Below are 55,512 nucleotides of genomic sequence, written 5' to 3'. Positions count from 1 at the left end.
TCCTGCAGTTCGGGCACGACCAGGTCGACGAAGTCGGTCAACGAGTCGGGGCGAACGACCTCCTTCACGTTGAAGCCGTGGACGCCGACCTCCTCGTGCCAGTGCTCCAACTCGTCGGCGATCTGTTCCGGGGTGCCGACGATCGTCGGCGAGGTGGTTCCGAGCCCGCAGAACTCGGCGACCTCGCGGACGGTCCACTCGCGGTCCGGCTGGGCCTTCGTGAACGCGTTCATCGTCCCCTGTATCGCGTCGGTCTCGATGTGTTCCACCTTCTGGTCGGGATCGAGCGCCGACAGGTCCATGTCGAGGAAGCCGGAGAGGAGCGCGAGCGTCGCCTCGACGTCGACGTGACGCGTGTACGCCTCGTACTTCGCCTCGGCGGCCGCCTCCGTCTCGCCGACGACCGGGACGACGCCGATGAAGAAGCGGAGGCTCTCGGGATCCCGCCCGCGGTCCGCCGCGCGCGACTTCACGTCGGCCATGTACTCGCGGATCCCCTCCTCGGTGGGCTGGCTGGCGAAGACGCCCTCCGCGTTCGCGGCCGCGAACGCCCGCCCGCGGTCCGACGACCCCGCCTGATAGATCACGGGCGTGCGCTGCGGCGACGGCTCGGAGCCGTGCGGACCGGGCACGGAGAAGTGCTCGCCCTCGTGGTCGATCGCCGAGACCTTCTCGGGGTCGGTGTACCGTCCGGAGTCGCGGTCGATCTCGACGGCGTCGTCGTCCCACGACTCCTCCCAGAGCTGGTAACAGACGTCGAGGAACTCGTCGGCGCGGTCGTAGCGCGTCTCCTTGTCCATCCGCTCCGAGAACCCGAGGTTCTCGGCGGCCGACTGGAGGTACGAGGTGACGACGTTGAGCGCGACGCGTCCGTCGGTGAGGTGGTCGAGCGTGGAGAACTCCCGCGCGAGCTGGTAGGGGTGTGTGTACGTCGTCGAGCGCGTCACGGCGAAGCCGAGGTCGTCGGTGACCTCCGCCATCGCGGGGACGATGAGCTGCGGGTCGCTCGCGGGCGTCTGGACCGCCTTCTCGACGGCCGTCTCGCGGTCGCCGCCGTACACGTCGTAGATCCCGCGCACGTCGGCGAAGAATACCGCGTCGAAGCCGCCGCGCTCGGCGGTGCGCGCCACCTCGGTCCAATACTCCCGGTCGGTGTACTCCGGCGACCGGTCGCCGGGATAGGTCCACGACCCGGGCGAGACGTGCTCGACCGAAGCCATGGTAAAGAGGTTGAGATGCAGGTGATCGGGCATGGATCGCGGTACGCGATCCGCGCGTATGACCCCCCAGAAAGGGGCGGCACTTGTCGGGGGTTGCGAGCGCGGTGCGACGACGGCGGCCCCTTACGGCGACGGCGCCTCCGGCGAGGAGACGTACGCGGCGAAGTCGGAGGTGGTGATGATCCCGATCGGTTCGTCGCCCTCGACGACCGGCACGTGGTGGATCCCGTGTTCGACCATCGTCGCGGCCACCGCCGAGACGGAGTCCTGGGCGCTCGCCGTGATCGGCTCTCGGGTCATGTACCGCTCGACCGTCGTCTCGGCCTTCGGCTGGCTCTTCGCCACGATGTCGACGAAGTCGGTCGTGGTGAGGATGCCGACGAGGACGCCCGCCTCGTCGACGACCAGCGCCGAACTGATGTCGTTGTCGAGCAGCACGGCCGCGGCGTCCTCGACCAGCGTGCCCGGCGTCACCGTGTGGAGTTCGCTCGTCATCAATCGCGCGACGAACACGTCTTCGATGTCGTCCATGTGCACACGTTCCGTCGTCGGCGTATAAAGCGTTGCCACGCAGACCGGCGACGGCGCTCACAGGAACCGCGAGAGCCCGGACTGGCGGCGGGGACCGTCGCCCGCGGGGTCGGCCACCCACGCGGTCCGCTCGTCGCGGAGACGGTCCTCGTCTGTGCGCGGCGGATCCGCGGGCTCGCGGACGTCGCAGGCCGCGCCGCAGTCGCGTCCCGGATCGACGACGCGGTCGAACCGCTCGCAGCGCGGTCGCCCGTCGGCGGTCGTCGTCGCGTGCGCGCAAGCGGGCGGCTCCGGACGCCACCCCTTCCCGTACGCGCGCTCGGCGAGACGGCGGCGCTTCCGCGCCTTCGCGGCGGGGTCGACGAGCGTCACGTCGGTCCGGAGCGCGCGCTCCTCCCGGATCTCGACGCCGGACGCGTCGGGGTCGAGAGGGGTCGGCTCTCGGACGACCTCGCGCTCGCCGGTGTCCGGGTCGAACCGCCAGACGCCGACCGACTCCGGGATCCGGTTGAGGTGCGCGCGCGTGACGTAGGAGGCGGTCGCGAGCACGACCTCGTCGAACAGTCCGAGCGCGGCGTCGTACCGCAGCTGGGCCGTCAGATCGCCGGGGGAACCGAGGTCCGGCTTGTTCTCGATCGCGGTCAGCGAGCCGACCCAGTCGTCGGGGTACCGAGCGGTGGCGCGCACGACGGGTCGCCCGTCGCGGCGCTCGCGTTCGAGGTAGCCGACCGCGGCCGCGCGCTCGGCGACCGCCTCGGCGCGGTCGGGCGGGAGATCGAACGCCCGCTGGATGGGAACCGCCTCACCGGGACCGACCGGCGCCTCGATCGCGGGCTCCGGGATCCGGTCGGGCGTGATCGCCGCGCGCCGGTCGAACCCCGGTCCGGGCGTCAGCACGCAGACGTCGACGATCCGGCCGCCGGGGTTCTCGATCCCGGCCCCGAACTGGCGGGCGACGACGCGGTCCGGTGATTCGAGCGCGGCACACAGCGCCAGCTCGAACCGGAACTCCATGGGGGAGACAGGGGCGCGGGCGAGTAAAGCGCGTCGGCGCCGAGGGGGCGAGTGCCGGGGCGAGGGCGCCGCGGGCGAAACCGGTATTCCCCGCCGGCGCCAACGGCGACCATGCGCCGGGTCACCCGGAACCTCCTCATCGCCATCGCCGTAATCGCCGTCGCCCTGCTCGCGTTGGGGGCGCTCCCGAGCTACCTCGGGAGCGGCGACCCCTACTACCTCACCGCCGAACCGATCGAGACGAACGAGACCGCGGCCGACGTGAACAACGTCTCCGACCGTCGGTATCCGTATCTCACGAGCGCGATCGCGAGCGCGGACGGGCGCTCCGCGGGGTACCAGACCGGCCCGTACGGAGTGAAAGAGTGGTTCACCCACACCCCGTTCGACGAGGTGGACGCGCTTACCCAACAGGTGCCCGAGGCGGCGGTCGACGACGGGGTCCGCGTCCGACGCGACGGGCAGGCCTACTACGTGGAGGTGGGACAGCCGTGAGCGACGATCTCAGCGGTCTCTCGGCCTTCGACGACGGTCGGCGTCACTCGCTGCCCGGCGAGCCGGAGTGGCCGGTCCGGGAGGTCGTCGTCGAGTACGACGAGGGGTGGTTCGTCGGCGGATACGACCGCGTCGAGCAGCCGGACGGGACGGAGAAGAAGTACTACTGGGCCGAGCTGTCGCCCGCGACGGTCGTGATCGCCGTCGCCGACGACCGCGTGCTGTTCGTCGAGCAGTACCGGCCGACCGTGCGGAACACCCAGCTGGAGCTGCCCGCGGGCATCGTCGAGGCCGGCGAGTCGTACACCGCCGCCGCCGCGCGTGAACTCGCCGAGGAGACCAGCTTCGCGCCGTCGTCGACCTCCCTGCTCCAAGAGGTGTGGTGTTCGACGGGCGTGTTGCGTCACACGCGCGGCTACGTGTTCGCGGAGGGGTTGGAGCCGGTCGACGTCGACCACGACAGCAACGAGTTCCTCGTTCCGCGGACGGTCCCGATCGACGAGGCGCTGGCGGTCGCGCGGGAGCCGCCGACGAACGACGCGACGCTCGAGGGGTTGCTGTTGGCCGAGCAGGAAGGACTCCTGTAGTTCACCGCCGAAGAACGCGCCGATCGGAGGGTTACTATCCGTGGAACCCGACGCGCGTCCAGTTCCCCGCGCCGACGGGGAGGTATTAGTCGCCTCGGCACCAGACGTAACCCATGAGCCGGACCTCGGACCAGTCGGTGTTGCTGTCGGACGACCCTCCGCTCGACCTCCGCCTCTCCGACGCAGAGTTGGAGAACGCCCGCGAGCGCATCGTCGCCTTCATCGCCGATCTCGTCGACGATGCGGGCGCAGAAGGCGCCGTGCTGGGGCTCTCCGGCGGGATCGACTCGACGCTGGTCGCCTACCTCGCCGTCGAGGCGCTCGGCGAGGACGGGTTACACGGGATCACGATGCCCGCCGAAGTGAACGACCCCGACGTGATGAGCGACGCCGAGCGCGTCGCCCACGAGCTCGGGGTCGAGTACGACATCGTCGAGATCCAGCCGATCGCGGAGTCCGTCTTCAACGCGTTCCCCGAGGCCGCCGACGACCGCATGGCGGCGGGGAACGTCTACGTCCGGACTCGGGCGGTGTTGAACTACTTCGTCGCCAACGCCGAGAACAGGGTGGTGTTGGGCACGGGGAACCGCGCGGAGGCGATGACGGGCTACTTCACGAAGTACGGCGACCAGGCGGTCGACTGTAACCCCATCGGGAACCTCTACAAACAGCAGGTGCGCCAGCTGGCCGCGCACGTCGGCGTCCCCCGCGATCTGGTGATGCAGGAGCCGACCGCGGGGATGTGGGAGGGCCAGACCGACGCCGAGGAGATGGGGCTCGACTACGACACCGTCGACGCGATTCTGGCGGTCCACGTCGACGGCGGGCTCTCGCGCGCGGCGACGGTCCGCGAACTCGACGTGCCGGAGGAGGCGGTCGACCGCGTGGTCGAGCTCTACGAGCGCAGCGCCCACAAGCGCGCGATGCCGCCCGCGCCCGAGCGCTAGGCGTCGTCCGAGCGGGGACCCCGGAAAGCCGAAGCAGCGGAGAGACGGGGCGGGCCGAAAAGGGACGGTTAGCAGGACTCAGACGTTTTGCGCACGTTCTTTCGCGACCTCCGCGATTCCGGCGTTCGCCGAGCAGTTCGGACACGCGTGTATCCGGCCGCGAGCGTCCGAGAACACCCGGGCGAATCGTTCGGAGACGTGCGCGTCACAGTGCTCACACGTCGGCATGGTGGGATGCGGTATCGTGGGTCATGTTCGGTACACACTCACTTGGTGCTCCGCCCTCAAGACGGCTTTCCGAATTCTCTCCCAAATTCGACCCAGATCCGCCGATCCGGGGCGTGAAAAGATTAAGAGGCAGCGAAAGCGACCGCCCAGCGAACGAACGCCGACGGGGCCGGGCGTCGGCCGCGGTCAGAAGTCGCGGAGCGCTTCGAGCACGTCGTGCGCGGATCCGTCGTCGATGACCGCGCGGGCGGCGTCGAGGCCCTCCTCGATCGAGTCGGCGTCCTCGCGGGCGTAGATCCGGAGCGCGGCGTTGACCGCGACCGCGTCGGCGAAGGCGCCGTCGCGCTCGCCGGTGAGCACCGCCTCGGTGATCGCGGCGGATTCGGCCGCGACGTCGTCGACCGCGAGGTCCTCCTCTTCGAGGTCCATCCCGTACTCCGCGGTCTCGATCTCGAAGTCGTCGAAGGACGCGCCGTCGCTGCCGGCCTCGTCGGCGTCGGAGCCGCCCGCGTCCCACTCGGCGACCTTGGTGTAGCCGGGGCGCACGTCGTCGTACCCCTCCATCCCTTGGAACATCAGGACGCGGTCGAGGTCGTGGAACTCGCTTTCCACGAACGTGTCGACGACCTTCTTCGCGAACGCGAGGTGGTAGAAGGAGCCGAGGTGGACCGACGCCCCGGCCGGGTTCGCCAGCGTCTCGATCGTGTTGACGAACGTCCGGACGCCCATCTGGTCGCGCCGGTCGAACAGGTCGTCGATGGCGGGGTTGAACGCCGGCTGGTAGTAGAAGCCGAAGCCCGTCTCGTCGACCATGTCGGCCGAGTCGGAGGGCGTCAGCTCGGTGTGGACGCCGAGCTCGTCGAGGACGTGCTTGTACGCGTCCTGTTTCTGCGTGGGGACTCGGTCGCCGGAGTGGACGACGACCGGGGTGCCCGCGGCGGCCGCGACGACGCCCGCCGCGACGCCGAGGATCGCCGAGCGCCCCTTCCCGTCGTAGTTCGCTCCGCAGTCGACGGGGTCGGCGTCGGGTTCGGCGTACTCGACGCGATCGCACATCACGTCGACGTACGCGCCCAGCTCCTCGGGCGTGTTCCGCTTCCAGCGGTTCGCGAGCCAGAACGCCCCGAGCGTCGTCGGGTCGGGCTCGTCCGCGAGGATGCGCTCGAACGCCTCGGTCGCCTGCGCGCGCGTGAGGTCGTCGGCCGATTTGTGGCCGGAGCCGCAGACCTCGGTCATCAGCCGTTTGAGGGGCCAGTCGCCGAACTCCTGGGTCGCCTGAGCCATACGCGTCGTTGGGGACCTCGAACGAAAAGTCCCCCGCTCCCCTCCCGAACGCTGGGAAGGGGAAGGATCGACGCGTCAGCCGGGGCGGAGAGTGAACCGCCCGAGGACCGAGCCCCCGCCCCGCTTCCGGTGCGCGCGAGCGGCGAGGTGCGGTGAGTCGGCCGGCTCGCACCGAGTCCGTGGTACACCACCACACACAATAAGGAGACGATCGTTGGGTTTCTAAGCAGAGAAGGGTAGATAAGAACAGTTTTGTCAGCAAAAGGTTCCATTATAACCTCTGAAAGGCGCTAGAGTTATATGTACGTCCATCTAGTGAACAGTTGTTCCCGATGACGTCCAAATCCGTGGCCACCGCACTCACACTGTATCGCTCCCGCACACTGACTCTCGAACAGGCCGCGACCGTCGGCGGCTGCTCGACGGAACAGCTCGAGGAGAGCGCCCGGGCGTTCGCACCGACGCCTGGTGCGGCCGCCGCTGACGACTGACACCCCTGCCGGCGACCGGCCCCCGGCCCCCGCTGACGACCGATCGGCTCCGACGGTTCGGCTCGGCCGAGTCGGCTCGGACCATCCCGCCACACCGAGCCCGCGGACCGCCCCACCACACCGAACCGCCTCCGAAACCCGTACGTAGGCGCGACCCCAATTCGACGTAATGAGTCTGGACGCCGACTGGCGGGCCGACATCGACGCGGTCGACGCGGCCCTCATCGACGAGTACCAGAGCGGCTTCCCCGTCGAGCCGCGCCCCTTCGAGCGAGTTGCCAGCGAGATCGCGGCCGAGACGGGCGTCGCCCTCGACGCCGACGAGGTCCTCGATCGCGTCCGCGGTCTCCGGGAGCGCGGCGTGTTCCGACGGTTCGGCGCCGTGCTCAACCCCCCGGTCATCGGCTCCTCGACGCTCGCCGCGGTGCGCGCGCCGGAGGACCGCTTCGACGAGGTCGCCGAGGTGATCAACGGGTATCGACAGGTGAACCACAACTACCGCCGCGACCACGAGTGGAACCAGTGGTTCGTCGTCACCGCGGGCTCGCGGGAGACCCGGGACGCGATCCTCGCCGAGATCGAGGAGCGAACCGGCTGCGAGGTCCTGAACCTGCCGATGCTCACGGACTACTACATCGACCTGGAGTTCCCGGTGGTGAACGGCGATCGATTTGCACGAGAATCGCTCGAAGAAACCGCGGTCTCCGCCACGCGCATCTCCGAGAACGCCCGCGGCGACCTCGCCCCGCTCGACGCCGACCTCCTCCTGGCGATCCAAGACGGGTTCCCGCTGTCGGCGACCCCGTACGCCGACGTGGCGGCCGAGATCGACGCCCCGATCGACGACGTGCTCGCGGCGGTCGATCGCCTGCTCGCGGACGGCTGTATCAAGCGGATCGGCTGTATCGTCAACCACGTCGTCACCGGGTTCACGAACAACTGCATGGTCGTCTGGGACGTGCCGGACGACGAGCTCGACGATCGCGGGGAAGCGGTCGGGAGCCTCCCGTACGTCACGCTGTGTTACCACCGGCCGCGCCGGACCGAGCAGGGCTGGGAGTACAACCTGTTCACCATGATACACGGCCGCGAGGCCGAGGCGGTCGACGCGAAGATCGACGAACTGGCGGCCGACCACCTCCCGTTTTCGCACGAGCGGCTCTACTCGACGGAGACGCTGAAACAGACCGGGGCGCGGTACGAGGACCTGGTCGCGGACGAGGAGTAGCGGAAAAGCGGAGCGGCAAAAACCGGAGCGGCGAAAAGCGGAGAGAGAAGAAAGCCGGCTCAGTCGTCGCCGAGCACGGTCGTGCGTTCGTCGTCGGTGCCGGCGTCGACGTGGACGCTGTCGGAGCCGACGCCGAGCCCGCGGTCGGCGGTGATCCGGTCGAGCGCGTCGGCGCCCGCGACCGCGACGACGACGAAGCCGACCTTCGAGACGATGTCGAGATACACGAACACGAGCATCTCCGTCGCCGGCGTCATCAGGCCCAGCCCGGTGGGGGCGAGCAGCCACACGACCGGGTACAGCGTCCACAGCACCACCGTGATGTTCCGGAGCGTGCCGAAGACGGCGCGCACGCGGTCACCCTCGGCCGAGGCCGACCGCGGGAGCGAGACGAGCAGTCCGTAGACGAGCCCGAGATACGCGACCCCGGCGACGCCGAAGGCGGCCCACGAGAGCGTGCCGGTGGTGGCGCTGGCGACGATACCGCCGGCGATGATCACCACGTCGACCCCGATCAGCCCGGCGAGCACGGTGCGCGACGGGCGAGCGAGCAGCCCGAGGTAGAGGAGGAGGAGCGGCGTCGTCAGCAGCCAGTCGACGTACCGGACGAGGTCGATCTCCCCGGCAGCCGTCGACAGCGTGCCGAGATCGAGCGCCATCAGGAGGTACGCGAGCGCCGCGATGCCGGTGACCCCGGCGAGGGTGGCGTAGTAGACGGCGTGCGACTCGTCGCTCTCCGAGGACCGCGAGAACCACGCCCACAGCGGGGGAATCGTGCCGGCCCCCATCGCGAGCACGCCGATCCACGCCCAGACGGCGGTGTCGACGAGCATCTCAGTTCACCCCCTCACCGTTCGCTCCTCCATCGGGACGGTCGTCAGACCCGTCCTCGTGCGGGAAGTCGAAGGAGCCGTCCGCGGCCCCGCCGTCGGTCCCCCCGTCGGAGACCGCGGTGGTGGCGGTGCCGGCGTCACCGTCGACGCCCGCGGCGGCATCGAGGCCGGCGCCCGCCGCGAACTCGAAGTCGTCGACCGCGTCGCGCAGCGCGATCGCGCGGTCCGAAAGCGACCCCGCCGCGTTTTCGACCGCGCCGAGGGTCCGTTCCTGTTCGTCGACCGCGCCGGTCACGTCGCCGGCCGCGCTCGCGGTCTGTGCGCTGATCGCGGAGACGTCCTCGACGTGGCCGACCACCGCGTCGACGGATTCGGCCTGCGTCTCGGTCGCTCGGGTGATCTCGGTCATGCTCGTGTCGGTCCGCTCGGAGGCCTCCGCGAGGCGCTCGAGCGCGTCGATAGTCGTCTCGACAGTGTCGACGCCGGCGGAGATCCGCTGTTCGGTCCGCGCCATCGCGTCGGCGCCCGTCTCCGCGCGCTCCTGGACGGAGTGGATCCGGGCTTCGATCTCGCTCGCGGACTCCTGCGTCTCCTCCGCCAGCGCCTTCACTTCCTCGGCGACGACCGCGAAGCCGGCGCCGTCGGCGCCGGAGCGGGCCGCCTCGATGGAGGCGTTCAGCGCGAGGAGGTTCGTCTGCTCGGCGATCTCCGAGATGGTGTCGACCACCTCGCCGATCTCCTCGACCTCCGCGGCGAGCGCCTCGACCTCCGCGGTCGTCTCGGCGGTCGTCTCCTCGACCGCGTCCATCTCCGCGAGCGCCTCCTCGGCGGCCTCGCGACCCTCCTCGCCGACCGCCGCGGCGTGTTCGGCCGACTCCGCCACGTCGGTGACGGTGGACGCGACCTCCTCGGCCGACGACGCGAGGTTCTCGGCCTCGTCGGTCGCCGCCTGCAGGTCGTCGCGCTGGGTGCGCGCGCCCTCGGCGATCTCCTCGACCGCCTCGCTCACGGTCCCGGTCGTCGTCCGCAGGTTCTCCGTGCGGTCGTCGACGGTGCCGGCCACGTCGGCGGTGTCCTCGGCGACGGTCGCGACGGACGCGACCGTCCCCTCCAGCTCGTCGGCCATCTCGTTGAACGCGGCGCCGACCCGAGCCATCGCCTCGTTGTCGCTGTCGGGGTCGACGCGCTGGGTCAGGTCGCCGTCGGCGAGCGAGCGCATCGCCGACTCGTACTCGGTCGCCTTGCGCTCGACCGTCTCGGCGCGTTCGGTCGCTTCGCACCGGGCCCGTTCGGCCTCCTCACGGGCCTCCTCGGCGTCGTCGATCTCGGACCGAAGCGACGTTCGCATGGCGTCGAACGCCCGGAACAGCCGCCCAATCTCGTCGGTTCGCCCCGTCTCCAGCCGCACGTCGAGGTCCCCCTCGGCCATCCGCTCGGCCTTGGCCGTGAGCTGCCGCAGGGAGATGACCGTGTTCGATCCGACGGTGACGCCGATGAGCGCGAGCCCGATCACCGTCAACAGCGTCATTCCGATGAGCCCGGAGCGCACCTCTGTGCCCGCGGCCCCGGCCTCCTCCGCACGGAGGTACACGATGACGCCGTATGAAACTGAGACCCCCATGACCCCGATCAGCGACAGCGCGAGCTTCGCGCCGTAACTCGACCGGATGCCGGAGGACGATCCCTCTTGCATAGTGTACTGGATTGCAGGGATCGTATCGGCATAATAACTGCTACCCGAATATTATGCATGATAACGAAGCCCGCGGCCGTGTCTGTCGGTGGCGAGGAATCGGGGAGCGCGCCTCACCGGGAACCCGGACACTCCTCCTGCGAGACGGTATCGCGCCCGCGACCGGTACGTTGAGGCCGGCGGCGACCGAGTGAGAGAACATGGGGAACGCCTTCGACAGGCTCGGGTACGGGACGTACAAGCTGGCCGACGGCGAGGAGTGCGTTTCCGGCGTCGCCCACGCGATCGAGACGGGGTACCGCCACATCGACACGGCGCAGGGGTACGACAACGAGGCGTCGGTGTCAGCGGGAATCGACGACACCGACATCGACCGCGACGATCTGTTCGTCGCGACGAAGCTCTCGACGGACAACCTCTCGTACGACGATGCGACCGCGACCGCGCGGGTGAGCCGCGACCGGCTCGGCGTCGACTCGATCGATCTGCTGTACGTCCACTGGCCGATCAACACCTACGATCCCGAGGAGACGCTGCCCGCGCTCGACGACCTCGTCGACGAGGGGGTCGTCGACCGGATCGGGCTCTCGAACTTCCGGCCCGAACAGCTCGACGAGGCGATAGACCGGCTCGAACACGACGTGTTCGCGCATCAGGTCGAGTGTCACCCGCTGCTCCGCCAGGAGACGTTGCGGGAGCGAGCGGCCGAGCACGGCCACTGGCTCGTCGCCTACTCGCCGATCGCGCGCAACCGCGTCGCCGACGTGGGCGTCCTCCAAGAGATCGCGGCCGCTCACGGCGCGAGCCCGGCGCAGGTGAGTCTCGCGTGGCTGCTCTCGAAGGACCGCGTGGCTCCGATCCCGAAGGCCGCGAACGCCGATCACGTCGAGGCCAACTGGGCGGCCCGCGAAGTCGAACTGACCGACGGCGAGATCGCTCGGATCGACGCGATCGACCGCGAGGAGCGGATCGTCGACTTCGAGGAGGCGCCGTGGAATCAGGTGTAACCTCGTTGCGAGGCCGGGGTGAGCCGGCGCCGACTCGGCGATATATATCGCTATGTCCGCGTATGAGTCGCTATACGGCCCTCATAGTCGGCTTTACGTGGTGTCCCGACGTTCGCTTGACCGTGACCGACGGCGACCCCAAAAGCGCTCCCTCCGGAGGGCCCGGGTTGCTGGCCGCGACGCCGAGGACCGAGCGAGTGTGGCGGTGGCTCCGGACGCTGGCGCTGCTGGCCGGCGTGCTCGGCCTGCTGGTCGGGCTGTTCGCGCTGGAACTCGTCCTCCGGCTGTGATCGGGCGCGACTCCGGCCCCGGCCCGAGTGGAACTGAACGGCCGCTCGCACCGAACCGGACCGCAGCCGCCGCCTCGGGTCGGGTTTCACTTTCGCTTTCGGGCACGTTTTTAAAGGGCGTCGGCACGACGAGTCGGGTATGAGCCAGTCCACGTTCGACGACGACGATCTGTTCGGCGAGGCCGCTGAGGAAACCCGTGCCGAGGTCCGAGAGCACCTGCAGGCCGCCCGCGCGGAGCTCCCCGGCGCCGACGCGGTGTGGGAGACGGACGCGGACAACGTGCTCGGCGTCCTCAACGGGCTGAAGTCGTCGCTTGACGTCGGCGACGCGGTCGACAGCGTCCGCTCGGCGAAGAAGGCGTACGTGCTGGGCGAGCGCGCCGACGCCTTCGAGGACGCCGAGGATCTGAAGGCGGAAATCGAGGAGCTGGAGTCGCTCGTCGGCGACATCGAGGCCGCCGCCGAGGAGGTGGGATCGCTCACCGGCACCGTCCCCGCCATCCGCGGCGCGCTGCAGGACGCGGCGACGACGGGTGAAGGCGAGGAGGACGAAGAGTAGCGACCGCGCAGTTACCGGGGCTCTCGATCGACGACGGCGGCCGCCAGCTCCCCGAGCGCGTCGCTCGCGAGGTCGAGAAGGGCCTCGCCGCGCTCGGCGTCGCCCGCGGCGGGGTCGCCCACCACCCCGTTGTCGGTGAACTCGTCGGCGTCGTGCGCGAGGTTCACCCCCGAAACCCACTCGCCCCAGCGGTCGGTCGCCCCCTCGCGGGCGGCCCCGACCCGGTCCTCGCGGACGAGTTCCGGGTGCGTCGCGCGCAACAGGGCGGTCTCTAAGGGACCGGCGTGTCCCATGTCGCTCGCGTGCTCGCCGACCGCCTCGAACCAGGTGAAGGACACGGCGTATCCCGCGTGGGCGTCGTCGCGCGAGAACCGGCGGGCGACCTCCGCGAGCGCCTCCACGTTGCCGCCGTGTCCGTTGACGAACACCACCCGGTTGACGCCGTGGCCCGGGAGCGACTCGGCCGCCTCGCGGACGTAGGCTCGGAACGTGTCCGGAGAGACCCACATCGTCCCGTCGAACGCGCGGTGCTCCTCGGCGACGCCGACGGGGATCGCCGGGGTGACGACGGCGTCGCCGCGCTCTCGCTTGCCCTCGGTCGGCGATTCGGCCGCCGCCGCTCTGTCTGCTGTCGATCCGACTGCCGCCGATGCGGCTCCCGCCGACTCGTAGGCCGCCGCGCCAGCCTCCGCGACCGCGACCGCGTCGAGCGTGTCGGTGCCGAGCGGCGCGTGAGGGCCGTGCTGTTCGGTGCTGCCGACGGGGACGAACGCGACGTCGACGTCGGCGTCGCGCACGTCGGTCCATGTGGCGTCAGCGAGTCGCATACCGTCCCCTCGACGGGACGCGCCGTATAGGCGACGGTCCGCGCCGTACAGGCGACGGTCCGCGTCGGGCCGTGAGGCGGGCCCAACGGCTCGGTCGACCACGGTGTGGCGCGTTCGGGCGGGAGAATTAATCCGACGGGGGATGATGGACGAACCATGAGCAACGACAACGAAGACCAAGCGCGGGCGTACGGGGTGACGTTCGGGCCGTTGAAACGAGCGCTCCGCGAACACCGGTACCCGGTGACGACCGGTGAACTGATCGAGCAGTACGGGGGGTTCGAGCTGGCGACCGCGGCGGGCGAGCGGCGGCTGGAGGCGGCGCTCCAGTCGTGCGACGCGACGACGTTCGCCGAGCCGTGGGAGGTCCGAGACGCGATCCTCAGTGGGCTCGACGACGAGGCGGTGATCGGATATCACGGCGACCCGGCGGAGCGCGACGAGCGCGACGATCCCGAGATCGATCGCGCCGGCGACTGGAGCCGGCTGTCGGAGTGAGAATCGGTGGGCGGGTGAGGAGCCGCGACCTCAGTCGTCGTCGCTCTCGGCGTCCTCGACCAGACGCGCGGTGCGCTCCTGCGCGCGGTCGATGAACTCCTGGGGGAGCTCGTCGATCTCGCCGGCCTGCACCCCCCAGAGGTGCGCGTACAGCCCGTCGTTGTCCAACAGCTCGTCGTGGCTGCCGCGCTCGACGATCTCACCGCCCTCCAACACGAGGATGGTGTCGGCGTCCTTGATCGTCGAGAGCCGGTGCGCGATGGCGAACGTGGTTCGGTCGGCCGTGAGCCGGTCGAGCGATCGCTGGATCAGCATCTCAGTCTCGGTGTCCACGTCCGAGGTCGCCTCGTCGAGGATGAGGACGTCGGGGTCCTTCAGGACGGCTCGCGCGATGGTGACGCGCTGGCGCTGACCGCCGGAGAGCTTCACGCCGCGTTCGCCGACCATCGTGTCGTAGCCGTCCGGGAGGTTCTCGATGAACTCGTGGGCCTCGGCCGCCTTCGCGGCCTCGCGGACCTCCTCGTCGCTCGCCTCGAAGGTGCCGTACGTGATGTTCTCGCGGACGGTCCCGTAGAACAGGTACGACGACTGCCCGACGTACCCGATCGACCGACGGAGCGACTTGAGCGTCACGTCGCGCACGTCCTGCCCGTCGATCCGAATGGAGCCCTCGTCGACGTCGTACATCCGGAGCAGCAGCTTGAGCACGGTGGACTTCCCGGCGCCGGTCGGCCCCACGAGCGCGAGCGTGTCGCCGCCGTCGACCGCGAAGTCGATGTCGGAGACGATGGTCTCGTCGTCGTACCCGAAGCTGACGCCGTCGTAGACCACGTCGCCGTCGTCGACGGTCAGGTCCTCGGCGTCCGGGTCCTCGGCGAGCCGCGACGGCTCGTCCATCAGCCCGAAGATCCGCGCGGACGAGGCGCGGGCGCGCTGGTACATGTTGATGATCTGCCCGAACTGCGCCATCGGCCAGATGAACCGCTGGGTGTAGAGGATGAACACGACGAACATCCCGACCGAGAGGTCGCCGGTGAACGGCCCCGGCGGCGTCTCCTGAAACACCCAGAGACCGCCGATCACGAACGTGAGCACGAAGCCGATGCCGGCGAGCACGCGGAGCGCGGGGAAGAACTTGATCCGGGTCGTGATCGCGTCCCAGTTGGCGTCGAAGTAGTCCATCGACACGTCGTCGACGCGGTCGGACTCGTACGGCTCCGTGTTCGACGACTTGATCACCTGGATGCCGCCGAGGTTGTTCTCGAGCCGGGAGTTCATCGTCCCGACCGACGAGCGCACCTCGGCGTACTTCGGCTGAATGATCCTGATGAACAGGTAGGTGAACCCGCCGATGATGGGGACCGGGAGGAGCGCGACCAGCGCGAGCTGCCAGTTGATCCAGAAGAGGAGGACGCCGATGCCGACGACCATCACGGAGAGGCGGAACAGCGAGTTCATCCCGTCGTTTAAGAACCGTTCGAGGCGGTTCACGTCGTTCGAGAGGATCGACATCATCTCCCCCGTCTGCTTGTCGGAGAAGAACTCCATGTTGAGCCGCTGCATCTTGTCGTAGGTGTCGGTCCGAACGTCGTGCTGGATGTTCTGCGCGAAGGCGTTGAACCCCCAGTTGCGGACCCAGTGGAACGCGGCCCCGGTCCCGAACGCGCCGCCGATGACGGCGATGGTGAACCAGAACTGCGCCTCCTGTCCGGTCGGGAGCCACACGTCCGGGAGGACGACGAGCGGGATCTGCTCGCTGAAGACGGCGTCCTCGTAGAACACGGCGTCGATGGCGATCCCGAGCATCAGCGGCGGAAGGAGGTCGAGGAGTCGCGCGAAGACGCTGGCGAAGATGCCGACGGTCACCTGCGGGAGGTAGTCGCGACCGTACGCGAGGAACAGCCGTTTCATCGGGTTCTCGATCTTGTCCCGCTGTTCCTCGAAGGGGTCGTCTTCCTCCCACTCGGCACTACTCATTACCGTTTCCTATCGTATCGCGCCGCAAATACGTTTCCTTCGAAGCGAGATACATCGGCGGAAATCTCCGGTAATGGCCGCCGAAACGGGCGATCGGCGGATCAGCGCGGAGCGGGGAGACGGAGCGAGACGGGAGCCGAGACCGAACGCGAGATCAGATCTCGCGGCGCTCCAGATCGGGGTCGACGCCGGCGGCGTCGAGGTCCTCGCGGATGCGCCGCCGGAGGGGGTCCGGGATCTGCTCACGGGGAACGGGAGCGGCCGTGGCGGCGCTCGCGGCGGGGTCGATCGAGTCGGCGGCGTCGGCGGCCGCGTCCGGTTCCACGGGCGGGACCGTCCAGTAGAGGACGCGCTCGGCGTCGGCGTAGAACTCCACCGCGTACCGGTCTCCCCCGCCGTCGTAGTGAACGCGGGCCGCGTCGCCCTCGGCGCGCCACCCCTCCTGTCCGACCAGCGCAGCGATCGAGTCGTGCACGGTCCCGTTCGGGACGGCGGACACATGTCGGTGTCGCCGCCAGCCGCGGCGGCGCCGTCATCGATACCGGTTTACAAATGCCGCTCCGATACCCGTGTATGTCCCTTCGCGTCACCTTCCTCGGGACGGGCGGCGCCGTCCCCACCACCGAGCGCGCGCCGAGCGCACTGTTCGTCAACCGCGAGGGCGACCGCCTGCTGTTCGACTGCGGAGAGGGCACCCAGCGCGGCATGATGCAGCACGGAACCGGGTTCGGGATCGACCACCTGTTCGTCTCGCATCTCCACGGCGATCACGTCCTCGGGATCCCGGGGTTGGTCCAGACGCTCGGCTTCAACGACCGGGCGGCCCCCCTGACGATCCACTGCCCGCCGGGAACCGCCGGCGACCTCCACGACCTCGTCCACGCGGTCGGCCACGACCCCGCGTTCCGGATCCAGATCGACGAGGTCGCACCCGGCGAGGTCGCGCTCGACGCCGACGGCTACGAGGTCCGGGCGTTCGAGACGGCCCACCGGACCAAATCACAGGGGTACGTCCTGGAGGAAGACGACCGCCCCGGCCGGTTCGATCGCCCGAGGGCCGAGGAGCTCGGGGTCCCCGTCGGCCCGAAGTTCGGGCGGCTTCACGCCGGCGAGTCGGTCGAGGCCGAGGACGGCTCGGTCGTCGAGCCCGATCAGGTGGTGGGACCGCCGCGGCCCGGTCGAAAGTTCGTCTACACCGCCGACACCCGTCCGCGGGAGGAGACCGCCGCGGTCGCGGCGGACGCCGACCTGCTCGTCCACGACGCCACCTTCTCCGACGCCATGGCGGACCGCGCCCGCGACACCGCGCACTCGACCGGTCGAGAGGCGGGGTCGATCGCGGAGCGCGCCGACGCGAAGCGGCTCGCACTGGTCCACATCTCCTCGCGGTACGCCGCGGACGCCTCGCCGATCCGCCGCGAGGCGCGGGAGGCGTTCAGCGGAGAGTGCCTCCTCCCCGACGACGGCGACCTGATCGAGGTGCCGTTCCCCGACGCGGACGAGTAGGACCGGTCGAAGCGGGACGCGGAGCGACCGCCCCCGGGAAACCTTGATGGGTCGCCGCGACGACTCCACGCGTATGTCCGCAGACTGCATCTTCTGTTCGATCGTCGACGGCGACATCCCGGCTCGAACCGTCTACGAGACCGGCGACGTGCTGGCGTTTCTCGACGCCAACCCGCTCGCTCGCGGCCACACGCTCGTGATCCCGAAGTCCCACGCGCAACACGTCGGCGACCTCGCGAGCGAGCTCGCGAGCGAGCTGTTCGCGGCGGTGACCGAGCTCACCCCGCGGGTGCAGGCCGCGGTCGACGCCGACGGCGCCAACGTCGGGATCAACGACGGCGAGGCGGCCGGACAGGAGGTCCCCCACGTCCACGCCCACATCATTCCCCGGTTCGAGGGGGACGGCGGCGCGCCCCTCCACGCCGTCGGCGGCGAGCGACCGGACCTCTCAGACGACGAGCTGGACGAGGTCGGCAAGACCGTGGCCGCCGCGATAGACGGCTGAACGGCCGGTCCGAGCGGTCGCTCGTGGACGGAGAGGGGTGAAGACCCGTCAGCCCTGCCCGCCCGCCAGCCGGTCGGCCTCCGGGAGCGTGCGGAGCCACAGCATCGCCCCGGTGCCCACGAGCGGCCCGAGGACGAGCGGGGCGAACGCCCACTGCCAGCCGGCGGCGTCCCGCACGACGGGGACCAGTTGGATCGAGGCGATAGTGATAAGGAAGCCGACGGCGGTCTGGAGCGTCAGCGCGGAGCCGACGTAGCTCTCGTCGGCGAGTTCCGAGACGGCGGCGGAGAACTGCGCGGAGTCGGCCACGATGAAGAAGCCCCAAACGAGGACGAACGGGACGACGACGAGGGGCGACGAGCCGAAGACGACGCCCGCGACCAGACAGGCGCTCCCCGAGACGACCATCGACAGGCTGGTGACGGCGGACCGGCCCCAGCGGTCGGCCGCGGACCCCGCCAGCCACGCGCCGACGCCGCCGATCGCGATGGTCGCGAACGCAAGCAGCGCGGCGCGGCTGTCGGCCTCGGCCACGCCGCCGACCTCGAAGCTCGCGGCGAGGTAGACGGGCACCCACGTCCAGACCGCGTACAGCTCCCACATGTGGCCGAAGTAGCCGACGTTCGCGAGGACGACGCCGCGGTCGGTGACGATCCGGCGGACCGCGCCCGGATCGAACGGCGCCGTCTCCGGCTGGTGCGGGCCGTCCTCGTACGCGAGAACGAGAACGCCGCCGAGCGCCGCCAGCGCGGCCGTCCCGTACAAGACCGTGTCCGGCCGGCCGATCCCGCCGACCGCTCGAATGAGGTGCGGCGAGGCCGACCCAACCGTCAGCGCACCGACCAGGACGCCGATGGCCAGCCCTCGGCCGGCGTCGAACCACGACGCCATCATTTTCATGCCCGTCGGGTAGACGCCCGCGAGCGCGACGCCCGTGAGGAAGCGCAAGACGATCGCCGGCAGCCCGCTGGTGACGACCGCCGCGATCGCCGCCGTCCCCGCCGCGCCGAGCATCGCGGACCCGGCGAACAGGTACCGCGGCGGAACGACGTCGGCGACCGTCAGCGACGCCGAGGCGAGGGCGCCCGCGACGAAACCGAGCTGGACCGCGTTGGTTAGCCAGGCGGTCTCGGCGGCGGAGAGCCCCCACGCCGCGGCCAGCTCCGGCCCGACGGCCGTCCCGCTGAACCAGAGCGTCATCGCGAACAGCTCCGCGACGCCGACGAGCACGAGCGCGCGCCACTTCCCGTCTGCGAGAGCGACCATGCGTCGGTATCATACAAACATCCGTGATATATTCGTTGCGGCGGCGCGGCGCGGCGATCCGCGGCCCTTAACAATCGACCTCGGCGAGCGGAGCCATGCGCACCAAAACGCTCGCGCTCGTCGGGGCGACCGGCGGCGCGGGGACGACGCGAACCGCCGTCGAGCTGGCCGCGCTGGGCGCTCGCGACGGCCGCGACGTGGCCGTGGTCGACGCCGCGTTCACGACGCAGGGGCTCTCGGAGTACGTGTCGGGGCGGATCGGAACGGACCTCACGACGCTCGTCACCGACGAGACCGGGGCGTCGCTGTCGGCGGCGACGTACCCGATCGTCGGGGGCGGCGGAGACGCCGAAAGAGCCGAAACCGACGCCCCGGATCTCCCGGGGCGCGCCGACGCGATCCCGGCCCGCGCGCCATTCGAGCGCGTCGCGAGAGCGAAGACCGCGGAGGCGGCCCGAAAGCTAGAGCGGCGGATCGACGAGGCCGCGACGAGCTACGACGCCGTGATCGTCGACGTCGCGCCCGTCGGCTCCAACGAGGCGGTCGCGGGAGTGACCGCCGCGGACCGGACGGCCGCGGTGTTCCCGGCGACGACCCACGGCCGCGACGCCCTCCAGCGGCTCCGCGGTCGGGTCGCCGACGTGGGCGCCGGGGTAAACCGGTCGATCGCGGTGGTGCGGGACGGCGACGGGGAGAGCGCGGAAGGTGGAGACGAGGCCGACGCAGACGTTCACCTCCCGCCGACCGCGTCCGCGGTCGCGGACGCGCCGACGGCGTCGATCGGAGACGGGGCGTACGCGCGCGCCGTCGCGGACGCGTTCGAAGCCGCCTTCGACGCGACGGTCGGGATCGAGTTCGCGGAGCCGGGGCTGGTCGATCGGCTGGCACCCTGATCGCGAGCGGACGCCCGGCGCTCAGCGGAGTCCGTCGGGCGACCCGAGCGCCCCGCCTAGCGCGTCGCCATCGCTTCCGGCGGAACCGGCGCCGAGCGGGGCGGAGCCGGCGATGTGGGCGTCGACCGCCTCGGCGACTGCGGACAGCGGGTCGTGCGTCTCCACGTACGTCGCCAGCGCGAAGTCCGCCTCGTCGCCGCCGGCGAGCGCGACCGCCTCGCTGCGCGCGATCCGGCCGTCGAGCCAGTCCCGGACCACGTCTCGGCGAGTCGGCGCGAGCGGACAGACGCCCTCGACGCCGCAGCGGTGGAGGGCCTTCGCGCCCGTCATCGGCGACACGCCGGCCTCGCGGGCCGCGTCGCCGACGCTCCGCCCGGCGGTGAAGGCGTCGACGAGCGTCGCCGTCGCCTCCGGCGTGCACGGGAGGTCGTCCGCGTGCGCCGCGAGCCGATCGGAGAGCGGGGTCTCCGTGTCGTCCGCGACGGCGACGCCCCGGTCGCGCTGGCTCGCGGTCACTTCGAGGCCGTCCGCGATCTCCGACAGCGTCATGCGAAGCCATGCCTCGCACGGGCGGTTAAAACCACCGTACTGCGGCGGGATAGGTTCGGAAAACACCGAACGGTTACCGGTCGGTTCGAGCGCGCCGTTCCGGTCGATCCGCCCCGAATTCTCCCGGGTTTAAGTAAGGCATCGGGCCCGAGTTCGATGTGTGATGAGTGAGGCACGCTCTACCCGGACCCGCTCGCCCCGCACCGAGACCGACGACACCGCGACCGCGGACCGCGCCGCGACGACGACCCGCGGCGAATCCGTCGATCGGGACGAACCCGCCGACCGCGCCGCGACGGCCCGCGACGAGACCACCGACGGCGACGAGACCGCCGCTCGCGAGATGTGTCCCGAGTGCGGCGGTCGGACGCGCGCCGACGCCGCGGAGCGGGTCTGTACCGACTGCGGGCTCGTCGTCGAGTCCGACCGGATCGACCACGGTCCCGAGTGGCGGTCGTTCGACGACGACGACACGAACCCCAAGCGAACCGGCGCTCCGCTGACGCGCTCGCGCCACGATCGCGGGCTCTCGACGGAGATCGGTCGGTCGACGAAGGTCAAGGGGCGCAAGCGGCGGCGGCTCGCCCGGATGCGGACCCAGCACAACCGGGCGCAGATCTCGACGAAGCGCGACCGCAACAAGGTGTACGCCTACACGGAGATCCGCCGGCTGACCGGCGCCCTGGAGCTGCCCGACAGCGTTCGCGACGCCGCCTGCACGCTGTTCGACTCCGCGCAGTCCGAGAGCCTGCTCCGCGGCCGGTCGCTCGAGGGGTTCGCGGCCGCCTGCCTGTACGTCGCCTGCCGCACCGCCGACGTGGCCCGCACGGTCGAGGAGATCTGCGCCGAAGCGAAGGCGACGGAGGCCGAGCATCGGGCGGCCTTCGACGCGATGAACCGCGAGCTCGGGCTCCCGATCGCGCCGACCGGCCCCGCCGAGTACCTGCCGCGGTTCGCGAGCGACCTCGACTGCGACGCCGACGTGGAGCGCCGGGCGGGCGAGCTGGCGGAGCGCGCCGTCGCGGAGGGGATCGCGAACGGGCGCAACCCGGTCGGCGTCGCCGCCGCCTGTCTGTACACCGCGGCCCGCGAGCTGGACGCGGAGTGCACCCAGCAGGAGGCCGCCGACGTGGCCGACGTGACTCCCGTGACCGTTCGCCGCACCTACGTCGACCTGACCGAGGAGTGAGTCGAGGGAGACGCGGGGCGCCCGCTCCGACCGGAATCGGCGGCTGACGAGCGAGACGACGAGCGAGACGACGGCGCCGACGCGAACGTCACGGAACGACCTCCCTTCTGTGTCGGTCGAGACGGGAGACGACAGCGGCGGCTCCGGCGGTCGAGAGGTCCCCGGGGGAAGCCGAAAAAGCGACGGCGGGGCCGTCGTTTCGTGACGGTCCGCGGGGCGGCCGCGGCGGCGTCAGCGGGGAAGCCGAGGGGACCGGCCGTCGCCGAGAGGGAGGCGACGACGGCCGGCGGCCGCAGCGGGCGAGAGGGAGGGCGGAAGGCGGAGGGCACCGCGGCCGCCCGGAGGGCGTCACGCGTCTGAATCGAGGGGCGGTTCTTGTTTCTACGTTAGGCATGTATAGTCCGGACCAAGCGTACAATCCGCTCGAGTCGGACGGTCCGCTGCGTGCGCACCGCGCTCACGCCTCGCCGAGCTTGTGCTGGAAGGCGAAGAAGACGCGGCGGCCGGTCTCCGTGAGCCGGACCGAGTCCGACCGACCCACGTCCTCCAGCTCGACGTAGCCGCGGTCGCGGAGCGGCGAGAGCACGCGCGTCTCCAGGGCGCGGTACTTCGCCGTCCGGCTCGCGCCCGCCTCGCGGAGGAAGGAGAGGTCGCGCTCGCGGGCCCACTCGATCAGGTTCCACTTGTCGGTTGTCACGTTGGCGTCGGCGCGGTCGAGGAGTCGACCGAGCACCGCGACCTGATCGGTCGTCGGCGCGTCCATCGGGTACAAGGGGAGATCGACGGTGCGCTCGACGCCCTCGGTGAGCGGCTCCTCGCGCACGTCGTGGCGGTGGCGCTCTGGCTCGACGCTGTAGGGCCGCGCGCCGACGATCATACACGCCATCGCGACGCCGACCGCGGCGCCCCGGGGACCGGTCGAGACGTTGGCGAACAGCCGGTCCCCCTCGTCCTCGCCGGCGCCGTGGCGGGCGGCGACCGTCGTCGTCACGCCGAGCACGTCGTACACGTCGGCGAGTTCGACGGGGAGCGCGCGGACCGACGCGAACTCGGCGGCCGCGGCCCACGCGTCGCGCTGGTAGTCGGTGAGCCGGTCGAGGTCGACCCGGGTGTCTTCCGGGTCCGCGGCCCCGGCCGCCTCGAAGTCGACGTCACCGCGAGGGGCCTCGCGGTCGGGGGCGTCCGCGAGCAGGTACACCGCGTCCGCGCCGTGACGGCGGAGAGGCTCGACGATCCGGTCGCGCTCGTGGCCGAGCGGGGCGACGTGAACGCGCCGTTCGGCGACGCTGGGGACCGATGTGTCCATACGCCCGTTGCTTCGGGCGGTCTCTTAAAAGGTGCGCCGAGGGTCGTCGATCTGGGGAGCGGCGACGGCTCCCCGCGGCTCCCTGCGGCTCTCGACCGCTCGGAACCAGTCATGTGGCGTGGGGGCGCATAGCACGAAAACCGTTAAGCCCGGCTATCGCCTACGAACGGACATGAGCGCTGACCGGTCCGCCCTCCGGCGGGCCATCGAGCGCGGCGAACGGGACGGCGGCGAGATCGAGTTCAAGGAGCGCCTGACTCGGGAGGTCCACTTAGCCGAGGGCCGAATGGAGTCGCTCGTGGCCCAGCTCCGCCATCGCGTGCTCTCCGGCGACGGCGAGGCCACCTACGTCCTCGGCGTCACCGACGACGGCGGGTTGGCCGGGATCTCCCCCGACGCCTTCTCCGAGACGATGGACGTGCTCTCGCTGTTGGCCGACGAGGCGGACGCCCACATCGCCGACGTGGAGACGTGGAGCGCCGGATCCGACGGCAACGGGAGCGCGGAGGGGCTCGTCGGCCTCGCCACCCTCCGCGACGGGGGGATGTTCGAGATGGACGACGACCACCTCGTGATCGGCACGGCCGGCCACGTCGATCACGGGAAGTCGACGCTCGTGGGGACCCTCGTCACCGGCCACGCCGACGACGGGCAGGGCGGCACGCGCGGCTTCCTCGACGTCCAGCCGCACGAGGTCGAGCGGGGGCTCTCCGCCGACCTGTCGTACGCCGTCTACGGCTTCGACGACGGCGGCGACGAGCCGGTCCGGATGGACAACCCGCACCGCAAGTCCGACCGCGCCCGGATCGTCGAAGAGGCGGACCGGCTGGTCTCATTCGTCGACACCGTCGGCCACGAGCCGTGGCTCCGGACGACGATCCGCGGACTCGTCGGCCAGAAGCTCGACTACGGGCTCCTCGTCGTCGCCGCCGACGACGGGCCGACGACGACGACCCGCGAGCACCTGGGGATCCTCCTGGCGACGGAGCTCCCGACGATCGTCGCGATCACGAAGGCGGACGCCGTGAGCGACGAGCGGCTCGCCGAAGTCGAGCGCGAGACCGAGTCGATGCTGCGGGACGCCGGACAGACGCCCCTCCTCGTCGACCGACACGGGATCGACGCGGCGGTCGCAGAGGTGGGCGACGGCGTCGTTCCGCTGCTCCGGACGAGCGCCGTGACGAAGGCGGGGATCGGGACGCTCGACCGGCTGTTCGAGACGCTCCCGAAGCGGGCGACGCCGGAGCGCGAGGAGTTCCGGATGTACGTCGATCGGAGCTACAAGGTGACGGGCGTCGGCGCGGTCGCGTCCGGAACGGTCAACTCCGGCACCGTGGAGGCCGGCGACGAGCTCCTCTTGGGACCGATGGCCGACGGCTCCCTGCGCGAGGTGGAGGTGCGCTCGATCGAGATGCATTACCACCGCGTCGATAAGGCGACCGCCGGCCGGATCGTCGGGATCGCGTTGAAGGGGGTCGACGAGTCGGAGATCGAGCGGGGGATGGCCCTGGTGCCCCGCGGAAGCGACCCCGAGCCGGTCCGCGAGTTCGAGGCCGAGGTGATGGTCCTGAACCATCCGACGCGGATACAGGAGGGGTACGAGCCGGTCGTCCACGTCGAGACGGTGTCGGAGGCGGCCGTCTTCGCTCCCGAGGGCGGGCGGCTCCTCCCCGGAGACACCGGGCGGACGACGGTCCGATTCAAGTTCCGCCCGTACCTGATCGAGGAGGGTCAGCGGTTCGTCTTCCGAGAGGGGTCGAGCAAGGGCGTCGGAACCGTCCGGTCGATCGGCGAGACCGGAACTGACGACTCCGCGGAGTGAGGCTCAGGCGCCGCCGTTGCCGGTCGGCTCGTCGACGGTGGCGACGGTGGTGGCGCTGTCCTTGTCCGGGGGCGCGACGAGGGGGCGGAACTCCTCGTACCGGAATCGCCCGAGGGTCTCTCCGGAGATGGTGTTGAAGTGGCTGTACAGCGCGCCCTCGTCGACGGCGGACTGCGTCATTCCGTCCGCCGTCGTCATGTCGTACTTGCACGGCACGAAGATCGATCGTTTCGCGTCCGGATCGATGAGCTCGATGGCGACGTACATCACCCCGTCGATGGCGTCCCCGTACACGAGGTACTCGGTGTACGCCTCCTCGTCGTACGCCTCGACGAACGCGTCGGCGTAGTTGTTCGGAACGACGTGCATCAGGCCGAACCGGTCGTGGTCCTTCATGTCCCGGCTGACCGTGTCGGTATGGGGGACCATGACGACGGTCGTCTCCCACCCATCGTCCCGGCGGTCCTCGGCGAGCATATCGGTCTCCTCGAGCGTCTGCTCCCACGCGGTGATGTGCTCCTCGCCGAACCGCTGGCGCTGACGGACGAAGGCGTCCTCCTCGGGGTCCATTGCTGTGTGCGACTGGTCGGGGGAGAAAGATAACTCTTTTCGAGCCCGCTCAGGCGACGCCGAGCGCCGTCTCCATCAGCAGCGAGCCCCCGAGCGTCGCGACGCCGGCGAGGAGCACCTTTCCGGCGACGCGGACCCGCTCCGGCGGCGCCGGGAGCCGGATCCACCGGATCGGCGGGAGCGCTCGAACGAGACCCTCGAGGCGCGTGCCGCGCGCGCTCATCGACGGGCGGTCGAGGTCGTCGACCGAGGAGGGCCACAGCCGCACCGTGGCGTAGCCGACGAGAAGCCAGCCGGCCACGAACGCCAACAGCTTCCCCCGAACGAATCCCCCGCCGGTCGCGAGCCCGAGCGCGACCGAGCCGAGCAGCACGACGACGGCCACCACGAGGGCGTACGCGAACGCGTCGGCCAGGGCGCGGGCGCGCGTCCGGAACCGGCGAGGAACGCCCATGGGTTAGCTGCGGTCGTCGAGCACGGTCTCCGTCTCTCGGTGCTCGGCATCGTGGCGGTGACAGTAGCTCAAGCGACCGCTGTCGCTCACTTCGTAGTACTCGGGCTCGACGGGGTCGGCCCCGCCCTCGGGGGCGACGCCGTCACAGACGCTTCCGAACTCGGCGTTGAGTCGGTCGAGCGCCGCCTGTTCCTCGTGGTTGCCGGCGGCCTCGGCGACGTCGGTGAGGACCCGCTCGACCTCGTCCGGCACCGCGGTGTCGCCGAACAGCTCGTCGTACGTCTCGTCGATCGTAGCGAAGCGAGTCTCCAAGCCGAAGCGCTCGCGGACTCGCTCGCGGATCGAGCGGTCGGCGCGCATGCGCTCGCGGATGATCTCGCGGAACCCGTTGATCCCCTCCCAGACCTCGTCGTCGAGGTCCTCGTGTTTGTCGGGGCGGATGCGGACCGGACACCGCGTGCTGAACGGACAGCCCGTCGGCGGGTACCGCGGGTTCGGCGGCGTCCCGTGGAGCGTGATCCGGTCGCGGCTCGCGGTGGGGTCCGGCTTCGGGATCGCCGAGAGGAGCGCGTGGGTGTACGGGTTCGCCGGGTCGGTGAACAGCTCCTCGGTCGGACCGATCTCCATGATGTTGCCGAGGTACATCACCGCGACCCGGTCACAGATGTGCCGGACGACGGAGAGGTCGTGGGCGATGAACAGGTACGTCAGGTCGAACTCGTCTTGAAGCTCTTCGAGCAGGTTGATGATCTCGGCCTGCACCGAGACGTCGAGCGCGCTCACCGGCTCGTCGAGCACGATGAACTCGGGGTTCAACGCGAGCGTCCGCGCGATGCCGATCCGCTGGCGCTGCCCGCCCGAGAACTGGTGCGGGTACCGGTAGTAGTGCTCGGGCGAGAGGCCGACCTCGTCCAGCAGGGATTTGACGCGCTTCCGGCGGTCGGCCGGCGTCTTCCAGTCGTGAACGTCGAGCGGTTCCCGGATGATCTCGCCGATCGTCATCCGGTCGTTCAGGCTGGAGTCGGGGTCCTGAAACACCATCTGCGCGTTCTGTCGCCACTCGTAGAGCTGGTCGCCGCGCAGCGAGGTGATGTCGGTGCCGTCGAACAGGACCTCGCCGTCGGTCGCCTCTTCGAGCTGGATGAGCGTCCGACCGAGGGTGGTCTTCCCGCAGCCGGACTCGCCGACGAGCCCGAGCGTCTCCCCCCGCCGGATGTCGAAACTGACGCCGTCGACCGCCTTGACGGGACGGTCCTCCAACAGACTGCCGCTGTCGTAGTACGTCTTCAGGTCCCGTACCTTCACCATCGTGTCGGACGGGGTCTCAGCCCGGTCGTCCGGCGTCGTCGAAGCTGTGTTCTGGCTCATTGTCGGTCACCTCGGCGGTCCTGCTCCTGATGTCGCTCGACGGCCTCCTCGGTCGAAACGTCGTCCGGGTACAGCAGGCACGCGGCCGTGTGGTCGTCCGTCTCCTCGTCGACGGGCGTTGGAACCGGATGAACCGACTCGCACTCGTCGAACGCCTTCGGACACCGGGGGGCGAACCGGCAGTGCGTCGCCGGCTCGTTCGGCGTCGGGACGCTGCCGTCGATCGTCGACAGCTTGTCGCCGACCTGCCCGCCCGGGATCGAGTCGAGGAGCCCGTTGGTGTACGGGTGTTTCGGGTCCGCGAACAGCGGTCCCACGTCGGCCGACTCGACGACCTCGCCGGCGTACATCACGTTGACCCGGTCGGAAACGTCGGCGATCACGCCCATGTCGTGGGTGATGAACATCACCGCCACGTCCCGCGACTCCTGGATCTCCGCGATCAGGTCCAGGATCTGCGCCTGGATCGTGACGTCGAGCGCGGTGGTCGGCTCGTCGCAGATCAGCATGTCGGGCTCGCACGCGAGCGCCATCGCGATGACGGCGCGCTGGCGCATCCCGCCGGAGAACTGGTGCGGGTACTCGTTGACCCGCCGGCGGGCGTCCGGGATCCCGACCGCCTCGAGCAGCTCCGCGGCCTCCTGCGTGGCCTCCTTCCCGGAGAGCCCCTGGTGGAGTTCCAGCGCCTCCTCGATCTGATTCCCGACCGTGTAGACGGGGTTGAGGCTGGTCAGCGGGTCCTGAAACACCATCGCGATCCGGCCGCCGCGCATCTTGCGCTGGGCCTCGCCGGAGAGGCGGGTGATCTCGACGAACCCGTCGCGGATCGACGCGGGAGAGTCGACGTCGCCGTCGAGCACGAAGACGCACTCGTCGCCGTCCGTGATCCCGACCTCGTCGGTGTAGCCGGCCGCGGCCACGTCGACCACGGGGACATCGGCGGGGTCGTCGTGGCCGAACTCCGCCGGGGTGGCGTCGGTCGCCCCGAACACCTCCGTGGGGTCGTACCGCGCGGCCAACTCCTCGACCGCGACCGTCCGCTTCGAGAACAGCTCGGCGAACTCGCGGACCGCGTCGAGATCGCGGTAGCGGACGCTGCTCCCGCGGAGCACGCGCCCCGGCGACTCGATCAGTCCCATCAGCGAGCGGGCCGTGACGCTTTTCCCGCTCCCGCTCTCGCCGACGATGCCGACCGTCTGGCCCGAGTCGATCTGGAAGTCGACCCCGTCGACGGCGCGGATCGTCTCCTTGTCGGTGAAGAACGCGGTCTGGAGGTTCCGAACGTCGATGAGCGGGTCGTCGCTCCGGGCCTCGTCTGCCGCCGCAGCCCCGGACGCGGACTCCTCTTCGACGGCCATCACGCACCACCTCCGGCGGTGGCGGCCTCGCTCTCGTCCACGTCGGCCTCCGGATCGATCGCGTCGCGGATCGCGTCACCGAGCGCGTTGAACGCGATAACGACCAAGACGATCGCGATTCCGGGGATGGTCGCGACGTGCCAGGAGCTGGTCGAGATGTACGACTGTCCGCCGTTGATGAGCCGTCCCCACTCGGGGGTCGGCGGGTTGATCCCGAGTCCGAGGAACGTCAGCGCGGCGGTCGAGATGATCACGCCGCCGATCAGAAGCGATCCGTAGATCAGGATGTAGCCGGCGATGTAGGGTGCCATGTGTTTGCGCATCGTTTGTAGGGGGGTCTGTCCGTAGCTCTTCGCGGCGTCGACCCACTCCTGTTCGGACACCTGCAGCGAGGGGCCGCGTATCGCGCGCCACATTCCGGGCCAGTAGGCGAACGCGAAGATCAGCGCCAACAGCAGTCCGCCGTCGAGCGGTTGGGCGATCGGGTGGTTCGCCTCTTGGAAGACGACGGAGACGAGCATGATGAGCAGCAGCGCCGGGACCGCCTGAATGGTGTCGCTCGCCATCACCGTCGCGATGTCGGTGATCCCCTTGTAGTACGACGACAGGAGCGAGAGGACGACCGCGATGAGCGCCCCGAGCCCGATCGCCGTGACCCCGATGACGAGCGAGGTCCGGGCGCCGTACGAGAGGTGCGTCATCATGTCTTGGCCCCTGTTCGTCGTCCCGAGCGGTGCCCACCGCCCGTAGCCGTCGTAGCTCATCGGTCCGATCGTGTTCTGGCCGTCGGAGCGGCTCTGGAGGTTCGCAAACACGTGCGTCGTGGAGGTGACCTCGCCGTTCTCGTCGAGGTATTGGAACTCGTGAGCGTTGGGCTCGTAGATGTTGTGCTGGGCCTCGACCGGGCTCACCGCCGGCGCCCACAGGGCCAGCACGACGAACAGGAAGACGATCACGAAGCCGAACAGCCCCCAGTAGTTGTGCCGGAAGCGCCGGACCGTGTCGTCCCGGGGCGTCCAGTCGGCGAGCCGGTAGTGCGTCCGGTAGACGTTGAACCCCCGCCACAACCAGACGAGGAACGCGGTGGCGTACGCGAACACGAGCCCGGTCCGGATCGCCCACGCGGCGGCGGGCGAGAGGCCGAGGAACGTCCCTTCCCAGCCGCCGTCCGGCAGTCGGTGGCCGGTGTTCGCGATCAGGTCTCGGCTCGTGATCGACGGGAGCGCCGAGGCGAGCGCGTCGACGCCGCCGGTGATCGCACCGATCAGCGCGGAGAACGCGCCGCCGACCGGCGTGTACGCGATGAGCCCGGCGACGGCGACGAGGACGAACGTCAGTTCGGCGCGCTTCGCCCAGCGGCGCCCCCGGCGCGAGAGGTCGAGCCCGAGAATGTCGACGGCGGCGTCGGGGACGCTCCCGGAGACGGGGACCGTGATCGCGAAGGCGATCAGCACGGCCGTGAGCGCGGTCGCGACGAACCCGGCCGCGCCGCCGAGCGTTCCGGCCACGTTGTCGCCGACCGAGGCCGGGATGCTCGCGAAGAGCTCGACCGTGAACCCGACGATCCCGAACGCCTGACCGACGCCGGCGAACACGCGACCGATTTCGAGCAGGAGCAGGAGCGCGAGTCCGGCGAGCCAGACCGCCGCCGGTCGGGGATTCTCCCGGACGCGGTCGCGGAACAGCTTGTCGTCGTCCGGTTCCTCGAATCCGTCCGTGGAATCGCTCTGTCTCGTGCTCATTGGTCGTACCCCACGCGGGGATCGATAACGGTGTACAGGAAGTCTTGGAGGATGTTGAGCCCCAAGATGATCAGCGTGAAGAGGAACAGCAGGGCCCCGGCCATCGGCAGGTCACCCTGCGTCAGCGACTGGAAGAAGATCCGCCCGAGCCCGTTGATGTTGAAGATCTGTTCGACGATCACGGAGCCGCCGATGAGCAGGAACGCTTCGCTCGTGATCACCGGCAGCAGCGGGATCATGGCGTTGCGGAAGATGTGCTTCCAGACGATCACGCGGCTGGGGAGCCCCTTCGCCTTCGCGGTCTCGACGAACTTCGAGTTGACCGTCTCCAGCATCGCGGTCCGACCGATGCGCAGCTCGGCCGCCATCGACGCCGACCCGAGGATGAGCGCCGGCGGCAGGATGAGCTTGATGTCGATCGCCAGCGCCGTCCAGTCGCTCACGTACGGCATCGGGAGCATCAGCACGTCGGTCGTCGAGAACCACTCGAGTGCCGGGGTCCCGGTGATGCTGATGTCGCGGGCCGCGAAGTCCGGGCCGAGGGTGTACCAGTTGATGCCGAGCAGCTCGCCGCCCTCGCGGGTGCGCCGAAGCACCGCCAGCGCGATCACGCACAGCCAGAAGTTCGGCAGCGCCTGCCAGATGATGCCGCCGAGGGAGGCCGCATAGTCGCCGAACGTGTTAGGGTTGAGTCCGGCGTAGAAGCCGAGAGGGATCCCGATGAACAGCGGCAGCAGGATCGCCCAAAACCCCAGCCAGAGCGTCGCCGGTGCGGCGCCGACGGCGATGTCGAGGATGTCCCGCTCGGCCTGCACAACCCACGACTGGCCGAAGTTGAACGTGATGAAGTCCGTGATGAAGTCGACGTACTGCTCCCACAGCGGGTCGTTGAGGCCCAGCCGCTCCCGGAGCTGCTGTCTGTCCGCCGCGCCCGCTTGGGGGCCGAGGCGTGCGGCGACCGGATCGATCGGTCCCGTCCGGAGCATGATGAACAGGAAGGTCAACACGGAGAACAACACCGGGACGGTGAGCAGTAGCCGCTTAATGAAGTATTCCCAGCGGCTCATGGCGTCTTACGGTCTCTTGGGGTCGTGGTGGGCATGGATCGACTCAATATTGGAGGGTGTCTCGTGCGATAGCTAAATGCTTCGATAATCGGAGGGCGAGAGCCTCTACTCGGCCTCTTCCTCGAGCCGGGTCTGCCAGTCGAGGTAGAATCCGTTGGTCTCGCCGGGCATCGACGAGGTGTCGGTGTTGAGCGGTTCGAGCTGGAACATGCCGTACGGAACCGCCGGCCAGCTCCAGATCCACCCGAGACTGTACATCTCGAGGTCACCGTCCTCACCGCGGCTCTGCAGGGTCGAGAACTGCGACGACTCGAGCGACAGGTTGACTCCGGTCCCGGAGATCAGGTCGCGGACGAGCTCGCCCGCCGTCTGGAACACCTGACTCTCGTACGTGGTGAGCGTCATATCGACCGGGTCGTCGGTCGTGATGCCGGCTTCGTCGAGGACCGATCGGGCGCCCTCGATGTCGCTCTCGCCGAGGCTGTACGGGTACGCGTCGAGGAACTGGTTGTACCCGTCGTTCCCGGTGGGCCAGATCGCGGGGGGGAGGAAGCTGTAGGCCGGGGTGCCGCGGCCGGCGAACACTTCCTGCACGATCTGATCTTTGTTCATCACGTACGCGATCGCCTGCCGGGCCGCGCGCTGCGTGTTCGAGACGTTGAACGCGAAGTAGTACGTGCTGATCTCCGAGACGCCGACGTAGTTGACCTCCTCGTTCAGTTCGCCCGCCGGACCGTACGTCCCGACCTGTCGACCGCGGTCGTCGGCCTCGGCGTCGATGGCGTCGGCCTCGTACGCGAACGTCGGCACGCTGAAGATGTCGGCGTTCTGTTCGAGCGCGTAGGTCCACGCCGCCTGGCTGTCCTCGATGATCTCCCAGTTGACGGCGTCGACGCTGGCGACCTCGCCGTAGTAGTCGTCGTTGCGGACGACGGTGACGTCCTCGTCGACGTTGAACGCGTCGAGTTCGAACGGTCCGGTCCCGTTAGCGACCTCGGTCGAGAACTCCTGGTGAGTGACCTCGCCGTCGTACCCCTCGATGTCGCCGACGTACCCCTGCGGGATCACGGAGAAGCTGGAGTACGCGATGACGTCGAGCACGTCGGGGTTCGGACCGACGAGCTGGATCTCGATGGTTCGGTCGTCGATGACCTCGATCGCCAGCGAGTCGGCGACGACGTTCCCGTCGTCGTCCGTCTCGGCGTCGATACCGAGTCCGACGGGCTGATTGAGGGTGAAGCTCGCGCGCTCGGAGTTCTCCGACTCGACGGTGCGGCGCCAGGAGTATTTCACGTCCTGCGCCGTCATCTGGCTCCCGTCGTGGAACTGGACGTCGTCGCGGAGGGTGAACGTCCACGTGGTGCCGTCCTCGGAGACCTCGTACTCCGACATGAGCTGGTTCTCGATCACCGGGACGCCGTTGGGGAACGCCGTCAGGTTCTCGTAGAGCTGCGTGATGACCCGCGACGACGCCGTGTCGGTGGACATGATGGGGTCGAGCTCGTCGAAGGTGTCGTTGACCAGGTTGAGCTCGCTCTGTCCCTCGACGGTCGTCGTGTTGTACTGCTGCCAGTGGGCGCCCAGCGCACCGCTCACCGGGACATCGACGTAGTCGTACCAGAACCGCTCGGTGAAGGAGTGGAACAGCGGGATGACCGCGGCGTCGTCGCGGACCGCCTCCTCCATCTCGATGTACGCCTCTTTTCGGAGTTCTTCGTCTTCCGGGAGGGGGTTGGCGACGGCGCGCTCCCAAGCGGCCTGCGCCTTGTCGGCGTTGGTGCGCTGGGGCTCGTCCTCGCCATCTTCGCCGTCGTCGCCGTCCATACCGTCGCTGCCGTCACTCCCGTCGCTTCCGTCGCCACCGTCGGAGGGCTCCTGATCGGAACAGCCGGCGAGGCTTACCGCCGCCCCGCCGCCGAGGAGGCCGAGTAGCCGTCGTCGCTTCGTGCTCTCAACTGCCTCCCCACTTTTTGGATCGGGCATATTACACCGCTTTTGGTAGGTTGTACTAAAATCTTCCTCAAAGTTTTCTATAGTCATCGGAGGAAGGGGGGGTTCGAGTGAACAGACGTATCAACTGTCCACGTTGACCTCGTCTCCCTCGTCGGGGTCGCCCGTTGGATCGTCGACCGCGACCAGCTCCATCAGCGGGTAGCCGTCCCGCATCGCCATCCGGGTGCGGACGGTCACACCCTCGTAAGCGATCCGCATCTCGACGTCCATCAGCGAACCGGTCAGCTCGGTGTACCCGTTCTCGTGGTCGATCGCCTCCGCGACCCGATCGTCGTGGATATCGACGGTCACCGCGTCGCAGAACGGCTGATTCTCGATCGCCTCGGCCATCGCCGCCTCCAGGCTGCGCGTGCTCGCCGGGCTGACGGGCGTCCCCGCGAACTGGTGGTACAGCGAGCCGAACTTGATCCCGGCCTCGAAACACGCCCGCTGGGCATCGGTTGTCATGGACGGACTCAGGCGGCGACCGGGAAAGAACGTTCGGAGGCGGGGACGACGGGGACGACCCCGGCACCGCCGAACGGAAGGCGTTAGGTCCGCCGGGCGGAAGCGGGGGCATGAACACGCTTCGCGTGGCGGGCGGACAGGTGCTCCGTCCCGACGGTCACGTGACCGAGTCGGACGTGCTGGTCGACCGCGACGCCGGGACGATCGTCGCGGTGGGCGACGACACCGCGGCCGGCCGGACCGAAGGTGACGGGGAGGCGGGGACCTCCGCCGACGAGCGTCCCGACGCGGACGAGGTGCTCGACGCCGACGGATCGCTCGTGATCCCGGGGCTCGTCAACGCACACACCCACGTCGCGATGACGCTCCTCCGCGGGTACGCCGACGACAAGCCGCTCGACCCGTGGCTGCGCGAGGACATCTGGCCGGCCGAGGCCGAGCTCACGCCGGACGACGTCGAGGCCGGCGCCGAGCTCGGCGCACTGGAGATGATCCGGTCGGGGACGACCGCGTTCGCGGACATGTACTTCGCGATGGACCGCGTCGCGGACGTGGTCGATCGCGCGGGGCTTCGCGCCCGGCTCGGTCACGGCGTGGTCACGGTCGGGAAGGACGACGCGGACGCTCGCGCCGACATCGAGGAGAGCTTAGCGATCGCGACGGAGCTCGACGGCGCCGCGGACGGTCGGATCCGGACCGCGTTCATGCCGCACTCGCTGACCACGGTCGGCGAGGAGTTCCTCCGCGAGGGCGTCGCGGCGGCCCGCGAGTCGGGGGTCCCGATCCATCTCCACGCGAACGAGACGACCGACGAGGTCGACCCGATCGTCGACGAGCGGGGTGAGCGGCCGATCGCGTACGCCGCCGCGATCGACGCGCTCGGTCCGGACGACTTCTTCGCGCACGGCGTCCACCTCGACGCGTCGGAGATCGACCGGCTCGCCGACGCCGGGACCGCGATCGTCCACTGCCCGGCCTCGAACATGAAGCTCGCGAGCGGGATGGCGCCGGTCCAACGCCTCCGCGAGGCGGGCGTGACGGTCGCGCTCGGCACCGACGGGGCGGCCTCGAACAACGACCTCGACGTGTTCGACGAGATGCGCGACGCCGCGATGCTCGGGAAGCTCGCCGCGGACGACGCCGCCGCGGTCCCCGCCGAGGCGGTCGTGGAGATGGCGACCGCCGGGGGTTCCGAGGCCCTCGGGCTCCCCGGCGGTCGGATCGAGCCGGGCGCCGCCGCCGACCTCGCCGTCGTCGACCTCGACGCCCCGCATCTCACGCCGGTGCACGACCCCGTCTCGCACCTCGCGTACGCGACTCGGGGGAGCGACGTGCGCCACACCGTCTGCGACGGGACGGTCCTGATGCGGGATCGCGAGGTCCTCACGCTCGACGCCGACGCCGTTCAGGAGCGGGCGGCGGCGGCCGCGAGCGACCTCGTCGACCGGGTCGGCGACGCCGCGTGAGGACCGGGCGACGCCGCGGTCGCGGAGCAAGTATCCGGAGCGTCGGGGGGTTTTAATCGGCGCCCGGGCGACGGGCCGGTCGTGATCGATCTGCCCGTCGTGCTCGCGTTCGTTCCGGCGGTCGCGGCGGTCATCGTCTCGCCCGGCCCGGACTCGATATACACGGTGACCCAGAGTCTCAGCGACGGCCGAGCGGCCGGGGTCGCCGCGGCGGTCGGCACCGCGACCGGCGTGTTGGTGCACGCGGGCGCCGCGGTCCTCGGCCTCTCCGCGCTCCTGCGCACGACGGCCGAGGCGTACCTCGTCGTGAAGTACGTCGGCGCCGCCTACCTGGTGTACCTCGGCGTACGGCTACTCAGGGACGACGAGACGTTCGATCTCGACGGGTCGGCCGGGGCCGGGGACCGGTCGCTCGTCGAGTCGTATCGGCGGGCCGTCACGATCAACGTCACCAATCCGCAGGTGGCCGTGTTCGTGCTCGCGTTCTTCCCGCAGTTCGTCCCGGCGGGCGCGGACGCCTCCCTCCAGCTGTCCGTCCTCGGTGCGGTGTACGCGGGTCTCAGTCTCCTGTATCTCGCCGGCGTGGCGCTGTTCGCCGACCGCGCGCGGCACCTGCTGCTGGAGTCGGCGGTCGGTCGACGCGCCGTCCGATACGCGAGCGGCAGCGTCCTGGTCGGGTTCGGCCTGCGGCTCGCGCTGGACGAGGGCCGAGCCCCGTGAGGGGTGCCGGGGCGCGACGATCGGAGCGCGGGGGCCGGCCGCACGTCCGAGCCGCGTCCGAGGGGCGAGACGGGGGGAACAGCTCCCCGATCGGTTGGTGCGAACCGCGTTTCGACCCGTATTCCCGAAACTGGCCGGAGAAGCCCGTTAACCCGAGTGAAATCCGGTTTAAACCGACTTAACGGAGTTCCCTTTTTATACGGTAACGGTGTCACGGGCCGGATGCACATGAGAGAACGCACGATTGGCCTGCTGCTGATCGCGGTCGTCGCGCTCGGCGCGATGACCGGCGTCGCGGCCGCCGAGGGCGACCTCGGCGTGACCGTCGACGACGCGGACGGGGAACCGACGGTCACGGTGACCGAGAATGACACCGCGGTCGAGAACGCCACGGTCAACGTGAGCGTCGCGGACCCCGCGAACGAGTCGTACGCGGGGACGGGCGAGTACGAGACCGACGCGAACGGCACCGTCGGCCTTCCCGCTCCGGAGGAGGACGTGACGGTTGAGATGACCGTCACCGCCGGGAACCAGACCGCCTCGACGACGGCCGATCTCGAGGCGCCCGACGGGCTCGAACTCGACGTGTCGGACGCCGACGGCGAGCCGGTCGTCACGGTGACCGACGACGACGCGGCGGTCGAGAACGCCTCGGTGAACGTCACGACCGCCAACGGACAGAACGTCACCTACGCCGGCGGGGGCGAGTACGAAACCGACGCGAACGGAACCGTCGGCCTCCCCGCCGCCGAAGAGAACGTCACGGTCGACGTGACGGCCGAGTACGAGAACGAGTCCGTCTCGGCGACGGTCGATCTGGTCGCCGAGGGCGGCGAGACCGAGGAACAGCCCTTCGGCCAGGTCGTCCAGGAGTTCGTCGAGGACCTGCAGGACCGCGAGGGCGGCATCGGTGACGCCGTCTCGGACTTCGTGACGGAGAACAACCCGGGGAACGCTCCGGACCACGCCGGGAGCCCGGGCGGCCCGGACGACGCGGGTAACGGGAGCGACGCCGGCAACGCGAGCGACAGTCCCGGGAACGCGCCCGACCACGCCGGTCAGGGCAACGGGAACGGCGGCGAGCAGGGTCCGCCGGACCACGCGGGCCCGAACGGTGAGGACGGCGACGACGCAGATGAGGACGACGACGCGGAGGGCGACGACGAGCAGGGACCGCCGAGCCACGCCGGTCCGAACGGTGACGACGACGACGCGGAGGAAGACGACAGCGACGACGCGGAGGAAGACGACAGCGACGACGCAGAGGAAGACGACAGCGACGACGCGGAGGAAGACGAGGAGGATGCGGACGAGGAAGATGAAGGTGAAGACGACGACGCCGGGAACGGCCCGGGTAACGGGAACGGCCCGGGTAACGGGAACGCCCCGCAGTAACTGACGGCGCGTCGCGCGCCGGTTCGGTCGTCGAGTCGCTGACGGTTCTTTTTCCGGTCGCGCCCGGTGTCGGCAGGGTTTAGTGCGCCGTGAGCGAACCGAGTGATATGAGCGAAACCGCGTACTCGCCGGTGTCACAGCACCTCTCGGACCCCGAGACGGCCCGCGAGGAGGGCCGCCGGAAGATGGACTGGGCGCTCCAACATATGCCGATTCTGAACGCCCTCCGCGACGAGTTCGTCGACGAGCAGCCGCTCGAGGGCGAGACGATCGCGATGGCGATGCACGTCGAGGCGAAGACGGCGAACCTCGTCGAACTCTTGGCCGACGGCGGCGCCGAGGTCGCGATCACCGGCTGTAACCCCCTCTCGACGCACGACGACGTGTCGGCCGCGCTCGACGCCCACGAGTCGATCACCTCCTACGCGGTCCGCGGCGTCGACGACGAGGCGTACTACGACGCGATGCACGCCTGCATCGCCCACGAGCCCACCATCACCGTCGACGACGGGATGGACATGGTGAAGCTCGTCCACGAGGAGTACCCAGAGCTGATCGACTCCATCGTCGGCGGCGCCGAGGAGACGACCACCGGCGTCGACCGCCTGCGCGCGATGGACGCCGACGGCGAGTTGCACTACCCCGTCTTCGCCGTGAACGACACGCCGATGAAGCAGCTGTTCGACAACGTCCACGGCACCGGCGAGTCGTCGCTCGCGACCATCGCGATGACGACCAACCTCTCGTGGGCCGGCAAGAACGTCGTCGTCGGCGGCTACGGCCAGTGCGGCAAGGGCGTCGCGAAGAAGGCCGCCGGCCAGAACGCGAACGTCATCGTCTGCGAGGTCGACCCCCGGAAGGCGCTCGAAGCGCACATGGAGGGGTACGAGGTCCTCCCGATGCGGGAGGCCGCGAAGACGGGCGACGTGTTCATCACGACGACCGGTAACCGCGACGTGATCACCCGCGAGCACTTCGAGGAGATGCAGGACGGCGTCCTCCTCGCGAACGCCGGCCACTTCGACGTGGAAGTGAACCTCGACGACCTCGACGACCTCGCCGTCGACCGCTACGAGGTCCGCGACGGCGTCGAGGGGTTCGAGCTGGACGACGGTCGGGTGCTGAACGTGATCGCCGAGGGGCGGCTCGTCAACCTCGCCGCGCCGATCGCGCTGGGCCACCCGGTCGAGGTGATGGACCAGAGCTTCGGCGTGCAGGCGGTCGTCGTCCGCGAGCTCGCGGAGCACGGCGAGCGCTACGAGGCCGGGGTCCACGACGTGCCCGACGAACTCGACCGCGAGGTGGCGGACATCAAACTCGCCGCCGAGGGCGTCGAGTACGACCACCTCAGCGACGAGCAGCGCGAGTACATGGACAGCTGGGAGCACGGGACCTGAACAGCCGGGAGCGCGGGGGCTGAAGAGCCGGGAGCGCGGGAACCGACCGGGGTTTCGAGGGGGTCGATCCGCCGAACGCGACGGGCCGGGCGGCTTTTGTGCGACGCGACCGAACCAGTCGCATGAACCTGACTGCGGTGTTACACGCCGGATTCGGCGTCTCGATCGTTGCCGGGATCCTCGTTTCGGACACGACGCTCCGCATCGGCGCCTTCGCGCTCGGGGTCGTCCTCTTCGTCGCCGGCATCGCGGTGTCGCGCCGCGATGGCGGGAGCAGCGCGGAGTGAGAGGAGACCGCGGGGCGAGCGCGCGCCCTTTTTCAGCCGCGGCCGACTACTGACGGCAGTGACAGTCACGAGCGTCCACGACCCGAGCCACCGCGAGGCCCTCTGGGAGCTCGAGGACGCCTTCGAGCGCGGCGACCTCGTCAGCGTGTTCGGCCGCTGCACCGTCAGCTACGAGGGCCGCGCCGCCTCCGACCTCGGCGCGGGCGACCGCCTGCTCGTGTTGAAGCCCGACGGCGCCGCCCTCGTCCACACCGACGAGGGGCGCCAGCCCGTCAACTGGCAGCCGCCGGGGTCGGAGCACCGCGCCGCGGTCCGCGAGGGGCGGCTCCGGGTGCGCTCGACGCGAACCAGCCCCGACGAAACCCTGACCGTCCGCTTTTCCGACGTGCACCAGCTCTCCGCGATGGCCGTCACCGGCGGCCGAGACCTCACCCTCCACGGGAGCGAGGAGGACCTCAGAACCCGGATCCTGGAGCGCCCCGAGCTCGTCGAGCCGGGGTTCGAACCCCGCGAGACCGAGCGCCCGTCGAGCGCCGGTCCGATGGACATCTTCGGCGTCGACGCGGACGGAACCCCGGTCGTCATCGAGCTGAAACGCCGGCGGGTGGGCCCGGACGCGGTCGGGCAGCTCGCCCGGTACGTGCGGGCGCTCCGGGAAGAGCTTGGGGTGGAAGGAGAAGGAAAAGGAGGAGAAGGCGAAGAGACGGAAGCGGCCGCCACCGCCGTTCGGGGCGTCCTCGTCGCGCCCTCGATCACCGATCGGGCCGCCGAGCGACTCGCGGAGCGCGGGTTCGGCCACGTCGCGCTCGACCCGACGCCCGAGACGTGAGCCGGCGGCGCTGAGCGGGGCGGAGCCGACGACGACGCCGTGGTATCGAAGGCTTTATCGCCGCAGCACCGGCTACATCGGACAAGTAGCCATGTCTGACAAACCCGCCTCTATGTATCGGACGATCGACAAGCCGTCGTACACCCGCCGCGAATACATCACGGGCATTCCGGGCTCGAAGATCGCCCAGCACAACATGGGCGACCTCTCCGCGGAGCCGGACGACTACCCCGTCCAGATCAGCCTCCGCGTCGAGGAGGAACTCCAGATCCGACACGGCTCGCTCGAGAGCGCGCGCCTCTCGGCGAACCGTCACCTCATCAAGGAGCTCGGCGAGGGCAACTACAAGATGACCCTCCGCAAGTTCCCCCACCAGGTCATCCGGGAGAACAAGCAGGCGACCGGCGCCGGTGCGGACCGCGTCTCCGACGGGATGCGGCAGGCGTTCGGCAAGCCGGTCGGGACCGCCGCGCGGCTCAACAAGGACGACATCGTCTTCACCGCCTACTGCGACGTCGAGCAGGCGTCCGTCGTGAAGGAGGCGTTCCGCCGCGCGTACAACAAGCTCTCGCCGCCGTGCCGGATCACCGTCGAGCGCGGCGAGAAGCTGCTCGTCTCGTAACGACCGCCGACGCGCCCCGTCCGTTCGAGGCGGGTTTTTCTCTGTGCGATCGCGTGACGTAGCCGCGGCGCCGCGAACGCGACACCCGCGCCGGTCCCCGAGCCGAACACCTGAAATACCTCGCTCGCGTACAAGTTCGCAGTGTCACAGCAGTTGGCCCAGGTCGAGACGCTGTTCCTCCACGAGGCGCGGAGCGACTACACCGTCGTCGCGAACCGCGACGGCAACCGCGTGCTCCGCGGGCGCCTCGAGCTCAAAGAGACCTCCGCGGGCCCGCGACCGGGCAAGTTCCGCGTGATTCGCGACGGCGAGGACCACCCCCGTCAGCCCGACGAGTTCGTCGATCTCGCCCGCGCGGCCGGCCGCATTCGGATCTCCGAACAGACCTCCCCCGAGAACCGGGCGCGACTGAAGGAGATGCTCGACGGCTACCAGCTGGAGGCGACGGCGGTCCGGACCTGCCGGCGCTGCGCGAGCGACGGTCGGTACGGCCCCATCACGAGCGAGGGCGCGATCGAGCACAACGGCGAGCTGATCTGCCGGGACTGCGCCCGCCGGGAGTTAGAGCGGGAGCTGTCGTACAAAGGCGAGTTCACGGGCGCCGCCGAGGAGCGCCTCGAAGAGCTGTTGTACGAGTCGGGCGACTTAGACCGGATCGTCAACCTCCTGCAGGGCGGGCTCGACCCCGACCTCACCAAGTACGACGAGGTCTCCGCCAACGTCGACGACATCTCGCCGGTCCGGACCGAGGATCTGGACCTGCACCCGGACCTCTCCGCACATCTACAGGGACGCTTCGAGGAGCTGCTGCCGGTCCAGAGCCTCTCCGTGCGGAACGGGCTCCTGGAGGGGAACGACCAGCTCGTCGTGAGCGCGACCGCGACGGGGAAGACCCTCGTCGGCGAGCTGACCGGGATCGACCGAGCGCTGAAGGGGGACGGAAAGCTCCTCTTTCTGGTCCCGCTCGTCGCGCTCGCCAACCAGAAGCACGAGGACTTCGAGGACCGCTACGGCGACCTGCTGAACGTCTCGATCCGCGTCGGCTCCTCGCGGGTGAACGACGACGGCAACCGCTTCGACCCGAACGCCGACGTGATCGTCGGCACCTACGAGGGGATCGACCACGCGCTCCGGACCGGGAAGGACCTCGGCGACGTGGGCACCGTCGTCATCGACGAGGTCCACACCCTGAAGGAGGGCGAGCGCGGCCACCGGCTCGACGGGCTCATCTCGCGGCTGAAACACTACAGCGAGGAGCGGGTGAAGACGCGTTCGGGGTACGACGGCACCCAGTTCGTCTACCTCTCCGCGACGGTCGGGAACCCCGAGTGGCTCGCCGAGAAGCTCCGGGCGACGCTCATCGAGTACGAGGAGCGCCCCGTCCCCATCGAGCGCCACGTCACCTTCGCGGACAGCCGCGAGAAGGCCGACATCGCCGACAAGCTCGTCAAGCGGGAGTTCGACACGAAATCCTCGAAGGGGTACCGCGGACAGACGATCATCTTCACCAACTCCCGGCGGCGCTGCCACGAGATCAGCCGGAAGCTCCGGTACGACTCCGCGCCGTACCACGCCGGGCTCGACTACAAGCGCCGGAAGAAGGTCGAACGCCAGTTCGGGAATCAGGACCTCTCGGCGGTCGTCACCACCGCGGCGCTGGCCGCCGGGGTCGACTTCCCCGCCTCGCAGGTGATCTTCGACTCGCTGGCGATGGGGATCGAGTGGCTCTCGGTACAGGAGTTCTCCCAGATGCTCGGTCGGGCCGGGCGGCCGGACTACCACGATCGCGGTCGCGTCTACCTCCTCGTCGAGCCCGACGGCGTCTACCACAACTCCATGGATCGCACCGAAGACGAGGTCGCGTTCACGCTGCTCAAAGGCGAGATGGAGGACGTGGCGACCCACTACGACGAGACCGCCGCGGTCGAGGAGACGCTGGCGAACGTCGTCGTCGCGGGCAAGAAGGCCAAGCGACTCAACGACCGGATGATCGGCGAGGTGCCGACGAAACACGCGATCGGGAAGCTGCTGGAGTGGGAGTTCATCGACGGCTTCGAGCCGACGCCGCTCGGTCGCGGGATCACGAGGCACTTCCTCGCGCCCGACGAGGCGTTCTTCATGCTCGATGCGATCCGGAAGGGGACGGACCCCTACCAGATCGTCGCCGACCTCGAACTGCGCGATAACGAGGAGTAGACAGCGGATCGTCGAGGGCGAGAGCCGACCGGGCGAGAGCGTGGCGCGACCGAACGCTGCTCGCCCGCGCAACGAAACGCTTTACCGGCCCATGCGGGTATACGTGAGTACGGGACCGTGGGTTAGTGGTATACTCCGGGCCTTGGGTGCCCGTGACCCCGGTTCGAATCCGGGCGGTCCCACTTTCGCGGCGTGAGTACTCTCGCGAGCGCCGCGGCCGTGCGGCGGTCCCACTCTGCCGCTGCGAGTAACGCCGCGAGCAGCGCGGGCGGAACGACCCGGGTTCGACTCCGGACGCTCCCATCTGGCAGGTCCCTGTCCGTCGCTCCTGGGCCGTTCAGCGAGTTTCGAGAGCGGTCTCGGGCGATACGGGGGGCCGACATCGCGTCGCCGGCGGCGGCGCTGCGACTCGCCGATCCGGTCGCCGCCTTTCGAAATCCTTTTGTCTCGAATCGGCGTTGGTCCGAGTGCGAGCCGCCTTAGCTCAGATTGGGAGAGCACTCGACTGAAGATCGAGCTGTCCCCCGTTCAAATCGGGGAGGCGGCATATTCCGAACCCGCGAGCGACAGCGAGCGGGTGAAGAAACGACGCCGGACCGATTTGAGCAGACGAGTCGCGAGCCCGAGCGGAGCGAGGGCGAGTGTCTCGGCGAGTTCAAATCGGGGTGGCGGCACTCTTGTTTCCGCACACCGACACGACGAGTGGCGACTGAAGATCGAGCGAGATACTGCGCACGGCCGGTTCAGTCGGCCTGGGCCGGCGAGACCACAGCGCTCTTCGCGTGCCGCGAACGCGACCCGCGGTGTTACTCGTCGGACTCGTCGCTCTCGCGCTCGTCGGGTGTGAAGCCGAAGGCGTTCTGTAGTTGGTCGACGCTGGCGACGTTCTGGATGTCGTCCATGGAGAGCGGGTCTTTGGCGGCGGCTCCTTTCCCGGTGGCGACGCCGCTGGTGAGGATGCTTCTGACGCCGTCTTCGATGCTCATGTCGATGTCGAAGACTCGGTCGCGGGGGACGTACGTGAGGAAGCCGCCGGTGACGGGGTTGGGGGCCATGGGAACGAACAGCGTCATCATCTCTTCGTGGTCGGCGGAGGTTTCGACGCTGGTGGGGGCGGCGCTTGTCTCGAAGCCGAGCACGTACATCTCCTCGCCGAGGCACTCAACGAGCTTGATGTCCTGAAAGTTCTCGGCCTCGTTGTCGAGCATCACGTCGCCCATGCGGCGAAAGCTCTTGTAGACGGTGCCGACCCCGGGGATGGAGGCGATAGTGAGATCGATGAAGTCGATGATCTGTTCGCCGTACCGATTGTGGCCGACCGCGCCGACGACCATGACGATGCCGAAGAGGATGAGCAGGGCGATGAGTTCGGTGAGGAACTCGATGACGAACGAGAAGAGGTTCAGTTCGATGAGGAGGCCGAAGAGCTCGACGCGCTCGAAGGGCCGGATGAGGTTGAAGTAGCGCAACACCGAGATGAACGGGTCGAGTGCTTGCCTGATGAGGCTGACCGCCATCTGCGCGATGTAGAGCGTGATGACCACCGGGATGATGATGGCGATGCCGGTGAAGAGGACGTTCCAGAAGTGGTCGTACATCGCGGTGAAGGTCCCGATGACCAAAGAGCGGGATTGAGGGTCGTCGTCCGAACCAGCCATATTGAGGTACACGACTCACCGAGTGAAAATAAACTGTCGGGTGGGGTGAATCGGGAACGACAGACGGCGTGCGGGCGAGTTCCGACAGCCGCGCCCCACCCGTCGCTCGCGTTCGCCATCGAGAGCATCACCGAGTGCGGCCAGACGTGTCGCGACGTGACCGCCACGATTGGCACTCAGCAGGACGCCGACGCCACCGGCGCCGAGGTGCGCTCGTCGATCGACACCGGGGGCGATCGGACCTTGCGGAGCACTCGGCTGGAGATCGAGCCGAACCCCGTCCCCGCGAGCGCAGCGACGTTTTCCGGCGTTCGAATTCCGAGCGGGAGGAACGCTCATTACGCCGCCGTCGCTACTGACGCGGATGAGCGACGACGGAAGCGACTTCGACGGCGTCGATGACTCCGACGGCGGAGCGCTCGCGGACCGGAAGCGCCCGCTCCGCTACGTGATGAGCGCGGCGTACGTGGTCGCGGGGATCACGCACTTCCTCGCGCCGAGGGCGTTCGCGCGGGTCGTCCCGCCCGGACTCCCGCGACCGCGCGCCCTCGTGTACCTCTCGGGGATCGCGGAGATCGGGCTGGGGCTGGGGGTCGCGTGCGACCGGACGCGACGCGGGTCGGCGTGGGGGCTCATGGCGCTGCTCGGCGCCGTCTTCCCCGCGAACGTGTACATGGCGACCGACGGCGTGGCGGCCGATCTCGTTCCCGACCGCCTCTCGGGCGTCGCCCGCGCGGCGGCGTGGGCGCGGCTCCCGCTGCAGGGCGCGTTGCTGCTGTGGGCGTGGTGGTACACGCGGCCCGAGCCCGCAGACGGCGACGATCACGCGCCGGGGCGGAGCGGCGACGCGCAGCGGCGACAGTAGTCGAACGCGGCGTCGTTTGCGGCTCCGCATCGCGGACACCGCACCGAGGGAGCGTCGTCCCCGACGACTCCTTCCGAATGGCGGGACGCCCGATCGGCCGCCTCCTCGCCGTTCCGCTCCAGTTCACCGGATCGGCGTCTCCGGCGGATCTCGCGCGCGTCGCCCACGATGTTCCGGAGAACGTGGACGCCGATCCCCAACGCGACGAGCAACAGCGCGCCCGTGGCCGCGACGTAGAGAGATTGCGGATCGACCATACGTGGCGTACGGGCCCCAGCGGGAGATACTGTGGGATGGTTACACTCCACGCGACTTCGGTCGGGAGCGCTCAGTACCGGAACGTCGCGTCGAGGATGCCGGCCGTCTGCCCGGCGCCGACGACGCCGAGCGCGACCGCGGTCCACGTTGCGCCGGGCGCCAACGCGACGCCGACCGCCCCAGTGACACAGCAGACCGCGCCGACGTCGTAGATCCACGCGCCCGTCTCGACGCGGTTCCGGGTAGAGACGAACCCGGCCGCCGGGAGGAGCGCCCAGCCGTACAGCGAGAGCGCGAGCAGAGCGTCCGGCGGGACGCCGAGGGACCGGCCCAGCGCGAGAAACCCCGCGACGCCCGCGAGCGTGACGGGCGTCCCCGCGAGAATCACGAGCTTCCACGTCCGGAGCACGCCCGCCGCCATATCCCGCCAGGAGGCGGCGACGAACCCGACGAGGAGGGCGCTCATGACGAGGTGCGCGACGAACAGCGCGTGGGTCGAGACGACGCCGAGCACCGCCGCGGCGGCGACGGTCCACGCCGCCGGCACGAGCAGCGCCGGGCCGTTTTCGCGGAGGGGGCGGAACACGCGGACTCGGTTCGGCTCGGGCGGGCATAAGCGTCGGGGCGCCACCCGAAGCGGCGCAGCGGCCGCGGGTGTCCCCCGCGGCGATCGCATCGGCGAATCGTCGCTTCGGAGCGTTTTCGTCGCTGAACTGTCGGATCGGTCGGGGTCTCGCCCGGAGACCGCGTGTGCGGTCACCGATCGTCTCGATCCTCGACTGTTCTGCAGACGTTTGTCCGGCGAGACACGTGGTAACCGTACACTCGCAATCCTTATCCCCAGAGGGGGCGTTCGTTAGAATGCAATGGCGACCGGAAAGGTTGATTTCTTCAACGACACTGGCGGCTACGGATTTATTGAGACTGACGACGCTGACGACGACGTGTTCTTCCACATGGAAGACGTCGAAGGGCCGGACCTCGAAGAGGGCCAGGAGCTCGAGTTCGACATCGAGTCCTCGCCCAAGGGGCCGCGCGCGTCCAACGTCGTTCGGCAGTAAGCCGATCCGATACGGTGGGTCGGTCCGGCTGACGCCGAACGCGACTCTGACACGCGACAACGAGACTTCTGCCCGCCCCCGGATTCACGTCCGACGCGGGTTCTTATTACGACACTGAGCGCCGCTGCCGCCGTCGTCGGTCCGGCCGGCGACGAGCGACGGCGTCGCAGCGGAGCGGAGGCTCCGAACACGGCGCCGGCGAATGCGGCGACGACGACCGAGTCAGATGTGCTGACCGAAGAACCCGCGGCCCTTCGTCACTTCGACGTCCCCCTCGACGCGGACCTGACACGCGAGGCGGACGTCGTGGCTCGGGTGGTGCGGCGGGGCCCACAGACGGGCCGCCTCCTTCTTGCCGGGGTCGCTGACCTCGCCGTCGACTTGGACGGCGCAGGTGCCACACGACCCCATCCCGCGGCAGTTGAGCTGTTCGGACCGGCCGTTGTACACCGAGAGGCCCGCCTCCCGCAACACGTCGCGGAGGATCGCCCCCTTCTCGCACTCGATCTCCTCGCCTTGGTAGGATACGGTCGGCATAGACGATCGAGTGGTTGGTGAGCGAGCCACAAAGAATCGTCGGGGACGGCAAGCCGATTCGGAGAGCGCGACCGGATCGGCCCGACCCGGCTCGGATCGCGTCTGCCGGGCGTCCGACGCCGGACGGGGCGTTTTTTACCCTCGGAACCGCAGGTGAAGCGTAATGGGACTCAGGTGTCTGCTCGGGCACGATTTCGACGAGCCCGAACTACGGCGCGAGCGCGAGGAGGACGGGAACGAGGTCGTCACTACCGTCACCGAGGTAAAGACCTGCGCTCGCTGCGGCGAGACGCAGGTGGTCAGCGAGAACACCGAGGTCACGACGATGGAGCAGCTGACCGACGAGGCCACCGCCGCGGGCGACGAGCGGACGGACCCCGACGCCGGCCCGGAATCCGGATCGGCCGGCACCGGGGTCAGTGGGGGCGACACCGGCGGCGTCAAGGGCGGCACCGGCGGCGTCGAGGTCGGGCCCGACGCGGGGACCGCGGCCGCGGTCGGCGTCGACGACGACGACGCCGGCGACGACGCCGTGATCATCGATGACGGGCCCGAACCGGCCGACGACGGCCTCGCAGAACGCGGGGCGGTCGACGCCGGAGGTGCGGAGCCTGAGCCGGGAGCGGCGAGCGAGGAGCGCGCGCCGGCGGCGGGCGCGGACGGGGAGACGGACGCCGCCGACGAGGGCGACGGCGCAGAGCTGATCGACGACGGTCCCGCGGACGGAGCCGCGGGCGCGGGCGACAGTCTCGAACGCGACGAGGGCGAGTACGCGGCCTACCCCGAGGCCGAGGCGACGGAAGCGCCCGCCGACGAGGAGCACGCGGAGACCGACGACGGCGTGATCCTCGACGAGGAGGACGACGCCGCGGACGACCGCGAGCGCGGCGCCTGGCCCGACGTGGACGAGTCTGGCGAGGGCGAGGGAGAGCCGACGCCGTGGCCCGAACACGGCGGCGAGGACGAGGGGTTCAGCGCCGAGGTCGGCGACGGCGACGCCGGCGACGTGGAGTTCGGCGGCGGGCTCACGCCCGAGGCCGCCGACGCGCCGACCGACGACGAGGACGCGGAGTACGTCGAGGCGCCGGCGCAGGCGGCGGGCGAGGCCGACGCCCCGACCGGAACCGCCGGGACGGTCGACGAGGGCGCCGGGATCACCCGCGGCGAGAGCCCCGAGCTCGAGACATCGACCTCGGATGTGACGACGGAGTACTACTGCCCCGAGTGCGAGATGACCCGCGCCGCCGACGGCAACTCCATGCGCGCGGGCGACATCTGTCCCGAGTGCAAGCGCGGGTACGTCGACGAGCGACCGATCTGAGCCCGGACCCGTCGCGGGCGCTCCTCCCCGGGCGTTCGCTCGCCCGGAGATCGCTATCCGCCGGTGAACCGGACGAAGACCCCGTGACGAAACTGGTTTACGGCCCCCTGTCGAACGAACGCGGCATGAAGGAGTACAAGATGCGACGCGGCGAGCATCTGGACGACCGCATGCCCGACCTGAAAGGCTCCGTCGAGGAGTACTTCGGCGACATCACCGACACCGAGGAGTGGCAGGGCCACGAGCTGTACGTCGTCGAGGACCCCGACAACCCCGTGTTCGACCGCGTCGTGGCCGGCGCGGCCGAGTACGGAAGCAAGAAGGACAAGCTCGCGGTGCACTTCGAGGAGCGCCCCGCCGAGGACGTGATCGCCGAGGGGAACGCCGACGCCGCCGCCGACGCGGTCGACGCGAAAAACGATTTCCTGCTGGAGGCGACCGGCCGCGACGCGAAGTCGCGCCGCGACTCGCTGAAGCGCGAAGTCGAAGACGACGCCCCCGACTACTGAACGGTTCGCGCGCCGCCGAGCGGTCGGCAGTCGCCGCCGAGGAACTGCGAGGTTGCAAACAGTTTAGTGGTCTCCGGCGAGGTAGCGAGCCGTGACGCGAGGGACTGTTCCTGACACCACAGGGCCGAACGCGGACCGACGGGAGGGCACGTGTAGCTACGTCCTCCCGGTCCCCGACTACCGCGAGTCGTTTCCGCGGCTCGACGAGACGCCGAACTGGGGGATCGACGCGTCGACGCCCGGCGTTCGAGACGGAGCCTGGCGCTGCCCCCACGACGCCGAGGGAGACGCCGACTACTGCGCGTTTCACCGCGACCCCGGAGAGCGGGGGCCCGACGCGGAGCCCGTCTCGACGCTGCTGATCCGTCGAATCGAAGCGGCGAACGAGGCGACCGACCCCGAGCAGCGGCGGCGACGGCTTCAGTTCGTCGGGGCGAAGCTCGACCCTCTCGATTTCGAGTCACAGGTCGTCGGCGGGGAGAGCAGATCGACGATCGATCTCCGTCACGCGTCGATCGGCGCGGTCTCGTGTCGCCGCACGGAGTTCAGACAGCCGATCGACTTCTCGGGCGCCGTGTTCGATTCCGGGGCCGCGCCGCCGGAGTCTCCGGGCCGTGAGGTGCTCGATCCCGCCCTCGAACAGATCCCGTTCGGGATCGATTTCACGCACGCCGACTTCGCCGACATCGTCCGGTTCGACGGGACGACGTTCCGGCGCCCCGCGCTGTTCCGAGACGCCGAGTTCGACCATCCGACGAGCTTCGGCGACGCGCGGTTCTGCGATCACGTCTCGTTTCTCACGGCCGACTTCCGCGACATCGTCATGTTCGACGACGCGCGGTTCCGGCGAGACGTGAGGCTGCAGGCGTGCGAGTGCGTCGACTTGATCGACTTCAAACGGTCGTACATCGGCGGGCGCCTCAGCCTCGATCGGCTGGTGTGCCGCGGGGACGTCGAACTCGACGACGCGAACCTCGCCGACAGTCCCCCGGACGCCGACGGTCGGTGGCTGGAACCGACCGCCGGCCGCGTAACCGCGGATATGGCGGTGATCACCGGGCGACTGTCGTGTAACGATATCGCGTTCGGTCGCGAGATTCGCGTCCGCGAGGGGGAGATCGGTCGCTTGCGGCTTCAGAACCCCGACACCGACGGGAGCGTCGCGTACGTCGATCTGGCGAGATCGACAGTCGAGACGGGGACGCTGGATCAGCCTCCCAGCGATGAGGGGTCGGTGATATACGACGCGCACCGAACGACCCTCGGAAACGTGCGGTTCGAGAGCGGCTCGGACACGACGGTGATCGACCAAGTCAGGTTCCACCGAACGGAGTACGACGGGTTCGACTTCACCGACGACGACGCGCTCGACCTCGACGGCGCCAACCATCGGATCCACCGGTTCAGCGTCGACCCCATGTCGCTCCCCTGCTACTGCGGCGACGGATCGGAACACGACGGGCGGTTCATCGTCGACGACCCGGCGTGTCCCCGACACGGCCGCGAGTTCGACCACGACTCGCTGCAGGCGACGTACGCGTACGCGAAGAGCGGGGCGGACGACGCGGGCGACAACGCCAGCGCGGGGTCGCTCTTCTACCGGGAGATGTGTGCGCACCGGTACGAGCACCGGCACGAGGCGCTTACCCGGGGCGCCGGCCCGATCGGTCGGATCGCGGCGGCGACGCGGTGGGGGCGGTCGGCGCTGCTCGCCACGACGACGGGGTACGGTGAGCGACCGTACCTCGTCGTGCTCTCCTCGTTCGCCGTCGTGGCCGCGTTCGGCGCCACGTACTGGGCCGCCGACCCCCTCCAAACGGAGTACACCGTGACCGAGGCGTTCGTGTTCTCGCTCCAGTCGTTCGTCGCCTTCGTCCTCGGCGCGCCGGACAGCGCCACCCTGTTCGTCGAGGCGCTCTCGGCGATTCAGGGGTTCATCGGCGCGTTCCTGATCGCGCTCTTCGTCTTCGCCTTCACGCGGCGGATCCACCGATAGGCGCTCAACTGCTCACCGGGCCGGTCCGAGACCGATCGGACCGGCATACAAAAGTCGGTGGGGGGTGAACCGCGACACATGTCAGCGATCGTCGTGTCCGCCGTCGACTCCTACGACGTGAGCGATCGGACGGTGACGCTCTCGTGTGCGGTGGAGGCCGACGAGCGAGACGTGACGCGGACCGTCCCGGTGTCGATCCGGTTCCACGCGCCGGGGATATTTCGGTTCGAGCTGCGGACGAACCCCGAAGCCCCGGCCGCGGAGGGCCCCCGGACGTACGCGCCGGAAGCGATCCGCGAGCCGGTGTCGCTTTCGGTCACCGAGGCCGAGGGGACCCTTCTCGTCGAGACGTCGGCGTTGACCCTCCGGATCGGGACCGACGAGTGGGCGTTCGACGTGTCCGACGCGGACGGCAGAACGCTGCTGAGCGAGCAGCGGTCCGACCGGAACGCGAAGGGGGCGGTGCGGAGCCGACCGCTCGGGTTCGACGAGGAGGTCGTGAACGGGTGGCCCCTCCGGGTCGACACCACCCGAACCGCGTTCGCGCTGCGCCCGGACGAACGGATCTACGGGTTCGGCGAGAAGTTCACCGAGTTCGACAAGCGCGGCCGCGAAATCGAGTCGTGGATCACGCAGCCGAACGGGGCGGAGACCGAGCGCGCGTACAAGAACGTCCCGTGGTTCGTCTCGACGCGGGGGTACGGCCTCCTCGTCGACACCGTTCACCGGACGCGCTTCGACGTTGGAGCGTCGTCGTCGGTGACGAACGGGATACGCGTCGACGATGACGATCTCCGGTTCGTGTTCGTTCACGGTCCGGAGTTCAAGTCGATCCTCCGCCGCTACACCGCGATGACGGGGCGACCGAATCGCCCCGAACCGTGGACGTTCGGCGTGTGGATGTCGCGGCTGAGCTACGAGTCCCGCGAGGAGGTGGAGTCCGTCGCGGCGCGGCTCCGCGAGCGGTCGATTCCCTGCGACGTGTTGCATATCGACCCCGCGTGGATGTCGCTCGACGACATGTGCGACCTGCGGTGGGACACGGACGCGTTCCCGGAGCCGGCGGCGATGATCGACGGACTCGCGGCGGACGGGTTCAGGGTCTCGCTGTGGGAGTTCCCCTACGTCCAGGTCGACTCGCCGCTGTTCGAGGAGTTCGCGCGGAAGGGGTACTTCGTCGAGGACGGGTCGGGATCGCCGTACGTCCTGTCGCGGCTGAGCGCGGACAACAGGGGGGCGATCGTCGACTTCACCGACCCGGACGCGCGGGAGTGGTGGGCCGAGCGACACCGACAGCTCACCGAGCTCGGGGTGGACGCCTTCAAGCTCGATTTCGGGGAGTACCTGCCGCGGGACGCGGTGCTGGCCAACGGGCGGACGGGCGCGGCGATGCGGAACCGGTACCCCCGAGCGTACCAGCGGACGGTGCGAGACGCGATGCGATCGGCCGGGACGGAGCCGACGCTGTGGGTCCGCGCCGCGTGGACGGGCGATCAGGTGTTCCCGATCCACTGGGGCGGCGATCCGAACACCACCTTCGAGTCGATGGCCGCGAGCCTGCGGGGAGGGCTCAGCCTCGCGCTGTCGGGGTTCCCGTTCTGGGCGGCCGACATCGGCGGATTCCGGGGCACGCCCTCGACCGAGCTGTACGTCCGCTGGGCGCAGTGGGCGCTCCTCGGAAACAGCCACGCGCGGTTCCACGGGACGACGCCCCGGGAGCCGTGGGAGTTCGGTGAGCGGGCCGAGCGGATCGTCCGCGAGCACGCGGAGGAGCGGTACCGCCTGTTACCGTATCTCTGTGCGTACGGAGAGCGGGCGAGCCGCGAGGGGCTCCCGGTCATGCGTCCGCTCGTGTTGGAGCATCAGGGCGACCCGGCCGCGCGGGCGATCGACACCCAACACTACGTGGGCGAGGAGCTCATGATCGCGCCGGTGCTGTCCGACGACGGCCGGCGCGAGATCTACCTCCCGGACGGCGAGTGGGTCGACTACTGGACCGGGGAGCGATACGTGGGGAGCCAGGTCCTCGACCGCGACGTGCCGCTCGATACGGTGCCGCTGTTCGTTCGGGCGGGAAGCATCGTGCCGACCCGCGAAGCGAGCCAGCACGTGGGGGAGGGCCCGTGGACGCTTCGGCTCCGCGTGGAGTTCGAATCGGACCCGGACGGCGAGCCGGAAACGGTCGCCTTCGAGTACCACGGTCGCACCGAGGGGGAAAGCGGGACGATCACCGCGGTCCGGGAGCCGGACACGGGCGCGGTCCGCGTCGAGACCCCCGGGGGGTGTTCGGTGACGGAGGTGCGCGTCGCCCGACTCGCGGAGCCGCCGTCCGTCCTCAGCGTCGACGGCACGGCGTACGAGCGCGTCGACGGCGAGCCGGAGAGGCAGGAGTGGACGTTCGACCCGGAGACCGGAGTCGCTCGCGCCGCCGTCTGACGGTCCGTCGAAGCGACGCGGACGAGTTCTCGCGGTTCTCGGCCGTCGACGACGGCCGGAGTCGCGGATTCGAGACCGCGATGACTGAACGCGTCCGACGCAGGGCGGATAACGTCAGGATCGATCGGTGTAAAGTTTATTCAGAATCGAGTTAATTATTCGGATCATTTAAGCCGTCAGGGGGCGAAGGTGAAGTATGAGCATCGAGACGGTCATGCTAGCGGTCGGGACAGAAGACGAAGCGCGGACAGAACGGCTCGCGGAGGAGGCCATCGCCGTGGCCGAGCCCGCGGGCGCGGAGATCGTGTTGACCCACGTGTTCGCCGACGAGGAGTTCGAGGAGGTCAGGTCGCGGCTGGGCGTCGACGAGGCGAGCGAGGGGTCGACCCCGGACGCCGTCGCCGAGCGACACACGACCACGCGGACGCTCTCGAAGGCGCTCACCGAGGCCGGCGTGTCGCACTCGATCCGCGGCGCCGTCGGCGACCACGCCGACGAGGTCGTCGAGGCGGCGTCCGCGGTCGGGGCCGACCGCGTCCTCGTCGGCGGACGCCGCCGGTCGCCGACCGGGAAGGCCGTCTTCGGGAGCGTGGCGCAGGAGGTCCTGCTCTCGTCGCCCTGCCCGGTGACGTTCGTGCGCTCGGCGTCGTAATCGGGGTATCAGCGTCGTTACGGCCGAAATTCCGGAATTCGGGAGGCCGACGCGCGCGATCCCGAGAGCGGTGCGCGCCGGCGCGTCTCCCCCCGAAGCGTCCCGCTTAAGTGATACCGGTTCGCGGGTTTATCCGATGTACTACGTGGGCGCCGACCTCGGAGCGACCAACGTCCGGGCGGTCGTCGGCGACGAGACCGCGACGATCCTCGGATCCGATTCGCGAGGGACCCCGCGCGGGCCGAACGGGATCGCGGTCACCGAGGCCGTCCTCGGCGTGATCCGCGGCGCGTGCGAGGACGCCGGCATCGACCCGACCGCGGCCGTCGCGGCCGGGATCGGCTCGATCGGGCCCCTGGATCTGGCCGCCGGGGTCGTGCAGGGCCCGGCGAACCTCCCGGACACCATCGAGCGGATACCCCTCGTCGGACCCGTCTCGCAGCTGTTGGAAACCGACGAGGTCCACCTCCACAACGACACCATCGCCGGCGTCATCGGCGAGCGGTTCCACTCCGAGCGCAACCCCGACGACATGGTGTACCTCACCATCTCCTCCGGGATCGGCGCCGGCGTCGCCGTCGACGGCAACGTGCTCTCGGGATGGGACGGCAACGCCGGAGAGGTCGGCCACATGACCGTCGACCCGAACGGGTTCATGACCTGCGGCTGCGGTCTCGACGGCCACTGGGAGGGGTACTGCTCGGGCAACAACATCCCGAAGTACGCCCGCGAGCTCCACGAGGAGGATCCGATCGAGACCTCGCTGCCGATCGAGGACCCCGACTTCTCCGCGGTCGACGTGTTCGAGGCGGCCGGCGAGGACATCTTCGCCGACCACGTGATCGATCAGGTCGCCCACTGGAACGCCATGGGAGTCGCCAACGTGATTCACGCGTACGCCCCGCTCGTGGTGAGCGTCGGCGGCGCGGTCGCGCTCAACAACCCCGAGCGCGTGCTCGACCCGATCCGCGAGAAGCTCGCCGACATGGTGTTCATCAACGTCCCCGAAGTGCGGCTCACCGAACTCGGCGACGAGGTGGTGGTGAAGGGCGCGCTCGCGAGCGCGCTCACCGGCGGGACGGGCGACCGGTCCCGCGTCGACTCGCCGCCGGAATAAGCCGCCGGCCCGAGAGAGCCGGCCCGACGACACCCCCGTCAGTCCTCGAACTCGGTCAGTTCGGGTTCGACGGCCGGGTCGACCGCGTCGCGCGTTTCGAGGTACGCGTCTCGATACCGCCGGAGCTTCCGGACGAGAACGTACCCGAAGGCGCCTTGGAACAGGATGACGAAGACGAACAGCGCGGCGACCCGCGGGAGCCCGGTCACCACCGAGACCACGGTCGTGACCGGTCCGACCAGCGAGTTGTACAGCGCGTGGATCACGGCGGCGATGACGAGGCCCTTCACGATGATCGGGCCGCGGTTCTCGGGGTTGAACTTCGCGAGCCCGAGGTAGTACCCCGCGAACGCGGAGTAGATGACGTGACCCGGCCCGGCGAGCGCGCGGAGCGCCGTGATCCCGTCGCCCGCGCCGAGCGCGGCG

General features: G+C 69.6%; 56 protein-coding genes and 2 tRNA genes (1 of these 58 only partly in view). 32 read left to right on the top strand and 26 right to left on the bottom strand.

From position 1 onward, the window contains the following. The 3 genes from DJ69_RS11980 to DJ69_RS11970 form a co-directional block, all read right to left on the bottom strand. Nucleotides 1-1,253 carry the 5' portion of an LLM class flavin-dependent oxidoreductase gene (locus DJ69_RS11980; protein WP_099255822.1) on the bottom strand. It extends 124 nt beyond the left edge of the window, so 1,253 of the gene's 1,377 nt are visible here — the first part of the coding sequence; it begins with the start codon at nucleotides 1,251-1,253; its stop codon lies beyond the left edge, outside the window. Nucleotides 1,254-1,343: 90 nt separating this feature from the next. Next, a complete protein-coding gene (locus DJ69_RS11975; RefSeq protein WP_099255821.1) occupies nucleotides 1,344-1,751 on the bottom strand; it encodes a CBS domain-containing protein in 408 nt (135 codons plus the stop codon). 57 nt (nucleotides 1,752-1,808) lie between these two features. Beyond that, nucleotides 1,809-2,765, bottom strand: coding sequence for a DUF5787 family protein (locus DJ69_RS11970; RefSeq protein ID WP_099255820.1), 957 nt, complete (start codon nucleotides 2,763-2,765; stop codon nucleotides 1,809-1,811). Between the two features lie 111 nt (nucleotides 2,766-2,876). Between DJ69_RS11970 and DJ69_RS11965 the strand changes: the two genes are divergently transcribed. From DJ69_RS11965 to DJ69_RS11955, 3 genes are all read left to right on the top strand, one after another. Further along, entirely contained in the window at nucleotides 2,877-3,260 is a 384-nt protein-coding gene (locus DJ69_RS11965) for a hypothetical protein (protein WP_099255819.1), read from the top strand. After that, nucleotides 3,257-3,847: an NUDIX hydrolase gene (locus DJ69_RS11960; RefSeq protein WP_099255818.1), complete on the top strand. Its 591-nt coding sequence runs from the start codon at nucleotides 3,257-3,259 to the stop codon at nucleotides 3,845-3,847. The genes DJ69_RS11965 and DJ69_RS11960 overlap by 4 nt, the downstream gene beginning before the upstream one ends. Before the next feature lie 113 nt (nucleotides 3,848-3,960). After that, nucleotides 3,961-4,794: an NAD+ synthase gene (locus DJ69_RS11955; protein ID WP_099255817.1), complete on the top strand. Its 834-nt coding sequence runs from the start codon at nucleotides 3,961-3,963 to the stop codon at nucleotides 4,792-4,794. Nucleotides 4,795-4,872: 78 nt separating this feature from the next. Here the strand turns inward: DJ69_RS11955 and DJ69_RS19280 are convergent, their stop codons facing one another. After that, nucleotides 4,873-5,022: a DUF7563 family protein gene (locus DJ69_RS19280; RefSeq protein ID WP_444681981.1), complete on the bottom strand. Its 150-nt coding sequence runs from the start codon at nucleotides 5,020-5,022 to the stop codon at nucleotides 4,873-4,875. Nucleotides 5,023-5,208: 186 nt separating this feature from the next. Further along, on the bottom strand, nucleotides 5,209-6,306 hold the full coding sequence (locus DJ69_RS11950; RefSeq protein WP_099255816.1) for an anthranilate phosphoribosyltransferase: 1,098 nt from the start codon (nucleotides 6,304-6,306) through the stop codon (nucleotides 5,209-5,211). A gap of 332 nt (nucleotides 6,307-6,638) precedes the next feature. Between DJ69_RS11950 and DJ69_RS18445 the strand changes: the two genes are divergently transcribed. Continuing rightward, nucleotides 6,639-6,797: a DUF7317 family protein gene (locus DJ69_RS18445; protein WP_180271807.1), complete on the top strand. Its 159-nt coding sequence runs from the start codon at nucleotides 6,639-6,641 to the stop codon at nucleotides 6,795-6,797. 169 nt (nucleotides 6,798-6,966) lie between these two features. Beyond that, a complete protein-coding gene (ahbB, locus tag DJ69_RS11945) occupies nucleotides 6,967-8,025 on the top strand; it encodes a siroheme decarboxylase subunit beta (RefSeq protein ID WP_099255815.1) in 1,059 nt (352 codons plus the stop codon). 59 nt (nucleotides 8,026-8,084) lie between these two features. On the opposite strand, the gene DJ69_RS11940 is transcribed toward ahbB, so the two are convergent. Together DJ69_RS11940 and DJ69_RS11935 are read right to left on the bottom strand one after the other, a co-directional pair. Beyond that, nucleotides 8,085-8,858: a bacteriorhodopsin gene (locus tag DJ69_RS11940; RefSeq protein WP_099255814.1), complete on the bottom strand. Its 774-nt coding sequence runs from the start codon at nucleotides 8,856-8,858 to the stop codon at nucleotides 8,085-8,087. Nucleotide 8,859: 1 nt separating this feature from the next. Next, nucleotides 8,860-10,551 (bottom strand): methyl-accepting chemotaxis protein, encoded by a 1,692-nt coding sequence (locus tag DJ69_RS11935; RefSeq protein WP_099255813.1) that lies wholly within the window; start codon nucleotides 10,549-10,551, stop codon nucleotides 8,860-8,862. A 200-nt stretch (nucleotides 10,552-10,751) separates the two neighbouring features. Between DJ69_RS11935 and DJ69_RS11930 the strand changes: the two genes are divergently transcribed. From DJ69_RS11930 to DJ69_RS11920, 3 genes are all read left to right on the top strand, one after another. After that, complete coding sequence (locus tag DJ69_RS11930; RefSeq protein WP_099255812.1) at nucleotides 10,752-11,558, top strand: aldo/keto reductase; 807 nt, start codon at nucleotides 10,752-10,754, stop codon at nucleotides 11,556-11,558. A 116-nt stretch (nucleotides 11,559-11,674) separates the two neighbouring features. Next, the gene (locus DJ69_RS11925; protein WP_218962317.1) at nucleotides 11,675-11,848 is read left to right on the top strand and encodes a hypothetical protein; all 174 of its coding nucleotides are present in this window, start codon (nucleotides 11,675-11,677) and stop codon (nucleotides 11,846-11,848) included. Between the two features lie 139 nt (nucleotides 11,849-11,987). Further along, on the top strand, nucleotides 11,988-12,407 hold the full coding sequence (locus tag DJ69_RS11920) for a DUF5790 family protein (protein WP_099255810.1): 420 nt from the start codon (nucleotides 11,988-11,990) through the stop codon (nucleotides 12,405-12,407). Between the two features lie 11 nt (nucleotides 12,408-12,418). Here the strand turns inward: DJ69_RS11920 and DJ69_RS11915 are convergent, their stop codons facing one another. After that, a complete protein-coding gene (locus tag DJ69_RS11915) occupies nucleotides 12,419-13,234 on the bottom strand; it encodes a creatininase family protein (protein ID WP_099255809.1) in 816 nt (271 codons plus the stop codon). Nucleotides 13,235-13,390: 156 nt separating this feature from the next. Between DJ69_RS11915 and DJ69_RS11910 the strand changes: the two genes are divergently transcribed. Beyond that, nucleotides 13,391-13,732: a DUF5789 family protein gene (locus DJ69_RS11910; RefSeq protein ID WP_099255808.1), complete on the top strand. Its 342-nt coding sequence runs from the start codon at nucleotides 13,391-13,393 to the stop codon at nucleotides 13,730-13,732. A 30-nt stretch (nucleotides 13,733-13,762) separates the two neighbouring features. On the opposite strand, the gene DJ69_RS11905 is transcribed toward DJ69_RS11910, so the two are convergent. Both DJ69_RS11905 and DJ69_RS11900 read right to left on the bottom strand, forming a co-directional pair. Then, a complete protein-coding gene (locus tag DJ69_RS11905) occupies nucleotides 13,763-15,709 on the bottom strand; it encodes an ABC transporter ATP-binding protein (protein ID WP_099255807.1) in 1,947 nt (648 codons plus the stop codon). Nucleotides 15,710-15,863: 154 nt separating this feature from the next. Next, the gene (locus DJ69_RS11900; protein WP_099255833.1) at nucleotides 15,864-16,184 is read right to left on the bottom strand and encodes a DUF7538 family protein; all 321 of its coding nucleotides are present in this window, start codon (nucleotides 16,182-16,184) and stop codon (nucleotides 15,864-15,866) included. A gap of 98 nt (nucleotides 16,185-16,282) precedes the next feature. Between DJ69_RS11900 and rnz the strand changes: the two genes are divergently transcribed. Both rnz and DJ69_RS11890 read left to right on the top strand, forming a co-directional pair. After that, entirely contained in the window at nucleotides 16,283-17,215 is a 933-nt protein-coding gene (gene rnz, locus DJ69_RS11895) for a ribonuclease Z (protein WP_099255806.1), read from the top strand. A gap of 73 nt (nucleotides 17,216-17,288) precedes the next feature. After that, complete coding sequence (locus tag DJ69_RS11890) at nucleotides 17,289-17,720, top strand: HIT family protein (protein WP_099255805.1); 432 nt, start codon at nucleotides 17,289-17,291, stop codon at nucleotides 17,718-17,720. 48 nt (nucleotides 17,721-17,768) lie between these two features. Here DJ69_RS11890 and DJ69_RS11885 read toward each other — a convergent pair whose 3' ends face one another. Then, nucleotides 17,769-18,986 (bottom strand): MFS transporter, encoded by a 1,218-nt coding sequence (locus DJ69_RS11885; RefSeq protein WP_099255804.1) that lies wholly within the window; start codon nucleotides 18,984-18,986, stop codon nucleotides 17,769-17,771. A gap of 95 nt (nucleotides 18,987-19,081) precedes the next feature. Here DJ69_RS11885 and DJ69_RS11880 point away from each other — a divergent pair, with 95 nt between their 5' ends. Then, nucleotides 19,082-19,879 (top strand): P-loop NTPase family protein, encoded by a 798-nt coding sequence (locus tag DJ69_RS11880; RefSeq protein ID WP_099255803.1) that lies wholly within the window; start codon nucleotides 19,082-19,084, stop codon nucleotides 19,877-19,879. Between the two features lie 21 nt (nucleotides 19,880-19,900). Here DJ69_RS11880 and DJ69_RS11875 read toward each other — a convergent pair whose 3' ends face one another. Then, nucleotides 19,901-20,428 carry a DUF7858 family protein gene (locus DJ69_RS11875; protein ID WP_099255802.1) on the bottom strand — a complete coding sequence of 176 codons (528 nt, stop codon included), beginning with the start codon at nucleotides 20,426-20,428 and terminating at the stop codon, nucleotides 19,901-19,903. Between the two features lie 163 nt (nucleotides 20,429-20,591). On the opposite strand from DJ69_RS11875, the gene DJ69_RS11870 reads away from it, so the two are divergent. Then, on the top strand, nucleotides 20,592-21,617 hold the full coding sequence (locus DJ69_RS11870) for a transcription initiation factor IIB (protein ID WP_099255801.1): 1,026 nt from the start codon (nucleotides 20,592-20,594) through the stop codon (nucleotides 21,615-21,617). A 457-nt stretch (nucleotides 21,618-22,074) separates the two neighbouring features. Here the strand turns inward: DJ69_RS11870 and DJ69_RS11865 are convergent, their stop codons facing one another. Further along, nucleotides 22,075-22,923, bottom strand: coding sequence for an HFX_2341 family transcriptional regulator domain-containing protein (locus DJ69_RS11865; protein WP_099255800.1), 849 nt, complete (start codon nucleotides 22,921-22,923; stop codon nucleotides 22,075-22,077). A 172-nt stretch (nucleotides 22,924-23,095) separates the two neighbouring features. Here DJ69_RS11865 and DJ69_RS11860 point away from each other — a divergent pair, with 172 nt between their 5' ends. After that, nucleotides 23,096-24,745, top strand: a complete 1,650-nt coding sequence (locus tag DJ69_RS11860; protein ID WP_099255799.1) for a GTPBP1 family GTP-binding protein — start codon at nucleotides 23,096-23,098, stop codon at nucleotides 24,743-24,745. 3 nt (nucleotides 24,746-24,748) lie between these two features. On the opposite strand, the gene DJ69_RS11855 is transcribed toward DJ69_RS11860, so the two are convergent. The 8 genes from DJ69_RS11855 to DJ69_RS11820 all read right to left on the bottom strand — a co-directional run bounded on the left by DJ69_RS11855 (nucleotide 24,749) and on the right by DJ69_RS11820 (nucleotide 33,764). Beyond that, nucleotides 24,749-25,315: a DUF7529 family protein gene (locus DJ69_RS11855; protein ID WP_099255798.1), complete on the bottom strand. Its 567-nt coding sequence runs from the start codon at nucleotides 25,313-25,315 to the stop codon at nucleotides 24,749-24,751. Between the two features lie 49 nt (nucleotides 25,316-25,364). Beyond that, nucleotides 25,365-25,769: a DUF7555 family protein gene (locus tag DJ69_RS11850; protein ID WP_099255797.1), complete on the bottom strand. Its 405-nt coding sequence runs from the start codon at nucleotides 25,767-25,769 to the stop codon at nucleotides 25,365-25,367. Between the two features lie 3 nt (nucleotides 25,770-25,772). After that, entirely contained in the window at nucleotides 25,773-27,137 is a 1,365-nt protein-coding gene (locus tag DJ69_RS11845) for an ABC transporter ATP-binding protein (protein ID WP_099255796.1), read from the bottom strand. Next, nucleotides 27,134-28,495, bottom strand: a complete 1,362-nt coding sequence (locus DJ69_RS11840) for an ABC transporter ATP-binding protein (protein WP_099255795.1) — start codon at nucleotides 28,493-28,495, stop codon at nucleotides 27,134-27,136. The genes DJ69_RS11845 and DJ69_RS11840 overlap by 4 nt, the downstream gene beginning before the upstream one ends. Then, entirely contained in the window at nucleotides 28,495-30,237 is a 1,743-nt protein-coding gene (locus DJ69_RS11835) for an ABC transporter permease (RefSeq protein ID WP_099255794.1), read from the bottom strand. Before DJ69_RS11835 ends, DJ69_RS11840 begins: the two co-directional genes overlap by 1 nt. Beyond that, nucleotides 30,234-31,304 carry an ABC transporter permease gene (locus tag DJ69_RS11830; RefSeq protein ID WP_099255793.1) on the bottom strand — a complete coding sequence of 357 codons (1,071 nt, stop codon included), beginning with the start codon at nucleotides 31,302-31,304 and terminating at the stop codon, nucleotides 30,234-30,236. Before DJ69_RS11830 ends, DJ69_RS11835 begins: the two co-directional genes overlap by 4 nt. A gap of 105 nt (nucleotides 31,305-31,409) precedes the next feature. After that, nucleotides 31,410-33,287, bottom strand: a complete 1,878-nt coding sequence (locus DJ69_RS11825) for an ABC transporter substrate-binding protein (protein ID WP_099255792.1) — start codon at nucleotides 33,285-33,287, stop codon at nucleotides 31,410-31,412. Between the two features lie 90 nt (nucleotides 33,288-33,377). Next, on the bottom strand, nucleotides 33,378-33,764 hold the full coding sequence (locus DJ69_RS11820) for a dihydroneopterin aldolase family protein (RefSeq protein WP_099255791.1): 387 nt from the start codon (nucleotides 33,762-33,764) through the stop codon (nucleotides 33,378-33,380). Nucleotides 33,765-33,874: 110 nt separating this feature from the next. Here DJ69_RS11820 and DJ69_RS11815 point away from each other — a divergent pair, with 110 nt between their 5' ends. From DJ69_RS11815 to DJ69_RS11775, 10 genes are all read left to right on the top strand, one after another. Next, nucleotides 33,875-35,230, top strand: coding sequence for an amidohydrolase (locus tag DJ69_RS11815; RefSeq protein WP_099255790.1), 1,356 nt, complete (start codon nucleotides 33,875-33,877; stop codon nucleotides 35,228-35,230). 81 nt (nucleotides 35,231-35,311) lie between these two features. Next, complete coding sequence (locus DJ69_RS11810; protein WP_099255789.1) at nucleotides 35,312-35,950, top strand: LysE family translocator; 639 nt, start codon at nucleotides 35,312-35,314, stop codon at nucleotides 35,948-35,950. Nucleotides 35,951-36,178: 228 nt separating this feature from the next. After that, complete coding sequence (locus DJ69_RS17925; RefSeq protein ID WP_144050435.1) at nucleotides 36,179-37,345, top strand: hypothetical protein; 1,167 nt, start codon at nucleotides 36,179-36,181, stop codon at nucleotides 37,343-37,345. Nucleotides 37,346-37,452: 107 nt separating this feature from the next. Continuing rightward, nucleotides 37,453-38,742 (top strand): adenosylhomocysteinase, encoded by a 1,290-nt coding sequence (locus tag DJ69_RS11800; protein WP_099255788.1) that lies wholly within the window; start codon nucleotides 37,453-37,455, stop codon nucleotides 38,740-38,742. 122 nt (nucleotides 38,743-38,864) lie between these two features. Beyond that, a complete protein-coding gene (locus DJ69_RS18440; protein ID WP_180271806.1) occupies nucleotides 38,865-39,029 on the top strand; it encodes a hypothetical protein in 165 nt (54 codons plus the stop codon). Between the two features lie 58 nt (nucleotides 39,030-39,087). Continuing rightward, nucleotides 39,088-39,858 carry an endonuclease NucS gene (nucS, locus tag DJ69_RS11795; RefSeq protein WP_099255787.1) on the top strand — a complete coding sequence of 257 codons (771 nt, stop codon included), beginning with the start codon at nucleotides 39,088-39,090 and terminating at the stop codon, nucleotides 39,856-39,858. Nucleotides 39,859-39,949: 91 nt separating this feature from the next. Continuing rightward, nucleotides 39,950-40,480 (top strand): 50S ribosomal protein L16, encoded by a 531-nt coding sequence (locus tag DJ69_RS11790; protein ID WP_099255786.1) that lies wholly within the window; start codon nucleotides 39,950-39,952, stop codon nucleotides 40,478-40,480. 141 nt (nucleotides 40,481-40,621) lie between these two features. Continuing rightward, nucleotides 40,622-42,676: a DEAD/DEAH box helicase gene (locus DJ69_RS11785; protein WP_099255785.1), complete on the top strand. Its 2,055-nt coding sequence runs from the start codon at nucleotides 40,622-40,624 to the stop codon at nucleotides 42,674-42,676. 111 nt (nucleotides 42,677-42,787) lie between these two features. Continuing rightward, nucleotides 42,788-42,858, top strand: a tRNA-Pro gene (locus tag DJ69_RS11780). Nucleotides 42,859-43,149: 291 nt separating this feature from the next. Beyond that, nucleotides 43,150-43,223: transfer RNA gene (locus DJ69_RS11775), tRNA-Phe, on the top strand. A 259-nt stretch (nucleotides 43,224-43,482) separates the two neighbouring features. Here the strand turns inward: DJ69_RS11775 and DJ69_RS11770 are convergent. Next, nucleotides 43,483-44,334, bottom strand: a complete 852-nt coding sequence (locus DJ69_RS11770; RefSeq protein ID WP_099255784.1) for a DUF502 domain-containing protein — start codon at nucleotides 44,332-44,334, stop codon at nucleotides 43,483-43,485. Between the two features lie 364 nt (nucleotides 44,335-44,698). Between DJ69_RS11770 and DJ69_RS11760 the strand changes: the two genes are divergently transcribed. Continuing rightward, the gene (locus DJ69_RS11760; RefSeq protein WP_099255782.1) at nucleotides 44,699-45,199 is read left to right on the top strand and encodes a DoxX family protein; all 501 of its coding nucleotides are present in this window, start codon (nucleotides 44,699-44,701) and stop codon (nucleotides 45,197-45,199) included. Here DJ69_RS11760 and DJ69_RS11755 read toward each other — a convergent pair. Next, the gene (locus DJ69_RS11755) at nucleotides 45,157-45,456 is read right to left on the bottom strand and encodes a zinc ribbon domain-containing protein (protein ID WP_099255781.1); all 300 of its coding nucleotides are present in this window, start codon (nucleotides 45,454-45,456) and stop codon (nucleotides 45,157-45,159) included. The genes DJ69_RS11760 and DJ69_RS11755 overlap by 43 nt on opposite strands. Nucleotides 45,457-45,527: 71 nt before the next feature. Continuing rightward, a complete protein-coding gene (locus DJ69_RS11750) occupies nucleotides 45,528-46,043 on the bottom strand; it encodes a hypothetical protein (protein ID WP_099255780.1) in 516 nt (171 codons plus the stop codon). Nucleotides 46,044-46,323: 280 nt separating this feature from the next. On the opposite strand from DJ69_RS11750, the gene DJ69_RS11745 reads away from it, so the two are divergent. Next, nucleotides 46,324-46,518 carry a cold-shock protein gene (locus tag DJ69_RS11745; protein ID WP_004048101.1) on the top strand — a complete coding sequence of 65 codons (195 nt, stop codon included), beginning with the start codon at nucleotides 46,324-46,326 and terminating at the stop codon, nucleotides 46,516-46,518. Nucleotides 46,519-46,740: 222 nt separating this feature from the next. On the opposite strand, the gene DJ69_RS11740 is transcribed toward DJ69_RS11745, so the two are convergent. Further along, nucleotides 46,741-47,055, bottom strand: a complete 315-nt coding sequence (locus DJ69_RS11740) for a 2Fe-2S iron-sulfur cluster-binding protein (protein ID WP_099255779.1) — start codon at nucleotides 47,053-47,055, stop codon at nucleotides 46,741-46,743. Nucleotides 47,056-47,218: 163 nt separating this feature from the next. Between DJ69_RS11740 and DJ69_RS11735 the strand changes: the two genes are divergently transcribed. The 6 genes from DJ69_RS11735 (at nucleotide 47,219) to DJ69_RS11710 (ending at nucleotide 55,086) form a co-directional block, all read left to right on the top strand. Further along, a complete protein-coding gene (locus tag DJ69_RS11735) occupies nucleotides 47,219-48,376 on the top strand; it encodes a DUF7093 family protein (protein ID WP_099255778.1) in 1,158 nt (385 codons plus the stop codon). A gap of 125 nt (nucleotides 48,377-48,501) precedes the next feature. Then, complete coding sequence (locus DJ69_RS11730; protein WP_099255777.1) at nucleotides 48,502-48,885, top strand: DUF5611 family protein; 384 nt, start codon at nucleotides 48,502-48,504, stop codon at nucleotides 48,883-48,885. 91 nt (nucleotides 48,886-48,976) lie between these two features. Next, nucleotides 48,977-50,881 carry a pentapeptide repeat-containing protein gene (locus tag DJ69_RS11725; protein ID WP_099255776.1) on the top strand — a complete coding sequence of 635 codons (1,905 nt, stop codon included), beginning with the start codon at nucleotides 48,977-48,979 and terminating at the stop codon, nucleotides 50,879-50,881. A 78-nt stretch (nucleotides 50,882-50,959) separates the two neighbouring features. Continuing rightward, a complete protein-coding gene (locus DJ69_RS11720) occupies nucleotides 50,960-53,317 on the top strand; it encodes a glycoside hydrolase family 31 protein (protein ID WP_099255775.1) in 2,358 nt (785 codons plus the stop codon). Between the two features lie 196 nt (nucleotides 53,318-53,513). Then, nucleotides 53,514-53,969 carry a universal stress protein gene (locus DJ69_RS11715; protein ID WP_099255774.1) on the top strand — a complete coding sequence of 152 codons (456 nt, stop codon included), beginning with the start codon at nucleotides 53,514-53,516 and terminating at the stop codon, nucleotides 53,967-53,969. Nucleotides 53,970-54,105: 136 nt separating this feature from the next. After that, nucleotides 54,106-55,086 carry an ROK family protein gene (locus tag DJ69_RS11710; protein WP_099255773.1) on the top strand — a complete coding sequence of 327 codons (981 nt, stop codon included), beginning with the start codon at nucleotides 54,106-54,108 and terminating at the stop codon, nucleotides 55,084-55,086. 38 nt (nucleotides 55,087-55,124) lie between these two features. Here the strand turns inward: DJ69_RS11710 and DJ69_RS11705 are convergent. Beyond that, nucleotides 55,125-55,512, bottom strand: a 388-nt coding sequence (locus tag DJ69_RS11705) for a PrsW family glutamic-type intramembrane protease (protein WP_144050434.1), incomplete at its 5' end; no start/stop codon positions are given.

It is taken from the genome of Halorubrum persicum (genome assembly GCF_002727125.1).
GTDB classification, from domain to species: Archaea; Halobacteriota; Halobacteria; order Halobacteriales; family Haloferacaceae; genus Halorubrum; species Halorubrum persicum.
This window is presented reverse-complemented; position numbering and strand designations above follow the sequence as displayed.

Coding starts and splice junctions, on each gene's coding strand:
- DJ69_RS11745 (WP_004048101.1), top strand. CDS start 46,324: ATGGCGACCGGAAAGGTTGATTTCTTCAACGACACTGGCGGCTACGGA.
- DJ69_RS11770 (WP_099255784.1), bottom strand. CDS start 44,334: ATGGCTGGTTCGGACGACGACCCTCAATCCCGCTCTTTGGTCATCGGG.
- DJ69_RS11720 (WP_099255775.1), top strand. CDS start 50,960: ATGTCAGCGATCGTCGTGTCCGCCGTCGACTCCTACGACGTGAGCGAT.
- DJ69_RS11885 (WP_099255804.1), bottom strand. CDS start 18,986: ATGGTCGCTCTCGCAGACGGGAAGTGGCGCGCGCTCGTGCTCGTCGGC.
- DJ69_RS11905 (WP_099255807.1), bottom strand. CDS start 15,709: ATGAGTAGTGCCGAGTGGGAGGAAGACGACCCCTTCGAGGAACAGCGG.
- DJ69_RS11920 (WP_099255810.1), top strand. CDS start 11,988: ATGAGCCAGTCCACGTTCGACGACGACGATCTGTTCGGCGAGGCCGCT.
- rnz (WP_099255806.1), top strand. CDS start 16,283: ATGTCCCTTCGCGTCACCTTCCTCGGGACGGGCGGCGCCGTCCCCACC.
- DJ69_RS11715 (WP_099255774.1), top strand. CDS start 53,514: ATGAGCATCGAGACGGTCATGCTAGCGGTCGGGACAGAAGACGAAGCG.
- DJ69_RS11950 (WP_099255816.1), bottom strand. CDS start 6,306: ATGGCTCAGGCGACCCAGGAGTTCGGCGACTGGCCCCTCAAACGGCTG.
- DJ69_RS11740 (WP_099255779.1), bottom strand. CDS start 47,055: ATGCCGACCGTATCCTACCAAGGCGAGGAGATCGAGTGCGAGAAGGGG.
- DJ69_RS11815 (WP_099255790.1), top strand. CDS start 33,875: ATGAACACGCTTCGCGTGGCGGGCGGACAGGTGCTCCGTCCCGACGGT.
- DJ69_RS11930 (WP_099255812.1), top strand. CDS start 10,752: ATGGGGAACGCCTTCGACAGGCTCGGGTACGGGACGTACAAGCTGGCC.
- DJ69_RS11870 (WP_099255801.1), top strand. CDS start 20,592: ATGAGTGAGGCACGCTCTACCCGGACCCGCTCGCCCCGCACCGAGACC.
- DJ69_RS18445 (WP_180271807.1), top strand. CDS start 6,639: ATGACGTCCAAATCCGTGGCCACCGCACTCACACTGTATCGCTCCCGC.
- DJ69_RS11735 (WP_099255778.1), top strand. CDS start 47,219: ATGGGACTCAGGTGTCTGCTCGGGCACGATTTCGACGAGCCCGAACTA.
- DJ69_RS11860 (WP_099255799.1), top strand. CDS start 23,096: ATGAGCGCTGACCGGTCCGCCCTCCGGCGGGCCATCGAGCGCGGCGAA.
- DJ69_RS11820 (WP_099255791.1), bottom strand. CDS start 33,764: ATGACAACCGATGCCCAGCGGGCGTGTTTCGAGGCCGGGATCAAGTTC.
- DJ69_RS11840 (WP_099255795.1), bottom strand. CDS start 28,495: ATGGCCGTCGAAGAGGAGTCCGCGTCCGGGGCTGCGGCGGCAGACGAG.
- DJ69_RS11890 (WP_099255805.1), top strand. CDS start 17,289: ATGTCCGCAGACTGCATCTTCTGTTCGATCGTCGACGGCGACATCCCG.
- DJ69_RS11875 (WP_099255802.1), bottom strand. CDS start 20,428: ATGACGCTGTCGGAGATCGCGGACGGCCTCGAAGTGACCGCGAGCCAG.
- DJ69_RS11935 (WP_099255813.1), bottom strand. CDS start 10,551: ATGCAAGAGGGATCGTCCTCCGGCATCCGGTCGAGTTACGGCGCGAAG.
- DJ69_RS11800 (WP_099255788.1), top strand. CDS start 37,453: ATGAGCGAAACCGCGTACTCGCCGGTGTCACAGCACCTCTCGGACCCC.
- ahbB (WP_099255815.1), top strand. CDS start 6,967: ATGAGTCTGGACGCCGACTGGCGGGCCGACATCGACGCGGTCGACGCG.
- DJ69_RS11790 (WP_099255786.1), top strand. CDS start 39,950: ATGTCTGACAAACCCGCCTCTATGTATCGGACGATCGACAAGCCGTCG.
- DJ69_RS17925 (WP_144050435.1), top strand. CDS start 36,179: ATGAGAGAACGCACGATTGGCCTGCTGCTGATCGCGGTCGTCGCGCTC.
- DJ69_RS11845 (WP_099255796.1), bottom strand. CDS start 27,137: ATGAGCCAGAACACAGCTTCGACGACGCCGGACGACCGGGCTGAGACC.
- DJ69_RS11880 (WP_099255803.1), top strand. CDS start 19,082: ATGCGCACCAAAACGCTCGCGCTCGTCGGGGCGACCGGCGGCGCGGGG.
- DJ69_RS11910 (WP_099255808.1), top strand. CDS start 13,391: ATGAGCAACGACAACGAAGACCAAGCGCGGGCGTACGGGGTGACGTTC.
- DJ69_RS11755 (WP_099255781.1), bottom strand. CDS start 45,456: ATGGTCGATCCGCAATCTCTCTACGTCGCGGCCACGGGCGCGCTGTTG.
- DJ69_RS11825 (WP_099255792.1), bottom strand. CDS start 33,287: ATGCCCGATCCAAAAAGTGGGGAGGCAGTTGAGAGCACGAAGCGACGA.
- DJ69_RS11915 (WP_099255809.1), bottom strand. CDS start 13,234: ATGCGACTCGCTGACGCCACATGGACCGACGTGCGCGACGCCGACGTC.
- DJ69_RS11955 (WP_099255817.1), top strand. CDS start 3,961: ATGAGCCGGACCTCGGACCAGTCGGTGTTGCTGTCGGACGACCCTCCG.
- DJ69_RS11835 (WP_099255794.1), bottom strand. CDS start 30,237: ATGAGCACGAGACAGAGCGATTCCACGGACGGATTCGAGGAACCGGAC.
- DJ69_RS19280 (WP_444681981.1), bottom strand. CDS start 5,022: ATGCCGACGTGTGAGCACTGTGACGCGCACGTCTCCGAACGATTCGCC.
- DJ69_RS11970 (WP_099255820.1), bottom strand. CDS start 2,765: ATGGAGTTCCGGTTCGAGCTGGCGCTGTGTGCCGCGCTCGAATCACCG.
- DJ69_RS11850 (WP_099255797.1), bottom strand. CDS start 25,769: ATGGGCGTTCCTCGCCGGTTCCGGACGCGCGCCCGCGCCCTGGCCGAC.
- DJ69_RS11940 (WP_099255814.1), bottom strand. CDS start 8,858: ATGCTCGTCGACACCGCCGTCTGGGCGTGGATCGGCGTGCTCGCGATG.
- DJ69_RS11760 (WP_099255782.1), top strand. CDS start 44,699: ATGAGCGACGACGGAAGCGACTTCGACGGCGTCGATGACTCCGACGGC.
- DJ69_RS11965 (WP_099255819.1), top strand. CDS start 2,877: ATGCGCCGGGTCACCCGGAACCTCCTCATCGCCATCGCCGTAATCGCC.
- DJ69_RS11865 (WP_099255800.1), bottom strand. CDS start 22,923: ATGGACACATCGGTCCCCAGCGTCGCCGAACGGCGCGTTCACGTCGCC.
- DJ69_RS11975 (WP_099255821.1), bottom strand. CDS start 1,751: ATGGACGACATCGAAGACGTGTTCGTCGCGCGATTGATGACGAGCGAA.
- DJ69_RS11830 (WP_099255793.1), bottom strand. CDS start 31,304: ATGAGCCGCTGGGAATACTTCATTAAGCGGCTACTGCTCACCGTCCCG.
- DJ69_RS11710 (WP_099255773.1), top strand. CDS start 54,106: ATGTACTACGTGGGCGCCGACCTCGGAGCGACCAACGTCCGGGCGGTC.
- DJ69_RS18440 (WP_180271806.1), top strand. CDS start 38,865: ATGAACCTGACTGCGGTGTTACACGCCGGATTCGGCGTCTCGATCGTT.
- DJ69_RS11730 (WP_099255777.1), top strand. CDS start 48,502: ATGAAGGAGTACAAGATGCGACGCGGCGAGCATCTGGACGACCGCATG.
- DJ69_RS11855 (WP_099255798.1), bottom strand. CDS start 25,315: ATGGACCCCGAGGAGGACGCCTTCGTCCGTCAGCGCCAGCGGTTCGGC.